40 protein-coding genes are annotated in these 50,444 nt (G+C 51.0%); 19 read left to right on the forward strand and 21 right to left on the reverse strand.

Features of this window, described 5'->3' with window-relative positions; translation table 11 throughout:
- Positions 1–170 precede the first annotated feature (170 nt).
- The 5 genes from RIC19_RS05870 to RIC19_RS05890 form a co-directional block, all read right to left on the reverse strand.
- Positions 171–392: a hypothetical protein gene (locus RIC19_RS05870; RefSeq protein WP_350177363.1), complete on the reverse strand. Its 222-nt coding sequence runs from the start codon at positions 390–392 to the stop codon at positions 171–173.
- Positions 393–438: 46 nt separating this feature from the next.
- The gene (locus RIC19_RS05875; protein WP_350177364.1) at positions 439–1,134 is read right to left on the reverse strand and encodes a hypothetical protein; all 696 of its coding nucleotides are present in this window, start codon (positions 1,132–1,134) and stop codon (positions 439–441) included.
- Positions 1,135–1,202: 68 nt separating this feature from the next.
- Entirely contained in the window at positions 1,203–1,427 is a 225-nt protein-coding gene (locus RIC19_RS05880; protein ID WP_350177365.1) for a hypothetical protein, read from the reverse strand.
- Positions 1,424–2,032: a hypothetical protein gene (locus tag RIC19_RS05885; RefSeq protein ID WP_350177366.1), complete on the reverse strand. Its 609-nt coding sequence runs from the start codon at positions 2,030–2,032 to the stop codon at positions 1,424–1,426. The genes RIC19_RS05880 and RIC19_RS05885 overlap by 4 nt, the downstream gene beginning before the upstream one ends.
- A 300-nt stretch (positions 2,033–2,332) precedes the next feature.
- A complete protein-coding gene (locus RIC19_RS05890) occupies positions 2,333–2,533 on the reverse strand; it encodes a hypothetical protein (RefSeq protein ID WP_350177367.1) in 201 nt (66 codons plus the stop codon).
- 174 nt (positions 2,534–2,707) lie between these two features.
- Here RIC19_RS05890 and RIC19_RS05895 point away from each other — a divergent pair, with 174 nt between their 5' ends.
- On the forward strand, positions 2,708–3,304 hold the full coding sequence (locus RIC19_RS05895) for a porin family protein (protein WP_350177368.1): 597 nt from the start codon (positions 2,708–2,710) through the stop codon (positions 3,302–3,304).
- Positions 3,305–3,738: 434 nt separating this feature from the next.
- On the opposite strand, the gene RIC19_RS05900 is transcribed toward RIC19_RS05895, so the two are convergent.
- The gene (locus RIC19_RS05900) at positions 3,739–6,084 is read right to left on the reverse strand and encodes a TonB-dependent receptor (protein ID WP_350177369.1); all 2,346 of its coding nucleotides are present in this window, start codon (positions 6,082–6,084) and stop codon (positions 3,739–3,741) included.
- A 282-nt stretch (positions 6,085–6,366) separates the two neighbouring features.
- Here RIC19_RS05900 and RIC19_RS05905 point away from each other — a divergent pair, with 282 nt between their 5' ends.
- Positions 6,367–7,065, forward strand: coding sequence for a hypothetical protein (locus RIC19_RS05905; protein WP_350177370.1), 699 nt, complete (start codon positions 6,367–6,369; stop codon positions 7,063–7,065).
- On the opposite strand, the gene RIC19_RS05910 is transcribed toward RIC19_RS05905, so the two are convergent.
- Positions 7,062–7,910: a sulfurtransferase gene (locus RIC19_RS05910; protein ID WP_350177371.1), complete on the reverse strand. Its 849-nt coding sequence runs from the start codon at positions 7,908–7,910 to the stop codon at positions 7,062–7,064. The genes RIC19_RS05905 and RIC19_RS05910 overlap by 4 nt on opposite strands.
- 487 nt (positions 7,911–8,397) lie before the next feature.
- Between RIC19_RS05910 and RIC19_RS05915 the strand changes: the two genes are divergently transcribed.
- From RIC19_RS05915 to msrB, 6 genes are all read left to right on the forward strand, one after another.
- Complete coding sequence (locus RIC19_RS05915) at positions 8,398–8,754, forward strand: photoactive yellow protein (protein WP_350177372.1); 357 nt, start codon at positions 8,398–8,400, stop codon at positions 8,752–8,754.
- A gap of 4 nt (positions 8,755–8,758) precedes the next feature.
- A complete protein-coding gene (locus RIC19_RS05920) occupies positions 8,759–9,985 on the forward strand; it encodes a sensor histidine kinase (RefSeq protein WP_350177373.1) in 1,227 nt (408 codons plus the stop codon).
- A gap of 9 nt (positions 9,986–9,994) precedes the next feature.
- Positions 9,995–11,569, forward strand: a complete 1,575-nt coding sequence (locus RIC19_RS05925; RefSeq protein ID WP_350177374.1) for an ATP-binding protein — start codon at positions 9,995–9,997, stop codon at positions 11,567–11,569.
- Positions 11,569–12,675, forward strand: a complete 1,107-nt coding sequence (locus RIC19_RS05930) for a class I adenylate-forming enzyme family protein (RefSeq protein ID WP_350177375.1) — start codon at positions 11,569–11,571, stop codon at positions 12,673–12,675. The genes RIC19_RS05925 and RIC19_RS05930 overlap by 1 nt, the downstream gene beginning before the upstream one ends.
- A 253-nt stretch (positions 12,676–12,928) precedes the next feature.
- On the forward strand, positions 12,929–13,549 hold the full coding sequence (locus RIC19_RS05935) for a hypothetical protein (protein WP_350177376.1): 621 nt from the start codon (positions 12,929–12,931) through the stop codon (positions 13,547–13,549).
- A gap of 178 nt (positions 13,550–13,727) precedes the next feature.
- Entirely contained in the window at positions 13,728–14,285 is a 558-nt protein-coding gene (msrB, locus tag RIC19_RS05940; RefSeq protein WP_502930823.1) for a peptide-methionine (R)-S-oxide reductase MsrB, read from the forward strand.
- Between the two features lie 213 nt (positions 14,286–14,498).
- On the opposite strand, the gene RIC19_RS05945 is transcribed toward msrB, so the two are convergent.
- Positions 14,499–14,999, reverse strand: a complete 501-nt coding sequence (locus RIC19_RS05945; RefSeq protein WP_350177377.1) for an MFS transporter — start codon at positions 14,997–14,999, stop codon at positions 14,499–14,501.
- A 215-nt stretch (positions 15,000–15,214) separates the two neighbouring features.
- Between RIC19_RS05945 and RIC19_RS05950 the strand changes: the two genes are divergently transcribed.
- Entirely contained in the window at positions 15,215–17,149 is a 1,935-nt protein-coding gene (locus tag RIC19_RS05950) for a hypothetical protein (RefSeq protein WP_350177378.1), read from the forward strand.
- Between the two features lie 69 nt (positions 17,150–17,218).
- On the opposite strand, the gene RIC19_RS05955 is transcribed toward RIC19_RS05950, so the two are convergent.
- The 3 genes from RIC19_RS05955 to RIC19_RS05965 form a co-directional block, all read right to left on the reverse strand.
- Entirely contained in the window at positions 17,219–19,552 is a 2,334-nt protein-coding gene (locus tag RIC19_RS05955) for a TonB-dependent receptor (RefSeq protein WP_350177379.1), read from the reverse strand.
- A 172-nt stretch (positions 19,553–19,724) separates the two neighbouring features.
- The gene (locus RIC19_RS05960) at positions 19,725–20,339 is read right to left on the reverse strand and encodes an L-threonylcarbamoyladenylate synthase (protein WP_350177380.1); all 615 of its coding nucleotides are present in this window, start codon (positions 20,337–20,339) and stop codon (positions 19,725–19,727) included.
- Positions 20,340–20,440: 101 nt separating this feature from the next.
- Entirely contained in the window at positions 20,441–21,919 is a 1,479-nt protein-coding gene (locus RIC19_RS05965; protein ID WP_350177381.1) for a P-loop NTPase family protein, read from the reverse strand.
- A 135-nt stretch (positions 21,920–22,054) separates the two neighbouring features.
- Between RIC19_RS05965 and RIC19_RS05970 the strand changes: the two genes are divergently transcribed.
- Positions 22,055–23,230, forward strand: a complete 1,176-nt coding sequence (locus RIC19_RS05970; RefSeq protein ID WP_350177382.1) for a hypothetical protein — start codon at positions 22,055–22,057, stop codon at positions 23,228–23,230.
- Positions 23,231–23,278: 48 nt separating this feature from the next.
- Entirely contained in the window at positions 23,279–24,037 is a 759-nt protein-coding gene (locus RIC19_RS05975; protein WP_350177383.1) for a GNAT family N-acetyltransferase, read from the forward strand.
- A gap of 12 nt (positions 24,038–24,049) precedes the next feature.
- On the opposite strand, the gene RIC19_RS05980 is transcribed toward RIC19_RS05975, so the two are convergent.
- On the reverse strand, positions 24,050–28,942 hold the full coding sequence (locus RIC19_RS05980; RefSeq protein WP_350177384.1) for a translocation/assembly module TamB domain-containing protein: 4,893 nt from the start codon (positions 28,940–28,942) through the stop codon (positions 24,050–24,052).
- A 191-nt stretch (positions 28,943–29,133) separates the two neighbouring features.
- The gene (locus RIC19_RS05985; RefSeq protein WP_350177385.1) at positions 29,134–30,528 is read right to left on the reverse strand and encodes a 3-keto-disaccharide hydrolase; all 1,395 of its coding nucleotides are present in this window, start codon (positions 30,526–30,528) and stop codon (positions 29,134–29,136) included.
- 139 nt (positions 30,529–30,667) lie between these two features.
- Between RIC19_RS05985 and RIC19_RS05990 the strand changes: the two genes are divergently transcribed.
- The gene (locus tag RIC19_RS05990; RefSeq protein ID WP_350177386.1) at positions 30,668–31,867 is read left to right on the forward strand and encodes a Gfo/Idh/MocA family oxidoreductase; all 1,200 of its coding nucleotides are present in this window, start codon (positions 30,668–30,670) and stop codon (positions 31,865–31,867) included.
- Between the two features lie 7 nt (positions 31,868–31,874).
- Here RIC19_RS05990 and RIC19_RS05995 read toward each other — a convergent pair whose 3' ends face one another.
- Positions 31,875–33,209: a right-handed parallel beta-helix repeat-containing protein gene (locus RIC19_RS05995; protein WP_350177387.1), complete on the reverse strand. Its 1,335-nt coding sequence runs from the start codon at positions 33,207–33,209 to the stop codon at positions 31,875–31,877.
- Positions 33,210–33,265: 56 nt separating this feature from the next.
- Between RIC19_RS05995 and RIC19_RS06000 the strand changes: the two genes are divergently transcribed.
- Genes RIC19_RS06000 through RIC19_RS06010 form a run of 3 tightly spaced genes read left to right on the forward strand, consistent with a single transcriptional unit; the run spans position 33,266 to position 38,772 of the window.
- Positions 33,266–34,783, forward strand: coding sequence for a glycoside hydrolase family 28 protein (locus tag RIC19_RS06000; protein WP_350177388.1), 1,518 nt, complete (start codon positions 33,266–33,268; stop codon positions 34,781–34,783).
- A 5-nt stretch (positions 34,784–34,788) separates the two neighbouring features.
- The gene (locus tag RIC19_RS06005; RefSeq protein ID WP_350177389.1) at positions 34,789–36,972 is read left to right on the forward strand and encodes a beta-galactosidase trimerization domain-containing protein; all 2,184 of its coding nucleotides are present in this window, start codon (positions 34,789–34,791) and stop codon (positions 36,970–36,972) included.
- Positions 36,973–36,978: 6 nt separating this feature from the next.
- Positions 36,979–38,772: an arylsulfatase gene (locus RIC19_RS06010; RefSeq protein WP_350177390.1), complete on the forward strand. Its 1,794-nt coding sequence runs from the start codon at positions 36,979–36,981 to the stop codon at positions 38,770–38,772.
- A 15-nt stretch (positions 38,773–38,787) separates the two neighbouring features.
- Here RIC19_RS06010 and RIC19_RS06015 read toward each other — a convergent pair whose 3' ends face one another.
- From RIC19_RS06015 to RIC19_RS06040, 6 genes are all read right to left on the reverse strand, one after another.
- Positions 38,788–38,982, reverse strand: a complete 195-nt coding sequence (locus tag RIC19_RS06015) for a hypothetical protein (RefSeq protein WP_350177391.1) — start codon at positions 38,980–38,982, stop codon at positions 38,788–38,790.
- A gap of 47 nt (positions 38,983–39,029) precedes the next feature.
- Positions 39,030–39,158, reverse strand: a complete 129-nt coding sequence (locus RIC19_RS06020; protein WP_350177392.1) for a hypothetical protein — start codon at positions 39,156–39,158, stop codon at positions 39,030–39,032.
- The gene (locus RIC19_RS06025) at positions 39,148–40,233 is read right to left on the reverse strand and encodes a hypothetical protein (protein ID WP_350177393.1); all 1,086 of its coding nucleotides are present in this window, start codon (positions 40,231–40,233) and stop codon (positions 39,148–39,150) included. The genes RIC19_RS06020 and RIC19_RS06025 overlap by 11 nt, the downstream gene beginning before the upstream one ends.
- Positions 40,233–40,454 carry a hypothetical protein gene (locus RIC19_RS06030; protein ID WP_350177394.1) on the reverse strand — a complete coding sequence of 74 codons (222 nt, stop codon included), beginning with the start codon at positions 40,452–40,454 and terminating at the stop codon, positions 40,233–40,235. Before RIC19_RS06030 ends, RIC19_RS06025 begins: the two co-directional genes overlap by 1 nt.
- A gap of 425 nt (positions 40,455–40,879) precedes the next feature.
- Positions 40,880–41,479, reverse strand: coding sequence for a hypothetical protein (locus tag RIC19_RS06035; RefSeq protein WP_350177395.1), 600 nt, complete (start codon positions 41,477–41,479; stop codon positions 40,880–40,882).
- Between the two features lie 27 nt (positions 41,480–41,506).
- Positions 41,507–42,244, reverse strand: a complete 738-nt coding sequence (locus RIC19_RS06040; RefSeq protein ID WP_350177396.1) for an MIP/aquaporin family protein — start codon at positions 42,242–42,244, stop codon at positions 41,507–41,509.
- 105 nt (positions 42,245–42,349) lie between these two features.
- Between RIC19_RS06040 and RIC19_RS06045 the strand changes: the two genes are divergently transcribed.
- The 3 genes from RIC19_RS06045 (at position 42,350) to RIC19_RS06055 (ending at position 47,947) form a co-directional block, all read left to right on the forward strand.
- On the forward strand, positions 42,350–44,164 hold the full coding sequence (locus RIC19_RS06045; protein ID WP_350177397.1) for a sulfatase family protein: 1,815 nt from the start codon (positions 42,350–42,352) through the stop codon (positions 44,162–44,164).
- A 68-nt stretch (positions 44,165–44,232) separates the two neighbouring features.
- The gene (locus RIC19_RS06050) at positions 44,233–46,530 is read left to right on the forward strand and encodes a glycoside hydrolase family 2 protein (protein ID WP_350177398.1); all 2,298 of its coding nucleotides are present in this window, start codon (positions 44,233–44,235) and stop codon (positions 46,528–46,530) included.
- A gap of 34 nt (positions 46,531–46,564) precedes the next feature.
- Positions 46,565–47,947: a sulfatase family protein gene (locus RIC19_RS06055; RefSeq protein WP_350177399.1), complete on the forward strand. Its 1,383-nt coding sequence runs from the start codon at positions 46,565–46,567 to the stop codon at positions 47,945–47,947.
- Between the two features lie 26 nt (positions 47,948–47,973).
- On the opposite strand, the gene RIC19_RS06060 is transcribed toward RIC19_RS06055, so the two are convergent.
- Positions 47,974–48,444, reverse strand: a complete 471-nt coding sequence (locus RIC19_RS06060) for a ribonuclease H-like YkuK family protein (RefSeq protein ID WP_350177400.1) — start codon at positions 48,442–48,444, stop codon at positions 47,974–47,976.
- A 316-nt stretch (positions 48,445–48,760) separates the two neighbouring features.
- On the opposite strand from RIC19_RS06060, the gene RIC19_RS06065 reads away from it, so the two are divergent.
- Positions 48,761–50,242 carry a cryptochrome/deoxyribodipyrimidine photo-lyase family protein gene (locus tag RIC19_RS06065; RefSeq protein ID WP_350177401.1) on the forward strand — a complete coding sequence of 494 codons (1,482 nt, stop codon included), beginning with the start codon at positions 48,761–48,763 and terminating at the stop codon, positions 50,240–50,242.
- Positions 50,243–50,444: the final 202 nt, after the last annotated feature.

A 50,444-nucleotide genomic window follows, 5' to 3' on the forward strand; every position in this document is an offset into this window, starting at 1 on the left:
CGTAATGGTAGGCCTACGCATTACTACCTTCGGTACAATCGTCACCGTTGGTGTTCTCGCAAAGCAAAGATAATACCATCACGAATGATTATTATTCACTAATAGAATTTTGTCCGATTCTTAGGGGGCTGAACCACCACCCCTCCAATGGGCGCAAACCAAATTGTCGCTTAAGCAGCCCAAGAGTGCCCCATTTGCTTGTTGATGATCTGCCGGATGCCATCCCGTTTACCGCTCTTGAAAGCCGCTCGTAAATTTAATACCGCAGCCACCCTTTTAGTCCAGCGCTGCCCTACTAGTTTACATCTTTGCTGGACGACCGTGCTTATGGCGGACTCGATTGCGCCGCTGCCTATGCAGTAGCCTGCTTTGCGGTATTCATCATACTTCATGCGGTAGCCGTTTTTCTGATAATACTGAATGACTGCTTCGGCTTTGTCAACAATGGCACAGCGCCTGCCCGAGGCTTTTGTCCTTATTGCCAGTATGACTTTTTCGGCCTGCCCTTCGAGCAGCTCTGTTTTGCGCCTGGCAATCCATTGTTCTTTGTTTTTTTGCCGAGCTGAAAACCATGCCAGCGAACTCGCATAGCTTTTCCGCTGCGTGATAGAAGTCAAGGATTATCTGCGCTTGCGGGTAACACTCCGACTGCCATTTCTCAATCCATTCGGCACCGTCGCTTACCACTACCAGCTTCGCATGAGGGTGCTTGCTAAGGTGATTGTCTATCAGGGGGTCCAGCCGTTTTACAAACTCTTTATAATGGCCGAGGTGCGCCAAATAATCCGAATGCTCCAGCTCGTTGCGCAGCATAACCTCTTCATCGTCAGACGAAACCTGCTTAATGTGCTGGCCGCAGAACAGCCTGCCCACCTTTGTTTCTTTGTAGCCGTCGTCGGTCAGCAGGTGCCCTCCATCGACTTGGATATACAGCACGCTTTTGCCACTGGCAGCCTCTGCCGGCACTGGCATGTCGAAGCCCGGGCTCTGCAAAAGCTCTTCCATTGCATCTAATGCCCCAAAGTGCTGGGCCAGCCGCTGAGCTTGGCTAGAGCCTAGCCGGGCAGCGGGCAGGGCCGTTTGGAGTAATGACATAGCCGGCTTGAAAGGAAGCGCATTTGCAAACTCTAACATATGGCTTTGAAGCAGTGGCGATATGGCAAAATCGTGCTTGGCACCGCATATAAACGGGTGCTCTTTTCTTACTTCGATTGTCCCGAAGGTGGATTGGTACCTCTTTTTTTTCGACGGTCTTGGGCCTGGCCTCCAAGTTGTGACTGGGCCACTTCACGGCCCAGCTCCTGCATGATCTCGACTAAACCTTTTTCATAGTCCATCATCGTCGGCTTGTCCGTCAGTGCGTTGATATGCTCATATTTTTTGGCCGCTAAAGCTAGGAATTTTTCCTTGTCCATATTGTTTTTCATAAATATACGATTTTATGGCTATGCGACAATTTGGTTTGCGCCCCGGTAAACTCCATTGAACCATCGCCTTTCCATAGAGAAGCCTTTGTAGTAGTAAATTTACTATACCTAGACCATATATCAGGACCTCCATAATACAGACCAATCTTAGATGCAAACCCTTGCCAATCGCCTTCCTCAAATTGAGTGAATTTTCCAGATGTGGGATCTGTGAATCCATAAGCATCATTACTAAACGTAGGATCTGTATCCTCTCCTTTGAAATCATCTATATATATCGGAAGAGAGTGATTATATGCAAACTCTGTAAGAACTTGAAAACAAAAGTTTGCGCAATCAATTCGGGTCCCCTCATTAAAATATCTATTCTGGATTCCACGGACACTTTCTTGCCATAAGTCAACATATGTTTTACCTTGATGAATTTCCCAAGCTTGCACCCTTCTACTATATATCTGTATTCCCATGATGGAGTACGATTTTCTGCCTGCGGTCTCTGTACCATAAATATTCTGAAGTTCTCTATCCCCAATTACATCATTCCACTTATGATTGGATTTCCACTCCAATCCATCTAAATCCACCCCGTCAATAACTCTATTCATAGCAAAAGCATATGGTGTCCAAGAAGGATAAGATTTCGTCAACGGGTCGACACTCAAAAACCGCCCAATCACCGGGTTATGACTCACCTTTAGGGCCCCTACCCCAAAGGTTCGTGGCACCCATAATCATCCCACCTTCGCCTTTTGGGCTTCGGCGGGTAAAAGTGCGTCAAAGAACTTCCGCCTGCGCCTTGCTATGGCGGACGGAGCAACTCGCCGTCGGAATCATTCTCCGGATTCCAGTTTAGGGCCCCTTCACCCCAAACTGGAATGGAGAAACCGTAGCGGTAGTCTCCAAAGTTATACTTTCGGCCCGGCCCCGCCAAATCGCCGGGATTTCGCGGCATTGATGGCTGTTGCTATGGCGCTCAACATTTCATAGCCAAATGGGTAATAATCAGTAGCGGCCATGAATACGGGGTCGAAGTACTCTGCTTCGTCATCGGCATCCGTGTCTTTGTAGTATTTGCGGTCATTGAGCACGGCCATGACGTTGCCCACCCGCCTTCGCAGAGGCTATGGCGAGCGGAGAGTGGTTGGATATCTCGTACCGTTTCCAGCCTATGCAAAGCTTCTCCTGGTCGCTAAAGTAGGGCGTATCGTTCAGTTGGCATCAAAAAGTCTGGCAAAGAAAACCGAAGGTGCCGTATATTTACTCACAAAAAACGCCAACACATGCAAAAACACACCCCCGCCTCTTTCCAGCGGCAAACACGACCGCTCCTCACCGCTGTGCTGTTCTTAAGCCTCGCTTTTCAGGGCTTCGCTCAGGACTCGGACAAAACTCAGTATGGCATCAAGGCCGGCATCAACTTTGCCGAACTCATTGGCGATGATGCGATCCCCGAAAGTGACCGGAAAGAAGGGTACTCCATCGGGGGCTATATGAATTTCAAGCTGTCCAAATCTTTGAAATTGCAGCCGGAAGTCATTTGGTCTTTGCAGGGAGAAGAGTCCAAAAGCAATGGCCGTTTTAAATTGTCGTACATCAATATTCCGGTGATGCTGAAATGGATAGAAGGGGACTTTTACAGTGAATTGGGCCCGCAATTGGGCATCATAACCATATCTTCAACGGAGTCTGTACCGGAATCGCTGGCCCTGGATAATTTCGAGACCTTTGAATTGGCAGTCAATGCGGGGATAGGATACGAGGTTTTTGAAGACTGGACGATCGGCCTTCGGTATTCACAGGCTGTAACAAACCTTATCGAAGGCCTGGATATCAAGGGAAGCGTTTTCTATGTCGGGATTGCTTACCGGATCTTTTAGGCAGAGGGGGGCAAAAAGGGTCAGGTCAGGCGCAAGCCCCAAGACGAAAGGCTGAACAACCCGGAAGTTGCTCAGCCTTTGGCGGATACTGTACATCACACCATTTGCAGGTGGTGTACCCTTACGGTGGCTCGGGTTGGGCGGTTAAAACCGTCGTTTCCGTCCACGCGCTGTTGCCGTTCTTTTGTTTCATGTTCATGGAATTTTACCTTTAAAAAATTTGTAAAATGGGATTAATACGTACTAAAGGTAATAATTTCCGGCAACGGTTTATAACAATAAGACAACTCCTATTCCCTTTTTTATGAAGTTGTCGCTAAGCTGGCATTCCTGCCTGTACAAAGAAAAGAAAAAACCTCCCGTTCAAAGTGGGCATCTAGATTACGGGGGGCTTTGATTGGGCACTGTGCAGCACTCCTTAGGAAGCGGTTCTGCTACCAGTCGAGCTGGAAGGTAAGAACGGGGACAATACCCCCAAGCTTGCCAAAGACCCAATCTCCGAGGAGCGGATCAAAGTCATAATTGAGCACATCCTGGTTTTGACGGGAGATAAAATTCTGTACGTCAAGGGAGATGTACCAGGCATTTTGCTCATTATCGTGGCGGTAGGCAAAACGCAGGTCAGGGCGGAAAAAGTTGTCTACGCGTATGCTGTAGGGATTGGCTTCGTCCAGTATAGGATTTAGCGGGTCGTTGGGGTCGCGCACCGGGCTCAGAATGGGAGAAATGCGCTGCCCGCCGTTGTACATGAGTCGCACACTGCCCTGTATCGTGCCCCGCTGCCCGGTAGGCCATTCTCTACCGCCCATAAAGCTGGTGGCGAAGGTGTTGTCGAAGCGGGTACTGTAGGTTGCTCCGTTGAGTGCCTCATAGGTGGAACTGAAAAGCGAACCCGACAATATATAAAAGGTGCGGTCGCTGAAAAACTGCTCAAAGGTCACATCAAGCCCGAAGTTGGTGCCCGTGCCTTCGCTCACGAGGTTGCGGGTGGCAAAACCGTCAATGTGATTGAGCAGGGAGAAGGTGCTGTTGATATCTGCCGCCACCGGCACATCAAACAGGCGCTGGTAGTAGGCTTCCACCCGCAGCCGTTTATTGGTCCCGACCAATTGATCGTACCCCAGTACAAAATGGTGCGATTTCACCAGGTCCAGGTCCTGATTGGGCTGTTCTCCGTTCACTTGCGTAAAGTAGGATGCCATAGGGACGATCCGGCTGTGCAGCCCGTAAGCAAGGCTGAGGGTAGCGCCCGGCCCGGCCTGATACTGCACGCCCAAGCGTGGCTCGGCACTCCAGGTATCATTCAGAGTGAAAAACATGGCGTGAAGCCCGGCATTCACGGTCCACCGGGGATGAAGCTGCCAGCGCACGTATCCATAAGGCTGTAGCAGCAGGGTACTTCCTTCCTCGTCTACATAAGTGGTGAAGGCATCATCCACCAAATACCGAAAGTCGTAATCGTAGCCCATCCGGGTGGCAATGGCGCCGAGCCGCATGGTCGCGCTGGAAGAAAGCTTCCGGTTGTAATAGGAGGTCAGGGTCAAGCGGTTATTATAGTACAGTTCGTCGTTGATCAGGCTGGGCACCTCATTCTGATCGAGGGTGTCATTCTGATAAAGGATGCGCTGCCCCTGTACCGCCAGGCTGGTCTTCAGATAGGATTTGTCATCAATCAGATAGCTGTGGGAAAAACCGACAATCCCCATATCCGTATCAAAGTCGCGGGTGAGATAGTCGGTATAAATCTGCCATTCCTCCGGTCCCCCCTCTGCCGGGTCGCGGCGCTCATCGCTCAGCCCGCCCATGCCCCAGAAGGAAAACATATGCTTGCCATTTTTGCTTCTGTGGTCGGTTTTGAAGGAAAAGTCCTGAAAGGTATTGCTGTCGCGCAGGCTCACCAGCCGAATGCCTAAAGCATTGAGAATGCCAAGCGTAGAGTACCGGTAGTTGAACAGGTAGGAGCTCCTCCCCTTTTTGATGGGCCCTTCCGTCGAAAATTCCAGCCCCAGCATACCGGCACGGATGGAATATTCCTGCTGTTCCTTGTTGCCCGACCGGAATTGAATGTCGAATACACCGGAAAAGGCATTACCGTACATGGCCGGAAAAGCCCCTGTGGAAAAGTCAGAATTGCTCAGCATGCTTACGCTAAATATGGAAATCCCACCACCGGAGGCACCGCGCCGCGCAAAGTGGTTCGGGTTGGGCACGTCGATGCCTTCCACCCGCCACAGCAGGCCGAAGCCCGGATTACCACGGATAATAAGGTCGTTGCGGGCATCGCGGCTGCCCTGCACACCGGAGAAGCCCAGGGCCATGCGCATGGGGTCGTTGGCACTTGCGGCGTACCGCTGTGTCTCTTCCACGGAGAAGGAGCGGGTGCTGACGATGGATAATTCGTTCAGGGGCTCGTTGCCGTGGCTGCGGGCCGTCACAACCACCTCTTCTGCCATGACCGCCGATTCCGACAGGGCAATCTCCAGTACCAGTTCGCGGGCAGAATTGAGAATCGCATCCTCGACGATGTAGGGCTCGTACCCCAGGTAGGTGACTTCAATGCGGTGCCGGCCGGTAGGTACCTTGGCCAACAGAAAATTGCCGTCAATATCCGTAACGGTGCCCATAGCGGGCTCAACATCTGTAACCTGTACCGCAGCGCCAATCAATGGCTGACGGGTATCTTTGTCGACAATCGTCCCGCGGATGGTTTGGGTAGTGGTTTGGGCAGAAAGAGAACCAAATAGCGATAGAAAAAACCCAAGGTAAAGGATTCGTTTCATGGTTCTTCGTTTTGATTTAAGGGTAAGGTGATGAGGTTTGTTGATTGATCCGATGATAATTCTCAGGTAGCACGCAACCGTAAAATGATACAGCTGGCATTGTCTGAGGTTAACTACTACTAAGATAATACTTTGAGTATATACTTTTGGGTTGAACATTTCAGGAAAACTATAGATGAGTAAATGCTAAACCCAAATAAAACCAAGACATTTCATTCAAGCAAAAACTTGTTTTTATCAAAAAGAGGACATAAATTTGCTTTAGCATCAAATGATGGACAGATGAAGAAGCAATCAACCAACCGGCAATATAATTTTCCCGATGCAGATTTGTACCTGCAGTGCCTGGAGCGCATCAAATATGCGAATCGGGACCGGGAGCAATTTGAGCAGTACGGGTATACCCTTGAGCGGTTGAAAAAATTCAAAGCCCTCTGTGATAAATTTGGCGAATTGCCAGATGACGATGAGCTACTGGGCGATCAGATGGTGACAACGGAGAAAAAGTATACTGCATCGGAGCAGCTCAAGTCTGCCATCCGAAGCCTGATGACCCGGGTCGCAATCAAATACAGCAACCGGAGCGGTCGCTACCGCAAATTTGGTACCGCCAAAATGGGAGACATGACCGATGCGCAGCTGATCTTCTGTGGGCGGCGTGTGGTGCGGGTAGCCCGTCAGCAGCTGGACTTCCTGGCAGAAACCGGCGTGAATGAAAACGTCATCCGCAGGGTGGCGGAGGCGACCCGTCAGTTTGAAAAGTCAGTAAACATACAGCAGGATAAAGTAGCCGACCGGGACATCTCGGTCGAGCGCCGGGTGGAGCAAGGCAACCGGCTTTATGATGAGCTAATTACCCTATGCAACATCGGCAAGGACATCTGGGCAGAAAAGGACCCGGTACGGTACGAGAACTACTGCATTTACGAAAGCAATAACGAACAAAAGAAAGCCCGCAAAGCCAGTCAAAAAAGCAGCTAGGAATTACGCTCTACCGGTCGGTTAGGGTCTGTGATCCAGTCACTCCAGGAGCCGGGATAAAGTTTGGCATCGCCCAGTCCGGCGTGGTAGTGAGCCAGTAAGTTGCGGCAGGCTGTAACACCCGATCCGCAGTAGAAAACCACTTCATCTACTTCATCATGGCCAACGAGGGTGTCAAAGCGTTCTTCCAGTTCGTCGGGTTCCAGCCAGGCGCCATCTGAGTCGACCAAAGCCGTATGCGGGAAGTTAGTGGCACCGGGTATATGCCCGGCGACCGGGTCGATCGGCTCATCTTCTCCTTTGTAGCGCTCCGGTGTTCTGGAGTCTACCAACAGAAAATCTTCATCACCAAGCCGCTTTTCAATGTGTGCCGCATCTACAGTCCAATCTTCACGAGGCTGTGGTTTAAACACACGCGGCCCAGCCCCCACAATAGCGGTTTCGACCGGATAGCCGCCTTGCTCCCAGGCTCTCCAGCCCCCATCGAGCACCGCCACCTCATCGTGCCCGAGGTAGCGCAACATCCACCATAGCCTTGCAGCAATTGCGCCGGAGCGGTCATCATACAATACTACCTGAATACCATCACTGATGCCCCAGCTGGAGAATCGCTGAGTCATCTTGACCATTGATGGCAAAGGGTGCCGACCTGTTTGACCAGGTACTATTTTACCCGACAAATCTTTGTCGAGATGGGCGTAGCTGGCCCCGGGGATATGGCTCTTCTGATAAGCTTCCACGCCGGAGTCCGGATGGCCTAGGTTGTAACGGCAATCGATGATCACCCAAGTCTGGCGCTCCAGTTTGTCGTACAACTCTTTTGGGCTTATAATAGTGCGGAACATGATTTTCAGATTTTTCTGTTGGCGAATATACTTGGAAAGATTTGGTTTGCCCATCTTCTGCTGAGCTTAATTCGGATGTAGATTAAAGTTCTCCAAGTCAGAATACACAAAAAATTGACACCCGTTTTTTCTGCTCCCCTCTATTTGCAGGCAAGGCTGCCAAACAGGCGGGCACAGGCATAGCCAAAGGGCCTGCGCGAAAAGCCCACAGGCTTCAAAGCAACATTGCTTCACGGGCGGTGTAAGGCCTTTTAGCCACTCCCTGGATTTAAGTGCGTTAAACCTGCTCCGGATGGGGCTTTTTAGATTAAAATATTCCTTTATCACCTGAAAAAACGCTATATTTATGGTCTTATCCTCGCCCCAGCATCTATGCTCCATCTTTTGTGAGCTCTAAGTAAAATCGGGATGCCGGATCTGCCCTTAAACACTGTTTAAAAGAAGATCTGTCTTGTTTCGATGTGAAGACAAATTAAAACTATTGGATATGCACAATTTCGAATCAAAAGACCTTCATCTTTGGCTGGACCAGCAATCAGATGAACATCTCGACCAACTTCCCTACGGCCTTATTAAAATGAACTACGAAGGCATCATACAAGCCTATAACGTCAGGGAATCCAGTTACACCGGTGTGCAACCAGCGCAAGCCATTGGTAAACACTTCTTTACCGAAATAGCCCCCTGCACCAACAACTTCATGGTTGCGGGCAAATTCAACAGCCCCGAAGTGGACGAGACAGTCGACTATATTTTCACTTACGTCATGAAGCCTACTCCCGTCCGCCTGAGGCTGCTCAGAAGCGACAGCCCTTTTATGTACCTTTTGGTTGAAAAACGCTGATGATATGAATATCAAGGCACAGAACCAGAAAATGTTGTCCATCATCTATCAAATCCCGGTGGGTTTGGTGCAAACGGATGCAACAGGCGGAGTGCAGGAGATGAACGCGATGGCCATTCAATTCCTGATGCCGCACTTTGTGGCGGCAGGCCTGACAGGCGAGAACCTTTTTGACCTGCTCCGGGCGCTTTTCCCGAAAGCTATTGAGGCTATAAAAGCCTACCCAAAGCCCTCAGGCAACATAATTCAGCAAGAACGTTTCAAAGTCAGTCAACAGGACGGGAATGACAACGCTAGTCAGCACTTCATCCTCACCATCAACCGGTTATCAGAGGAAAACTACCTCTTCATCATTGATGATATTACAGAGCTGTATACAAAGGAGCAGGAACTGTTCCAAATACAGCAGGAACATGCTGTAGAGCGTGGGAAATTTGAGGTAATATCGGGCGTGCTCCACGATATTGGGAATGCAGTTGTCGGCTTCGGGGCCTACCTGACCAAAGTCAAGCAACTTAACAGCAACAGCGATACCCTTATGCTCAAAAAACTGGCGCAGTTTATTGAGGCTAATCAATCTGATTTAGCGGTAGGTATTGGGGCACCCAAAGCAGGTGCTATGCTTAGCTTGGTCAATGCCCTCAGAGAAGAGCAGGAAGAGCATCTTAAAAAGATGGAAACCGCCATTACCGATCAAATGAATATCGTGACCCATGTGAAGGACATCCTCAATATTCAGCGACAGTACCTGAAGGTGGATAACAACGAACGTACCCTGGTGAGCCTCAGAAGTATTGTAGGTGACGCACTGGCCATGCAACTGGCTACCCTCGAAAAACGCAATATTGCGATACAAACCTACCTCCCGGACGGACTGCCCCCCATTAAAGGCGACCGGACTAAATTGATGCAGGTCTTTCTCAACCTGATTAAGAACAGCATAGAATCCATTGATCAAAAGGGGGGGGATAACCATCAGCTGATCCTCCGGTTAGAACAGGATCAGCAAGCTATTATTGCTACAGTTCAGGACACCGGCATCGGTATTCCTCCTGAGGAAAAAGGAAAGCTCTTCCAACGTGGGTTTACTACCAAAAACATTGGCTCAGGGTTAGGGCTAAATGGCAGTCAGTCCATCCTGGCTGCGCACAATGCTACAATTGACATAGATAGCCCGGGGGCCGGCCAAGGCGCCAAAGTCACCATCAAATACCCTTTACCCAAACCATAAACAACAACAATGCCTGCACAATTCCTAAATACCCGAGTCCTCGTCATTGACGACGAAGAAATGGTCCGCGATAATATCCGTCAGATTCTACAGCCTCAGGCCAAAACGGAGCATGCAGGGTTATCTGCTGCTGCAAGCGTGCTTTTTGATGAAGCGGAAGCGACTGTGGTCAAAAAGAAAACGAGCGATGAATTTCCTGATTTTATAGTCGACCTGGCTGTAAATGGCAAAGAAGGCTATGAGATGATTAAAGCCGCCCTGGAAGCAGGTCAACCCTACGCTGCTATCTTCCTGGATATGCGGATGCCTGGTTGGGACGGCCTGGAAACAGCGATCCACATCCGGCAAGTAGATCAAAAGGCAGAAATCATCATCGTCACGGCCTACTCTGACCATTCCATAAAAGACATCATTTCCAAAGCCGGGCACAACGTGGGTTATCATGTGAAGCCTTATGCATCGGAAGAAATCCTGCAACTCGCAACCAAAGCCGTTTATGAGTACAACCGCCTCAATAACCTGGAAGCCCTGATTTCCGTCATTGGCAATATCCACCTCTCTCAAAAGCAACTCGACCACCTGCTCCAGAATATTGTTGATCAGCTGGCTATGTACATCAATACCGACACCGCACTCCTGGGCAAATTCAATGCTCAAGGCCACTATGTGCCCCTCGCATCAGTGGGCAATGCCATAGACTCCATAAATATTGAAAGGGTCAAAGAACAACTGGGGGGCTTGCCCAGATCAGAAGGCAAAGTGGTACAAATTGGCAACATCATCACGGCCCATATGTCACCCTACGATGTTTTTGCAGCGCTTCCCGACGATTCCAAGCTGCGCACAGAAAAACTATACCTCTTGCAGCTTTTCCTGAGCAATGCTTCACAAGCCATACACAATGCAGAGCTCAAAGAAGCCTTGCTGAAAAAAGAAAAGCTCTCAGCCGCCGGCAACGCTGTGGGCATGTTGATGCACGACCTGCGTACACCGATCAAAAGCATCACCCTCATTGCGGATATCTTGGACGCACAGGGCGCTGACTCTGAAGCCACAGCCATGCTTAGAGAAGCGGGCAATCAGGCTTCCGAAATCTTTGACGACTTCCTGGATTACCTCAGAGAAACACCGCTGCAAAAGCAACCCGTTGACCTCACGCTCGTACTGCAACAGGCCATCAAGCTTTGTGAGGACCGCACCCCCGACCACGGCGTTATGATAACCGTAGACATGCCTGAGCAACTAGAAATATTAGGGGATGGCAGCAAATTGAAACGAAGCCTGAGCAACCTTATTGGCAATGCTATTGATGTGCTTAGCAACAGTCAGACTGCCGGGCCCAAAATCAAGATAGACATAGTGGAAGCTCCTGAGTATGTCCAAATCACTATTTCGGATAACGGGCCCGGTATACCCAATGAAATATTACCGAAAGTATTTGAGCCCTTCATCACCAAAAACAAGGCGAATGGTACCGGTCTCGGCCTGGCTATCGTCAAACAGTATATTGAGGGGCACAACGGCCGCATTACAGTACGTAATGACCAAGGGGCCATATTTGACATCCAACTACCCAAACTTTAATGATCTGGACCATTGAAAATACCAGAAGGCTGATTATAGACCTGGCCCACCGGCTACAGGGGCAGGCCTATTCCGGCAACCAAAAAGATTACCGCCCGGGGCAGAACCTGAAAGATGACCTGCAACTGGAATCCATACAGGTCATGGACCTTTCTGCGCAGGTCAATGCCTTTTTCCACCTGATGGAGACCAGTCCTGACAACTACCTGTTGGCTTCCTACTCCGTAGACGAATGGGCTCAGAAGTGCGTCAACGGCAGAGCTCAAAAAAGCGAAAGCATTACGTTTTTGACCTCCGGCACAACCGGAGTGGCTCAACCTATCACCCACCACCAATCTTTCATTGACCGGGAGGTGGCTTTCCTGAAGGCTTACTTTTCAGGTACGACCACTATCGTTCCATTGGTTCCTTCTGCCTCCATTTACGGGTACCTCTACACGATTGCATTGCCAAAGGCCCTGAATATCCCGGTTGTATTCCCATCCGCAGTACACTGGAACAACCTTCCTCCGCACACGCTGATCGTTGGTACGCCTTTCACCTGGTCGCACCTGCTGCGGGCAATGCCCGGGCACCCTATCCGTGCACGGGGAGTGTGTTCAACGGCACCGCTTGCCCCTCCTGTATTCCAGGACCTGCTCAACCGGGGTGTAGATATGACAGAGGTGTACGGTGCAACCGAAACCGCAGGTGTCGGGCTCCGGAAAAACGCTGCTGATCCTTTTGAGTTATTCCCGTACTGGTCCCTACAGGGGGCATCCACCCTACTAGACCGGGAAAGCGGGCAAGCCTATCCACTCATGGACCGGGTGCGCCCCACCGGGGATAATGCGTTTGTGGTAATGAACCGACGGGACCAAAAACTGAAAATCGCTGGCCGGCTGGTGGATTTGGCAAGCCTGGAAAGTCGGATTCAGGCCATAAAGGGAGTACAGCACTGCCAGCTGTCTGCCAAAAAGCAAGTGGACCGAACCATCATTACGGCAGCCGTTACTCTACAGGCCGATTCCCCTGATGCCCGTCAAAGCTTCCTCTCTGCTGTAAAAATCTACCTTGAACCCGCCGAGCGCCCGGCTGAAGTGCACTTCGTGGAGAACTCACCTTAAATAAAATTTAATCCGCCTGGTCAATAGAAATTTTGCGATACTGTAAAACGTTAGTTTTGTCAGAGCGTGTTACTATTGCAAATCAACGCTTTATGAACCCCGAAGAAATGCGGGGCAAGCTCTGATTTTCTCACTAAATCTTCATTTAGACCGCTAAACTCAAATTTAGTGACTTTTCCAGAACCATAAATCCTTGATTTTCATGACAAAACCGCTCCAAATAAGCTCTAAATGATCGTAAACCACTGACAATATGTTACGCACAGCACTTGTATCCAGCCTTTTATTTTTTGTGCTCGTACTCTATGGGCAAAACCGGCAGCGTTATACTGCAGACTTCACCTTCGAGCGCGGCATCTACCCCACCCTGGCAGACTGGAAAGCCCAAACGCCGGTTAAACCGGAGGAAATCATCGTTGATATCGACCCCCAGAACCGGAAGTTTTTCCAATACCTTTTCGCTCGCGACCAATTCCGCTTCCCCAGGAACAACGAAATCGTATACCTAACTCCCGATGCTATCTTTGGCTACAGCCCAGACGGACAAGACATGTACTACCGCACCAATTATCAGTTTGAGGTCATTGGCTCAATTTGCCTGCTGCAGGAAGTGGATCAGGTCGACCGCTACTCCTCCTTCATCAATCCCGGGGATGAATACAAGGCATCGCGAAAGGAAGGCACGGGGAAATTATATGTCCTTGACTTCGAAACCGGCGCGTTCTTCCGCTGCCGCCCTGGTAAAGTGGAAAAGATATTTAAGCAAGACCCCGAGTTTTATCAAAAATACAAAGCCGCCAAAGGCAAACGAAAGGACAAAGTCAAAGCTTTCATTAAGGAGTATAACTTCAAGCACCCCGTTTACTTTAAATAATCGGCCTGTCCTGCTTTTTTACACCCTACTGCCTGCAGGCTTTGACCGGCAGGAGTCGCTATTTCAAATCAACCGGAGCTAAAAACTACCTGAAATATCCGGTTGCAGACAAGTTTGTGCACAACACCACCTTGTCTTTTGTGTTTCTCCTGTAACGAACATCAATACATAATATACCATGAAATTATTGTCATACAGTTCTGTTTTTGCTTTCCTGCTTTTAACCGCATGCGGGCAGGCCCAGTCTTCTGACGCGGAGGCAAGTAAAATGGAGTCTTCCGGTAACTCCGGCCCGCTTATCGCCCTGAATGGCGACACCCTGAAAGCCGTCGTTAAAACACAGGCCGAGTGGGAAGCTGCATTGAGCCAGAAAGCCTTCTACGTACTGCGGCAGGATGGTACAGAGCGCGCTTTTACCGGAGCGTATTGGGACAACAAAGAAGAAGGCCTTTACGTCTGCGCAGGCTGCGGGCTTCCACTCTTCTCCTCGGAAACCAAATTCCGGTCTGGTACGGGATGGCCGAGCTTTTGGAAACCGGTCGCCGAATCGAATGTAAAGTTGGTGAAAGACAGAAAGCTGGGGATGGTAAGAACCGAAGTGGAATGCGCGCGCTGTGGCGGGCATCAGGGGCATGTTTTTGAAGACGGACCAAAACCCACCGGACTGCGTTACTGCATTAACTCAGTTTCTATGGACTTCAAGCCCGGAGAGAAATTTGAAGTTAATCTTAAGTAAGAGTGTGTTGGGACTTTTGTTTTCTAGTCGAAAACTAACCATTTTTTGGTTATACGAGGCACGAAAACCGGAGTTTAGCCCTAGCTAGATAGCCTGTCCTGCAGTTTGCGGGAAGGATTTTCGGGACGAAGTATAAGCAAAAAAGTGTAGCTTGCAGGCTGATTACTAAAGTCCCAACACGCTCTAATACCCAAAAGGGAAACGAAACGGCAATTAGTCTTTCCCGTTTTGTTTTCCTTTTCCTCTTTTCTTGGTGTTGCGCCGGATTCGGGGATGGTTCCACTCCTCTTTCTGCGCAAAATCCACAATTTGCCGCATGAAAGCCATCATACCCAGGAAAACCAGATAGCCCACCGTGAGCACCAGGTAAATCCAACGGTAGGAACCTGCTTCATCAATAGACATGGAAGAAGCAAAATAAGCCACCACACCTGACAGTGCAGCCAGCCCGAGGTAGCTGTAAATGCTTCGCCCCCAGTATTTGAGCATATTTTCCGAAGCCAGCGAAAACACACTATTGCCCATAGCAAACAACAGCATGAAGGACGCTGCGGTCATCCACGGGAAACGCTGAGGAATGTCCATCAACCCTGTCAAATTGATTAACTTCGCAGTGAGTATAAAAAGAATGACAGCGCCGAATGTTACAGCGGCTTGGATTACAGGGTCATATGCCCGGTCAAAAACGGAGGTTTTCTGTTCTGTGGTGTTCATCAAATATAACTTGCAGATAAAATGCAGCTGTGGCTCGTAACGTACGGAAAGGCTCCGGGCAAAAAACTGCCACCAATCGCCCGTCAGTTGGTCGTTAACAAAGTATCTCAGTTTCAGAACCGGTTATCACCGGTAGGCGTTCAGCAAAGGTGCTTTGATTTTGCATTCGTTGCCTGCTGCACCAGGTAAAAGTGTATGAACAAACCTAAAGGTAAATGGTAAAATTTCTCCTGCCCTTTTTGGCAGCACTCAGTTTATTTGGAACGAATCTAAACAAGGCAATTGCCCAACCCGTCTATGCTATTCACGAAGTGCAAGGTGAGGGGAACGTCAGCCCCCTGTCCGGACAGCTCGTCAGCCTGCAGGGCAATATCGTAACTGCACGCGGAGATAACTTTTTTGTCCTGCAGGCCCCGGAAAGCGCGTACGACAACAACGCGCTTACATCAGAGGGGTTGATCATCGCGGATGCTTACTTCGGTACGCCCGGGGATGTCGTCAACGTGACGGGCACCGTGTACGAAGAAGACGGGCTGACGATTCTGGCCGGTCCGGGGCTCACCATCACCAATACCGGTGAAGACCTGCTGCTGCCCCCGCCAGTCCCCCTTACCACAGACCTCCCCTCTCCTGTCTTTTCTGCTGTGCACAGCCTGGAGCGGGTGGAGGGCATGCGGGTCAGTTTTCAGGCGATTGCTAATGGCCCCAGCACTTCCTTTGAGGACATCCCTCTCCGAATCGGCACTGAGCGCGTGTTCCGGGAGCCGGGCATTGAAACGCCGGGCATCAATGGCTTACCGGAATGGGACGGCAATCCTGAGTTGTTTTGGATGGACCCCAACGGGCTCAATGCACCCAATAACCGCTTTGTACAAACGGGCAGTGCGGTAAGTGCAACCGGGGTTATGATCGAAGCCAACCCTCGGTTTTGGCTCGTTTTGCCGGAAAACTATGACATCACCCCCGGCCCCGACGCAGCAGCGGTGCGTGCCAAAACCGCGGTCGAATTCACGGTGGGCTCCCTGAACACGCTCTTCCTGCTGGAAGAGGAAGAAAATATTGAAACCAAATACCAAAAGGTTGCCCGCTACATTAATGAGCAAATGCGCCTGCCAGATATACTCGCCGTTCAGGAGGTGGGGTCGCTGACGGCCCTCAACAACCTCGCGTACTACGTCGAGCAGCAAAACCCACAAGCGCGTTACAATGCCTACCTCGTTCCTACCAGCCTGGATCTCAAGCTGGGCTACCTCGTCCGTGAGGATTTTACCAACGTGCAGGTCACGGCTCTGGGCGCTAATGAAATTTTCACCTTCAGTGGTGGCCTGCTACACGACCGCCCTCCCCTGCTGCTACAGGTGCAACTGCCCACCGATCCGGTCATCACCCTACAGGTTTTGAATCTGCACATCCGGTCTTTGATCGGAATAGAAGGCAGTTCAGCGGGTTTTGTACGCAATAAACGCCACCAACAGGCCATCTCTATCGCCCAGATGGTAGAAAACCTGCAGGCTAACGGCAACCTGGTCGTCGTCGGGGACTTCAATGCATTCCAATTTACTGATGGTTATGTGGATGTATTCAATCAGATTGCCGGGCAACCAACGCTGGGGGCACAGTTCACCCCGCTAAATATCGTCAGCACACCACTGGACGATCAGCTCAACAGCCTGCCGGCAGAACAGCGCTACTCCTACGTATTCAGAGGCAATGCCCAAGCGCTCGACCACTGCCTCACCGGCAACCTCAGCGGGCTAACAGCCAATGGCATGCAATACGCAAGGGGCAACGCGGACTTCCCGGTAGCTTTTGAGTTCAATACCAGCAATGGGCTGAGTGCTTCCGACCACGATGGGCTGGTTTTGTTTTTACAGTCTGATTTCCCGATTGCTACCCAGGAGGAGCCATACCCTGGCCAGATTCAGCTCCTCGCGGCTAATCCGTTGCAAGCCGGAGCTCCGATGCGTATTGTAAGCCGAAAGCCTTTACGACAGGTCGTACTTTACAATAGTACCGGGCAAATCCTGGCTTCCTCGAAAACTGAAGGCCTCGAATATAGCTTCCCCTGGCCAGACTTACCGGCTGGCTTATACCTGCTGAATGTGCGGACTGAAGTGGGGACGGAGACTTTTCAGATCGTTGCCTGGTAAACCAAGGGCGGGGCTGCATCCCCTCAGGAATTGCAGCCCCGCTTTCAAGGGTACCTTTTTACAGGGAGTTTAGAAGTTAAACTGCACTCCTAAACTTGGCAAAATCGGCAGCTGATTCACCCGGCTGTTGGTCACCCGGTCTACATAGAAGATATTCTCCCGGTTGTAAACGTTGGTGATACTCGCCGTAATATCCATTGAGGTGTACTTACCAAATTCAATCGTCCGCCTCACCGAAGCATCAAGACGGTGGTAGAAAGGCAAGCGCCCGCCGTTGATCTCATCGGTCAGGATGGTGCCAAGGTTATAGTTGCCGGTCAGGATATTGGTAAAGAGCAGGTTGCTGAAGTCGTTTTGCTCGTAGAAGCCTTGGGTCTGGGTGAATGGAAAACCGGAGCCCATGTTCCAGCGCAGGCTCGCCTCCCAGAGTTTGTCCTTCCCGAAGGTGTAAACGCCCAGCAGGTTGATGTTGTGGCGGCGGTCAAAAATCGTAGGATAGACCTGATTGCCATCATCCCGGGTCACCCTGCCCAGAGAATACGTGGCCCAGAGGTACATGTTCGGGGCTTCGTAGCGTGCAGAAAGATCAATACCGTAGGCTTCGCCGGTTTCAGTAATGAAATCCGGATCGAAATCAGACAGCTTATTGCGGTTGATGTTGATCAGTTGGGTGAAGCGCTTGAGGTAAGGCTCCACATTGACGGTCAGTTGATCGCCTAAGTCTATCTCCACCCCACCAATCGCGTGGATGGCTTTCTGAAGGGGCTGATCCACCGGTTCGTTGGAAGCCGGCTTGAACAAGGTCTCTTCCGGGCCCGCCAGGAAGCCAATGAAGAAGTTGACCACATCCAGGTCGTTGACCGTACTGATGACGTTTTGAGAATAAACGCCCGCGCCAAACTTGATGCGCAGGAAATCTGTGATGTTGTATTTCAGCCCGAATCGGGGCTCAACCGACATTTCAGACTGAGAAGCATAGTAGTGCAGGCGAACGCCGGGTTCGATAATCAGGTTGCCCAGGCGCTGCTTGTATTTGAAATAACCGGCCACCTCCGTAGTAAAGCTTTTCTGCTGAATGGTGGAGCCGATAAAGTTCCGGAAGGTAAAATCTGTGTTAAACCCGGTAAAATCAAAGCCGTAGTCAAACCGGTTTTTGTTGCCGAAGTACGTGAAATTGAGCAGGGCATTGAAGCTGCTCACCCCACTCTGCCGGGGGTTGCCATCGGCTTCCTGCAGAGAAATATCATAATCGGTAACCGCTACGGTACCATTGAGGATGATATTGGAGTTGGGTGGGATCAGGGTAAAGTTGGCACCGCCCCCAACGTTGGTCCAGTTCAGTTTAGCCAGCCCCACAAAATCAAAGCGGTCGGTAAAGTTAAAGCCAAACACGTTCAGCTTACTGCCATTATCCCCTACGAAGGAGAGCTTACCGTAAAGGTCGGTAAAAGTATACGGCAACCCGATCTCCGGAATATCAGCCAGGGAAGTATCCTGAGAAGCAAAGGAGAAAAAGGTCGTATCTACCGCATAATTATAGAGTATTTTGGACGACTGATCCAGGTAAGAATGCTTACCGGTAAGGATGAAGGAAGTACTTCCCCCACCATCATCATCCAGCTTTTTGATCGGGCCTTCGATCAGCGCTTTCGTCAGAAAGGGGCTGCCAGACACCAGGCCGCTCATCCGCTTTTTATTGCCCTCCCGGGTCTTGATGTCCACAACGGCTGAGACCCGCCCGCCGTGTTCGGCATTGAAGCCGCCCGTAAGGACATCCACACTACGCACCGTTTCCGTTTCGAAAACCGAGAACAAACCAATAGAGTGGAAAGGGTTGTAGATCGTCATGCCGTCCAGCAGGATTTTATTCTGCACCGGCGAGCCGCCCCGTATGTACAGCTGCCCGCCCTGATCACCGGAGACGATGATACCAGGCAGTACAGGCAAATACTGTGCAATATCCGCCTCTCCACCGGTGGAAGGCAGCGACTGTATCTGCTTGGCAGTCACACGCAGTTCCGAGACTTTGACATCAGACCTGGCCTGCTCCCGACGGCTGGAAACGTTGACCGTCGCAAGCTCTACACCACTCGGTGCCATCATCATACTTTCATAGACAATCCCACCTTTTTTGACTTTAACGTCAACGGCCAGACTATCGTAGCCCAGGTAAGTCACTACCAGTTTATATTCTCCTTCCGGTACGTTACCGATAGAAAAAAAGCCATCCAAATCCGTATTGGCACCAAGGTCAGTGCCTTGCAACAAGACATTTGCATAGATAATAGGCTCCCCGGATTCTTCATCGTAAATATTGCCCCTTACGACTCCTCCGTTTTGTTGGGCAGAAAGCCCAAAGGCAAGTAGCACAAAGGGCAGGATAAGTAATTGCTTAAAGTTCATGCAGCAGTTTTATTTTAAAAGCAAACGCAAAGATAACGACCTCATCCACTCAAACAAGCCTTTGTTTTGTCGTTTTGAACACAAACTGCCTATGCACAACAAAATCGGCACAACCACTATTAGCAGCTGTGCCGATTTACAAAGTAACGGTCAGGGGAATCCCAACACGCTTCTAGATCTCAAATATCCCGGTACCGGTTCTCAGCACGATAGGCTCCGCACCGGTACAATCGACTACCGTGGAGGGCTGATTGTTGCCAATGCCGCCATCAATCACCAGCTCTACCTGCTTCCCGAAGTCCTCATAAATGTCAATAGGGTCTGTGAAATACTCCAGTATCTCATCATCACTTTTGAGTGAAGCGGTGAGAATCGGCCGGTCAAGCTCATCCACCAAAGCCTGGCAGATATTATTGTCCGGAACCCGTACTCCAATAGTGCGCTTCCGGTTTTTAAACATCTTAGGCACTTTGTTATTGGAGTTGAGCACAAAGGTAAATGCGCCCGGCAAGTGCTTTTTCATCAACCGGAATACGGTATTGTCAATTTGTTGGGCATAATCGGATACCTGACTGATGTCTTTGCAGATAAAGGACAACCTCGCCTTGACGGGGTCGAGCCCCCGCAATTTGCATATCCGGTCAACGGCTTTGGAGTTATAGATATCGCAGCCCAGCCCGTAGACGGTGTCGGTCGGATAAATGATTACGCCTCCATCCCGAAGTACATCTACCGCCTGACTGATTTTGCGGCCCTCCGGATTATCAGGATTGATTTTTAAGAGCATATGGTTATTTTTTTGGTTGCTTGGTAATAAAAACGGGAGACTGGAGCGCGCCGATGCTCCAACCTCCCGTCAAGTTAACACAGGGTTAACAAAAGGTCAAATTAATTATCGTAATCGTCATCAAAAAGATCGTCGTCGAGCATATTGGCTAAAATATCCCGGAAGGAAAAAGCGGACTCCATCACGTCTTTATTGACAATACTGAGCTCCGCCAGGCCATGCAGCACCAGCTCCATGAAAGGATAGGCATCTGTTCCTGAAACCTTCAGGTGCTTTTCGACCAGCTTGCGCAGGCCAGCAACTTCGTCCAGGGCTTTGCGGAAATCTTTTTCGCTGCTATCATTGAGCAACTCTACTTCGTTGCCTCCGGAGAACCAGGCTTTTATGGTGCCGTACGGGTCACTTTCCTGGCCTTTTTTCAGCTTATCCGGATTTGGGAAATGCGCCAGGAAGGATTTCTTTATGGCTTTACCAATTAGGTTAATCGCCACACCATAGGGCCCCTCCTGTTCGCCTTCGTAGACGAGCTCTACCTTACCGGTAACCGCAGGGACAACACCCCAGAAGTCTGTAATCCGGGCTTTAGCAGTGGACTCTCCGTTGATCAGCATCCGGCGCTCTGCGGTGGAGGCCAGGTTTTCGTACCCCGAGATGGTCAGGCGGGCAGACACCCCGCTCTTATCATCGATGAATTCGCTGTCGCGGGCTTCAAAAGCCACCTGTTCCAGCAAAATCTCCAGCAGATCCGGCACCTCTACCGTTTTACGCTGCGTGTCGGTCAGGTCCGCCTCCTGCTTGGTGATTTGGCGGGCGATTTCAATGGTTTTTGGATAGTGGGTCAGAATCTGGCTTTCAATCCGGTCCTTCAGCGGTGTGATGATGCTGCCCCGGTTGGTATAATCCTCCGGGTTGGCCGTGAAGACAAACTGAATGTCGAGTGGCAGGCGCAGTTTGAAACCCCGGATCTGAATATCTCCTTCCTGAAGAATATTGAACAGGGACACCTGTATGCGCGGTTGCAGGTCGGGCAGCTCGTTGATCACAAAAATACTTCGGTGGGAACGGGGCACTAACCCAAAGTGGATTACCCGCTCATCGGAGTAAGACAGCTTAAGGCTGGCAGCCTTGATGGGGTCTACATCACCAATAAGATCGGCCACACTTACGTCTGGGGTAGCCAGCTTCTCTACGTAACGATCATTGCGGTGGACCCACTCCACTGGCGTATCGTCTCCGTGTTCAGCAATAATGGCATTTGCCTGGCGCGAAATCGGGTGCAGCGGGTCGTCGTGCAGGTCACTCCCGCCAACGATGGGCATCCATTCGTCCAGCAGGTTGACCAGCAAACGCGCAATGCGGGTCTTGGCTTGTCCGCGCAAACCCAGCAAAAGAATATTGTGCCGGGACAGGATAGCTCTTTCAATATCTGGAAGGACCGTATCGTCAAAGCCCAGGATACCATCGAAGATTTTTTCCTTAGCCTGAAACTTCTGAATTAGATTTTGCCGCAGCTCCTCTTTGATAGAACGCGGTTGATAGCCGCTTTGCTTGAGTTCGCCAAGCGTTTTTATGTGATTCATCTATATGGGATTTCTCTATGATTTATAATAAGATCATGTAACGTCTAAAGCTAAGTATGGTTTAGATTGCATTATATTGCTTGCCGAAGAAATTGGAATCTGTTTCTTTCTATTGTTTCACTATCTGATATTAAGATGAAGCCTTACCGAAGTTCGGGGATTTTGTGGATAACGCTTTCCTTATTCCTTGCATCTTTTCTTACTGTATTGCGCTGGGACCTACTAGACCACAACTGGAGTAGTTTCGCTTTGATTAGCGAGGGAAATGTATCCGCGACATTCGACAATCCGGAAATCCGGACCTATGCACATAGCGGATATGACGGGCAATTTTATTATGCTATTGCATTATCCCCGTTGGAAACGGTCGCTAAAACCATCAAGAACCCGCTGAAGCTGTCCAAGTTGGAAAGCCAGTCTCATCAGGGGGTTCGTATTGACAATCCGGTCCTGAGGGCCAAACGTATCGGTTATCCACTGACCGCCTGGGCCATCAGCGGGTTAGGCAAGGAGGGAGTTTTGCCTTTTATCTTGGTACTGCTTAACATTCTCTGTATCGGATTGGGCACTGCAGCCTGTTTTCTTATGGCCAAATCCTTTAACGCACCTCCTGTTTATTGCCTTGGCTCTCTTTTGTTCATCGGGGCCTGGATGTGCCTTTACAGAGATTTAGCAGATCAAATGGCAATGGTACTCGCTTTATTTGCATTGTTCTTTCTCTTCAGGGAGCACCTTTGGAGTTTCTCAGCTTTTGGAATTGCTGCCATGCTCACCAAAGAGACGGTCGTATTTCTTTTGCTCGGCGGAGTAGTGAGCTATGGGTGGGCGTTTTTCAGGCAATACCGGTATGGCAAATCGGCCATTCTTCTGGCCCCGTTCCTTGTATATTTTGCCTGGAGCTTTGTTCTCAGTTGGAATGACCACTCAACAGGTACTTTACTCAAACATTTCGACTGGCCCTTTTTCGGAATGGGTAAAGGCTTCCTGCAAAGCCCGGACCCTATTTTATGGTGGGTGGCCATCATCCCGGTCCTGCTCATTGCTCTGGAAAGTTCCTGGCATCTTTGGAAACACCCGTCAAAGATAGGAAAACCTACAAGTCTGATCTTCCTTTTCAATTTCGGATTCGCCATTATCATGTCTTGTGCTATATATGAAGACCCTTTTTCTTTTGCACGTAACGTCCTTCCATTACAGTACGCCGGCCTCCTCCTTCTTTTGGATCAAAAAAAGAGGGTATCATGGCTAACGCTCTTTGCGAGTATTTTAGGGGTTGCCTTTTACCTCAGGAGTAATATTCTTTACGCATGATAAAATTTGATTTCATCACTTCCACAGTATCCGCTATATTGCCCTTCTATGCCTTCAAAAATCAAAGCGACATCCAAACCTTATTCCCACATTCAACCTTTACGGCGCCAGTTCCTGGCTACCTTACAAGGGCAGGTACCTTATGAAATTTGCCATCATCAAGGATGGGCGGATTATTTTGAGTTGACTTTTGACGCACAGCTCGTAGGGTACGGTGCAGTCAAGGGAATGGAGCAAATTGAAGACCGGAACAGCATTTTTGAGTTTTATATTCTTCCCGGCTACCGACAACACGCCCGCCATTTCTTCAAAAGGCTTCTGGAGGCGTCCCGGGCCGGGTATGTCGAGTGCCAAACCAATGAGCACTTACTCACTGCAATCACTTATTCCTTTTGCAAAAACATTCAGGAGGAACTCTGGCTCTTAAATGATGACCATGTGACTTTCCACCATCTGCCCGGTACTGTTTTCCGGCCACGCAGACAAAATGAAGACATTCACTGGCATACGGATCCACCCGGGGCTTATCTTCTTTTGCTGGGAGACAAAGTAGTTGCTGAAGGCGGCTTAATCGCCAATTACAACGCCCCCTATGCGGATTTGCACATGAGTGTTGACCCTGCCTATCAAGGGCGGGGTATTGGCACCTATTTTGTCCAGGAGCTGAAGAAAACCACTTATTTATCCGGACACCTGCCCGTTGCCCGTTGCCAGATCGATAACCTGGCTTCCCTGGAAACACTGCAAAAGGCGGGAATGAAAATTTGCGGTAAAATGATTTGGGGTACCGTAAACAGGATTCAATAACAGCAGTCCTTTTCAGTCGGTTACCCTTTTCGCAGCACGCCGGAAACTCCTAATAAATGCACCAAAGGAGTCAAATTCCTTCCGGTAACTTAATCCTGTACCTACTTCCAAACGGCTGCCGCCCCCAATATCGGGCTCAAGGCGCTGATAGACGCGGAGTTTCAGGGTGCGGTCCCGGTTGAGCACATACTCGATCACCAGGTCATTGCCCACAAATGTACCACTCGCATCTGGCACCCGGGCACTGTTTCCAATATCCACATTGCCCCCTACCAAAACAGAGAGGCGGTCGTTGAAAAACTCCTGCCGCATACGCAGTTGAAACTCATCACCCCGCCGAAAATCCTGGCTTTCGCCTAAATTGGCCTGGTACTGATTGTAGGCGATGTCAAAATCAATACCGGAGAACGCGCTCTGATCACCAAAAAACTCCGAAAACAACTCCGTAAGCAGTAAAGACAATTGGTTGGAGACGAATTCACTTACGGTATTGTAGAAAATATCCGCTCCCTGAATGGCAATATCAGAAGGCAGGAACTGCCCAACTACGATTAGCCCAAACACCTGCCGGTTGAGTTCGTTAGGGTCTTGTTTGAGAATGCGGATCTTGCTGTCTGTGAGCGTCTTCAGGCCACCTACCAGCTGCGGGAAGTCGATATCGAAGTTGATAAGCGGCCGCAGCAGGTCGCCACGCAGTTCCATCGTCAACTCCACCTCTGTGGGCTGACTCGCGCCCTGCTTCAAATCATCCGGCGCGTCAATGAGGTACTCCTGAATGAAATTAGCTACCGGTGTAGACAAGCCTGCGTATTCCGCTTCCAGGCGAATCTGCGCTTCAAAGGGGTCGCCCGACCAGGAGATCACCCCGCCCCGGTTGATATCGAAATCCTTATTGACTACATTATAAAGCGTAAAGAGATATTCTCCCTGCTCAATGGTGTAGTCGCCAAACATCTCGAACTCCCCATTTCGGGGTACCAGAATACGGATATTGCCCCGCCCGGTGCCTTTGATGATATCACCAGCCTGCTCATCAAATATAATTTCACCCTGCGCCTCCTCGGTTATATTGAGGTCCATTTCCAGGCTGACGCCATTCAGTTCAGTTGAGTTCTTTTGGTCTAGCGGGACTTCCACCTCTTGTTTTTTGAAATTGATAAAACTCAGCTCGGAAGCATCATTGCCGGAGCTGACCGGAATGACCAGGCGGGTATCTTTTCCTACCGTAGCATTCACGTAAATATCAATTTTTCGGAGTGGCCCGTTAAACGTTACTTCTCCATCTCCAAGGGCGTGCCCGTAGAACAGATCGTTGTCCGCTTTGTCCGTATCCATAGCCAAAAACCGGTCCGTATCTATTTCAGCTCTGATGCCGAGGTCTTTCAGGTAATTGTGAGTGATCCCTCCGGTAATAGTCGCTGTGTTTTTGTATTTATCCCTAACGACTACCCCGGTAGCATCAAACAGAAAGTCCCGCAATTCAATCCTGGCATTATCAAAAAAGTACCGGGTCTGCAGAAAATCAATCGTCGTTGCTCCACCCCTCAACTTAATTTCCCCGTCAATATGCGGCTCTCCGGGAAAACCGAAAATACTGGCTTTCGCATCAAAGTAACCAATGGTATTTTGGATAGTCCCCTCCAGCCAGTACTCCCCGATATCTACCGGGAAACTCGTAATATCCAGGTCGATATTAAAGTACTTCGCTTTTTCCTTGTCGCCTCCCCGCCTTGCACTGCGGGTATCCTGAGGGTTGTAAAATCCTTCGGCAATCAGCTGCGATGTGTCCTTGGTAATGACCAGGTAGCCCTCAAAGCGGCTTTTCAGATCGGCTGCATTGGCGTCCAGGCGAAGGGCGCCCCAGTCTTCATCATTGACGAGGAAGGTATCAGCCATGACGGTTGCCGTGAGGTCAGTCATTTTGAAGATATTGTCAACCTCTGCCACCATATCAAAGGGGCCGCTGAAGTCCAGCTCCTCGTAATCCCAGATTTCATCGATAAACGAAAAATCAATATTGCTGAGAGATAATTGCAGCCCTTTTTCACCTTTAGACTGAAGCTCTATCACCCGCTCCTCATTTTTCAGGCGGAAGTGTTCGGTTTTCACATACCCTTTGCGGAAAGTGATGAAGTTATCCGGTTCTATTTCCCATGGTTTTTTGAGCAAAACGAGATTAGACCGCTTAAAGCGTAGCTGAAAATTCAAGCTGTCCTGTAAGTAGAGCTCGGCATTGAGGTTGAGGTTGTCGAGCATGGACAAACCTTCTACCTGATAAGCAAGACCTATATCCAGTGTGTCATGATCAAGATCAGCCAGCACGTGCACCGGAGCGAGGTGTGTTTTATCGTTGAGTACCGGTTCTTCCACCCTAAAATTGATAGAGCCGGCAGAGTCTACCAACCGGGCGTAAAAGGCTGCATTATTCAGGGCGACCTCTCCGTACTGGAACCTGGGCACATCAAGGTGGATAACAATAGAATCCCGATTGTTATCAAAATATCCATTGAGATTAACGTCTGCCAGCGGACCTAAATTGGGCTCAAAGAGGGCCAGAATCCCTTTGGTGTCTATCACCTCAAAGTCGTATACGAATTTATTTCCTTTGGGCTGCCGACGTGGCTTTTTCATCCTCAGCCGGTTAAAAAACCCACTGTGGTTGCGCTCCAGATAATCCATCAGTGCCGGGCCGATATCCAGCACGTCAAACTGACCGAGCAAATACCCATTCAACAGGTCTGACTCCACGCTGAACCGCTTTCTCCCCCCGGGGTCAAACAAAGAGGTGAAGACCACTGAGTCTACCTGAATCGTGTCCCGGTTGCGGTATAAGATTTTAACGCCCTGCACCCGGCCGCTGCCTTCCAACTCAGATAAGGTACTGTTTTGAAGATCAAGGCTGACATCGCCGGAGAGGGTGATGTCCTTCGCGCTCAGGTTCAGGGGCAATAGCGCCAGTTGATTGACCGAAGCGAAAAAGTTGAACCGGGGCACGCTATCTGTCATATCCACCTGCCCGTTGAACGAGAAATCAATGTGCTCATCCTGTATTAAGAAGTCGCCCGAAAACTGATTCTTTTTCAGCAGTCCCGTGAGGTTGGCATTGGTATAATCGTACCCTTTGTAGATGAAGCTTTCCACCTGTGCGCTAAGGTCAGCCGTTGCCGTCTCTGCCGTCAACCCTTTACCATTTCGAACACTTGAGGAAAAGCTCACCAGGCCCAGATCATCGTTTTGAGTGAACCCACCCAAATCGAAATCCACCAAAGAGAGGCTTCCGCTGTAGGAGGCTTCTGCACGGTTGCCAGTCAGATTACGGATTTTCATGTCCATCTCAGCGCCGCCCAGGGCAGAGTTGAGAGCCCCGTAAGCAATATAATCCGAGAACAGCACGTCGAATCGCCCTGTAAAGTAAAGCCAGCCCAGCCGGTCAAAGGCTTCCGGGGGGCGGAACTTGGGGAACAACTGCCGCAGAGCGGTCATATTGGTCCGCAGCTCGTCCAGTTGCAGGTTGATGGTGCGGAAATCAGGATAGGTCAGGTCCCGGGTCCGCAGATTCCCACGCGCCACCAGCCGTCGGTTTTCCAGAGCCAGGTACATGTCTTCCGCATCGAGGTCATTGACCGTCCCTTCTATCAGCCCATCAATGTAAAGCTTGCGGTCACGGTTGTCCCAAAAGAAGGCATTGGACTTCAGCTTGGGCGCGAAGGTCATAATATCTTTGAGCGTCACCGAGGCATTGCTGAGGTGGGCTTCCATTTCCACTTCATCCGGGAAGGACTTGAAGGCCTCGTAGGTATCATACCGGAAGATGAGCGTATCGCTAATATCACTGTAGGGCGTTTTGAGTTGCAAATCGTAAAGCTCAAGCCCCCGGTTCCAAACCCTACCGTTGCCAATGGTCAGGTCTTCCAATACGAACCCGCTCAGGTCGCGAAGGTTAAACTCTTCCACCTGCCCGGAAAAATCCAGGCTGTCCGAGCAGAAGGAGAACTCATTGATGCCTATATTGATATCGAAGACATCCAAATGCTGATAGTTCAGCTCCCCTACAGGACCGGCATTTTCGGGGTCATTGCGCCAATTGTGAAGCGAAAACTTACCGTCTTTGAGTACAAATTCACCAATCGTGGCAAAAAACGGGAACTCAGGCTCAGTTTCCGATGCAGACCCGGTTGCCGATACCGTATCCTGCGGCCACACCACGTATTCGTACTCATCAATACGCACGTAAGGGCCTTCCAGGATAACCGACTTTGCATGAAGCGTACGATCGGGCAAAGAAAACTCGTCAAAAACAGCAGAGCCATCCGCCAGGTAGATATCAAGATTTTGCCCCCGGGCTTTATCTTCCTTCAAAAACCGGACTTTGCTCAGGGTCAGCCCCTCTACATCCAAATAGAACGGCCGCCTGTTTTTTTGCGCGGTTGAGGTGTCGGGAGAAAATAAGCGCCCAAGCAGCACCTGCATATTGTTGTAATCGTCATCCGCTGCTTTCCGGATGTTCACCGTTGCACTATCAAGCGCAAGGTCCTGAATCACCAGCCCACGCCGCAGATAGACCAAAGGGTTAAGACTGAAGTCAGCGTACAGATACTTGCTAAAGATAGCGGTGTCGCCAGGGGTAAGGTCTTCGACGTAGAAGTCTTCCAACACCAGCTGGTCGAGGAAAGTAATATTCAGGCGCTCGACAGACACCGTGGTCTTCATGGCATCACTGAGAGCCGTAGTCACACGCTGCGCCAGATAATTTTGGACAGCTGGGATTTGGAGCACCCCGGATAAGGTCAAAACCAACAAGATAGACCCTATGACCAGACGTTTTGTCCATAGCCATAGCAGTTGCAGCCATGAGCGGGATACCGGCTGTTTTTCCTGCGGTTGTTTTGAATCTTGTGATTCCATCTACTACGTTCAACCAAAGATCCCGCGAATATATTGATAGAATGGCAGATTTAACGTAGAATTAGCATATTTGGCAGAACCAGCCTTCCCATAGCCCTGAGCAGGGCCTGACCATAGCCTCGTTTACAAACTAACCCCGCACGCTGATCAGGCCCTAACTTTCATTGGAAGCAAAGCCCCCTTTTACTGCTTTAAAACTCCCGAATCTTGATGCTGCGAAAAGACACCCGGTTGCCGTGGTCCTGCAAGAGAATATGCCCCTGTGGCAACTCTCCGAAACCGGCCCACTGTTCATATTTGCTGTACGCCACCAAAGCCCGGAATATTGGAGTATTGCGCTCGTATTCAATCACCTTAAACCCATTAAGCCAGTGCTCGATGTGATTGCCCTTTACCACCAGCCGGGCCTGATTCCACTGCCCGATGCCCCGGAACGGCTTGTTGCGGCCGGGGACAGAAAGGTTCCCGGCAGGGATCAGGTCGTACAGGGAAGCCAGCGTGCGGTTGCCTTTTACCCCTTTTTTGGCGTCCGGGTGTTCCTTATCGTCTAAAATCTGGTATTCCAGCCCAATAGAAGAGCCCGGCCCTTGATTGATTTCCGGATCTACAAAGTACTTGATCCCACTATTCGCCCCTTCTGTGATCTTAAATTCCAACATCAGTTCAAAGCTGCTGAATTTGTCACGGGTGATAATATCGCCGCCGTTGGTAGACTCCCCACCGTCAGATTCCAAAACAGTAAGCACGCCCTCTTCGATTTCCCAACCTTTTTGGGGAAAATCCTGAGCGCGGGCACTGCGCCAACCTTCCGTTGTTTTACCATCCCAAAGCAGGCGCCAGCCTTTACTGACTTCATACTCCGTTAGCGTATTAGCCGTATAATTGAGCTCCATAGCGTGGGGTGCCAGCGGCCAGCGGTCCTCTTCAAGGTTCTTCGTCTTGATACGAATATTCCGCCAGCGAATTTCCCGGCCCGCCTTTTCTTTATTGTTTCCAATACCATGCACTTGCAGCCCTATGAAACCTGAATCTGTCATGTCGTCAACAACATTAGCCGTATTAACGCCATTCACCCAAATCCGAAGTTCGTCCCCCACTGCCTCAATGCGGTATTTGTTCCATTGCCCCAATTTATAAGCGGTACGGGCTTCAGGGTTCAGGCTTAGCGGATATAGCCAGCCGCGCCGGCCTTCGTCGTAAATACCTCCACTGTAAGCGCGCTGACTGGGGTCTACTTCTGCCTGATAACCGTGTACCCGCCCGTTCTTGTATGACGGCAGACTATTGCTGCGAAACTGAATACCAGAGTTGATTGCCGCATCCCCCCAAATCTCAGCCTCTAAAATAAAATCACTAAAGGTCTCCTTCGTACACAAAAATGTATTTGGCGTTTTGGTTTGAGTAACGCCTACAATTACGCCCTCCTGCACCGTGTAATCAGCTTCTCCATTTCGCTTTTCCCAACCGCTCAGGTCCTTGCCATTGAACAAATCACGCCAACTATCATTCGATTGAGCGATCAAACCAGAACTAATAGAATTGCTCAAAAAAAAGAGCAGGCATAACAATCGCATTCCGTTTTTCATTATTATTTCGTTGTTTAGATGATCAAAATGGAAAAAAAAAGGGTAACATAGTACAAGACACCTCCTCCCTTTTATAGTAATATTTTGTTTGCCTTTATGGAGATCAGGACTAGTTTTTAAACCTATTGTAACCAAAGATATGGACTTGAAGCGAATGGACAGAAGAGACTTTATCAAGCAAAGCGGCCTCGCTACAGCAGGGCTTGCCCTTCCTTCCTTAAGCCTTGCACCCCGGGCTTTCTCAAAAAACGAAACCCTGCAGCTCGGTGTCATTGGCACCGGGGCACGGGGCGGCGGCATCATCCGCTTACTCAACAATATGCCTCAGTTCAAAACTGTCGCCTGTTGCGATATTCTTCCATTTCGACTCAATAACGCAATGGAGAATGCAGATCCAAAAGCCAAAGCTTATACCGATTACCGGAAATTGCTGGAGGACCCTGAGGTGGACGCCGTGCTGATCGCGACCCCTCTCTCCATGCACTACGAAATGGCCGCCGCTGCTGCTGAAGCGGGTAAGCACGTCTATTGCGAGAAGACGATGACTTACCAAATGGAGGAAGCAGACCAACTGGTCCGAAAGGTTGAAGACAATGGCAAGATTTTTCTGGTAGGCCATCAGTACCGGTACCACCCGCTTTATTTTCGGGTTGCCGAGCTGATCCGCAGCGGGAAAATCGGCAAAATTGCCAATGTCTATATTCAGTGGAACCGCAACGGGGACTGGAGGCGGTCGGTACCCAAGCGTAAGTATGAACGTATGATCAACTGGCGCATGTATACCGAATACTCCGGTGGGCTGACCGCTGAGCTGCATTCCCATCAAATTGACTTTGTCAACTGGGCACTGGATATCCACCCGGACCAAGCTATCGGCTTTGGGAGCATCGACTACTGGAAAGACGGCCGGGAAACCTTCGATAACGTCAACTCCCTGTTCCGTTACCCCAACGGCATGAAGGTCAACTGCATTGCGCTGACTTCCAACGCGCACGAAGGGTACCAAATGAAATTCAGGGGCAGCAAAGGCACTATTGAAATGGGGATAGACGAGGGCTGGATCTACTTCGAACCCCTGAACGAAAAGGAAAAGGGCATGGTCGACGGCGTTTCCGGTGCCACGCTCAATCGCGCACAAGAGGACAGGTACGCCATCAGCTTCGAGCACAAGCAGGAAGGCTGGGGCGGTACACACTACGCTTTCCAGGAATTCTACGAATGTATAAGAGATAACCGGGAGCCCGCTTCTAACGTCCGGACCGGTGCGACGACCGCCAAATGCGTGCGTATGGCTATCGATGCCATGCGGGAAAACAAAGCAGTAGCCTGGCCGGGATAACAAGGGGTCACCAACAGGATGTTTCCGCCCCTTTGTAAATAACCGGGTATAAGGTGTTGCCCCGGGGCGGATCTTGCTGCAAAGGCAATACGGATTTCCGGTCGTCCCATGCAGGGTTCATCTGGTAAAGCTGATGACGGTGCGTCATGCGCTTAAAGTCAATTGGGCCATAATGGTGAACGACCTGTGGCTGCCCCCATGCTTCAACCGTATCTGCTGGCAAAACAGCAGTGTAAATAATCGAGTCTCCGTACTCCGTAATGCGGTCGCGTTTGCCGGGAATACGCGTCTTGTATTGCGTGAAATTATTGAACAGGATATTGCCTGGCCCCGGCGGGCGATGATGCTTGGGCACCCCACGGCCGAAACAGTGCCAGGAATGCCACTCCGGTATGCGGATGGTATTGCCCTCTATCAGGTTATGCCCCGCATCACCGTTGTGAAAATTAACATCCACCTCAAAGTAATTGCCCACCACCACATTATACTTTGCGCCGCTCTGTAGCGCGAAATGCCGGATGGCTTTCACGGTATCCGCCGCGATGAGCACATACCGGCTGTTTTGCTCAATATTGAAGTAGCCATTTCCACGTCCGCCCTTGTTATAGGCCCCCTCAACCCGGGTCTGGGTGATGCTGATGTGTGCGGACTCCAGTACCAGGACCGGGTCGGTGCCGGCATTTAATATCTGGCAATTGCGGACCCATGCATTCCGGGCATTCGCGAAAGCAACCTGCGTAACATACAACTGCCGGTCGCCCTGCGGGTCGTTCCTGAAAGTAGCCTTCTGCCAGGGATAATCGAAGTAGGCATGGGATACCGGCAGGAATTCCACAGCATGGTAATCCAGGGTCAGGTTTTCCAACCCTGCCCACTTCACGTTGCGGAAACGCACACCTGTAACATTCTCAAAGGGGCTGGAAAAGAAAGGCCCCCGCAGTTGGTTACTGAGCACCACCCCACTGCGGCTCATGCCCCGAAGGACAACGCTGTCGCGCATCTCCAATGTTTCGTGAAGCGGATAGACGCCTTCCTGCAGCAGTAAGACTCCCCCACCCTGTTCGCCCACCCGGTCAATCGCGCCCTGTAAATCCATACCAACGGTAAGGGTGTCGATAACCGGGAAAGCATCCGTTTCGGGGATACCACACTGTACCCCCGCCTGCGCCCAGTGCCACATATCCGGGAAACGGGCGTCGTATTGTCCTGCATCAAAAACCCAGCCCCGGTCACCGTAGGCTTGCCCATAGAGCCCGGCACTGGCAGACCACATGATCAACAGAAGAAATATAGCGTACCGCATACTTTTTGGATAAAGGGTATTCCAATGGGTTATTGTCATCTTTTCAAAGTTTGTTACAAATCCCCTGCTTAATGTACCTCTTCCAAAATACAAAAATGAGGTATTCCTTTTACCAGGTTATTATGCCCCTGTTGTTGGCCAGCCAGCTCCTGCCCGCACAGTCCACTTATGACATTACGGCCTATGGGGCAGTCGGTGACGGAGTAACCCTCAGCACCACTGCCATTCAAAAGGCCATTGATGAGGCTGCCAGGGCAGGTGGTGGAAAAATCATGATCCCTCCCGGCACCTGGCAGAGCGGTACTGTTTTCCTTAAATCCAATACCACCCTGCATCTTAGTGCCGGAGCCACCCTGCTCGGTTCTCCAAATATTGAAGACTACACCGAAATGACCTGGGGCCACAACAAAGACCGGCAGCCTTTTCACCTTATCGTTGCTAAGGGTCAGCAAAATATTTCGATTGAAGGCAAAGGCACCATCGACGGAAATGGAAAAGCGTTTTGGAATCCGTTCGAAACAGATGCAGCAGGGAATATGGTGGTGCCCCGTTGGATAATGGCCAAAGACCTAAAAGTAAGCCCGCTGATAGAACTGACCGGCTCACAGAATGTGTACGTACGAGACGTAACGATCAAAACCGGAGGGGGCTGGAATTTGCATATCCACGATTGCGACCTGGTCAAAATCCACGGCATCAACATCATCAATAACCTATATAGCCCTAACTCAGATGGCATCGACATTACAGGCAGTTCAGATGTCATAATTTCAGATTGCTATATCAAAACCTGTGATGACGCTATTTGCCTGAAAACCACGCCAGACAGCCGGTCCTGCCATCGGATAACCATCACCAACTGTGTGCTGGAAACGCTTTGTGTGGGACTAAAACTTGGCTGCAATGAATCGTTTAAGGACATCACGGATGTGACCATGAGCAATTGCGTGGTCAATAATTCTTCCCGTGCCGTAGGGCTGTATGTCCGTGAGGGTGCTGTCTACGAGCGCATCAATATCAACAACATCGTGGCCAATACCAACGCTCCGCTCATCTTCAACCGCCCCATTCAGTTTATGGTGGAAAAGCGGAATCCGGAGAGCCCGGCTGGCGGAATCCGGGATGTAACCATCAGTAACTTCACCGCTACGACCGAAGGCCGCATTCTGCTCACCGCTGCTGATGGTGGATTCCTGGAGAACATCACCATGCGCGATATTACTTTGCGCTACCCCATGATTGAAGACCCCAGGCCAATGGTTGAAGGCTCCGGCAGCAGCCAGTTCCCGAAGATCGACCGGCACCCGGAGGCTATGGGGGCATTAGCTGCTATCGTAGCAGATAACGTGAAAGGCCTCCAACTGGATAACTTCCAGGTTTTCTGGCCAACCACCGAGGCCACCCCTGAAAAATGGGCCCACCCCGAGCGGATAGAAAATGGTAGCCTGCGCATACACCGGCAGGATTACAGCAACGCGCGGCAGACCGAGTTTTCGGTGCTCTGGGGCAAAAACCTGAAAGGGGGCCAAATCAAAGCCCCATCAGCCGAACCCTCAGGCCCGGAACGAAAAAAATATGTCCTCCATAATTCTGACATCCAAATCATTGATTAAGCCATATGAATAAGCCAATACTTTTCCTGCTGACGGCAGCCTGCTTCCTGACCGGGGCCACTCTGCACGCACAAGACACCCACGACTATCAGACCGAGCGGTACGATCAGCTCCACTACTCGGAAAAACAAGCCTACTTCAAGGAGCTCGCTCCCATGTCAGTGGGGGCTGTTTACCTGCCCCGCCCCGGTGAGGGAGAAGCAGAACTCCGCTGGCACTTTCGCACTATGAAGGAACTCGGCTTTACCAGCACCAAACAGCTCTTTCCGCCCAACGGTATGACCTTCGAAGAATCGGCGCTGATCGCACTGGAAGAAGGTATTATCCCCTGGTGGTACGGAGAAGCTGGCTGGGCTCCCATTACAGCTGAAGTATTGCAAGCTGCCGGGTTACCTGCCGACATGAGCATCAGGGAGGCCCGGGAACACCCAAAAATGAAAGCCTATCAGACTGAGGTGCTTCGGCAACGTATCCTGAGGCGACAAAAACTGGTGCAGGCCACGGGAGACTACCAGCCCGACAAAATCCCTCACCCCAATACCGGTGGCGTGGGCCCTAATCTGCCCAATGAAATCAAGCCCGTCTTTCTGGACTGGGTACGGGAACAATACGGTCATATCGATAGCCTGAACCATGCCTACAATATGTACCACGTTTTGCTCGCCCCCGGTGGCAAACCCTTTGAATCCTGGGCGGACTTCAATGAGCGCTGGGAGAAAATCCCCAATAAAGAATACCGGCACCTGCGCGATATCTTCCGCTTTAAAGCCGACATGCGGCTGAAGTGGACGCAGGAAAATAAAATTGACCGCCACAATGCCTTTGACCCGGTGCCACCTTACCGGGCGGGAGGCGAAATGGGTATGTTTCTGCCCTTCTCCTGGCGGGGAGTTGACATGGAGGGTATCGCCGAGCTGATGACCCAAAACGGTTCCTTCTACCCTTCCATACACCTGGCCTGGCATTTTGACGAAGTGGCGCATGAAATCACTCGCCCCGTGTACATGCAGGCGGCGCTTACCCACGATTATTTCAAGGGCGGCTGGTCAGCCACCTGGGAGTCTACCGGTGGCCCGCAGCAGTTCAGTGGCGGCAAAGGTGGCAATGGCTTTACCGTGGACGAAGGTATCATCACACAGCTCATGCTCACCTACCTTGCAGCTGGCTACAAGGGGTTTGGGCTATGGTCATGGAGCATGCGCACCGCTGGATGGGAAGCCGGGGAATACGCTCTGCTTGACCGCCACAATAAAGTAACCGAAAAGGCCATCCGCGCTGGTGCCATAGGCAAAGCCGCTCAAAAGTACCGTGATGAAATCTGGCAGGGCCACAAGGAGCCTTTTGTTGGAGTGTACACCGACTGGGAAAACGAAGCTTACTGGGCAGCGATGTCCATACAGGGCAGAGATATCTTTAAGCAACTCCCGATTGATGCCCGCACCGGAGTAAGCCGGGCACTCATCAACCATAATGTGCCTTACGAATATGTAACGCCTTCAGACCTCCGCGATGGGCTTGCCGGGCGCTACCGCGCCATCTATCTGCCGTTTGTGATCGCGATTGATCCGGAGATCATTGGTATCCTCACTGAATATGTAGAGAATGGAGGCCGGGTAGTCATAGACATGCCCTCTGCCTGGTATGATGAGAATGGTGCCCTGCTCTACTCAGACAAAGGCACCCCCTTTGAAAAGCTGTTTGGCGTAACCATAAATGATTATCAATACGCTGGTATCAACATGGACTACCGGCTGGAAGGACAGCCTCTGCAGGGCTTCACCCTCGATATGACGCCGACTTCTGCTGAAGTAGTCGAGCATTATCACACCGGCGACCCGGCAATCACTGAAAACAAACTGGGCAAAGGCACCGCGGTCATTCTCGGATTTCAGGCCTCTATGGACTGCTTCAAGCCAGGCCAAACGGCAGCAGAAGAGCGGCTAATCAGACATACCCTTGCTGATTACCAGCCATTCTACCGGTGTGAAGGCGCAATTGTCTACCGCATGGCTTCACCTGGAGCAGACCATTATTTCCTCCTCAACGATGGAGAAGCGAAACAGGTCGAACTGGACTTCGACTACAAGTACCGGAACGCTACCGATGCCATTACCGGCGAATCCCTTAAATTAGGAGCACCGATTGAACTGGAACGCTACAGCGGCCGCTGGCTTCGCTTTGAAAAGTAACCCTGTATGAAGTATCTGATCTCCTTCGTTGTACCTGCCTTGCTTTTTGCAGGCTTTACCTTACGCCCGGAAGCAGAAGCAAACGCCCCGGACCGCCCCAACATCGTCCTGATCCTTACCGATGATCAGGGGCACGGCGACCTGGGCTATCATGGCAATCCGCTTATTCATACGCCGGTGCTTGATAGTCTTGCCCGGCACAGTGTACGCCTGACCGAGTTTTATGTTTCTCCGGTCTGTGCCCCTACCCGGGCCAGCCTCATGACTGGTCGCTACGGGCTGCGGACCGGCGTATACGACACCTATGCCGGAGGTGCAACGATGGCTGCAGAGGAACAAACGATCGCTGAACTGCTGAAAACGGCAGGCTACCGCACCGGCGCCTTCGGCAAATGGCACCTTGGAGACAACTATCCCTACCGGCCCAACGATCAGGGGTTTGATGAGGCACTGGTGCACGCTGCCGGAGGGCTGGAGCAACCCGGCGACCGCTACGGGAATTTTAGCCGGAAAGGGCAAAGCTACTTTGACCCACTGCTGGAGCATAACGGGAAAGTGGTGCAGGGGGAAGGCTATTGCTCTGATGTTTTTACGGATGCCGCGATTGACTTTGTCCAAACCGGAGGCGATCAGCCTTTCTTCCTGTATTTGGCTTTCAATACGCCCCATACGCCGCTGGAAGTGCAGGAAGAAGCCTACGAACGTTACCGTGATATACCCTATCCTTTCGATACCTTCGCCATTCAGGGGTCCAATGAGTTTGAACGGATGACGGAAAAAGACATCGAAGCCGCCCGCAAGGTCTATGCCATGGTGTCCAATATCGACGAAAATGTAGGCCGGCTCCAGCAAGCGCTGAAAGATGCCGGGGTTGCCGACAACACCCTCCTCATTTTTCTGACGGACAACGGCCCGCAGCAGATCCGCTACAAATCAGGCTTTTACGGGCGCAAGGGGTCGGTGTACGAAGGTGGCATTCGGGTACCCTCTTTTTGGCATCTCCCAAAAGGATTTGGTGCAGCCCGGGACATAGCCGGCGTTGCCGCCCATATTGACGTCCTCCCCACCCTCGCTGAACTCACGGGCACCACGCCCGAAGCGACTTTGGATGGCCGGAGTTTTATGCCTGCCCTTACCGGCGAAGTGGCAGCTGTAGCCGGCGGTCGCACCCTGTTTTTCCAGTGGCAGCGGGGTTATCCGAGGGGATTTCATAATATGGCCGTACGGACAGATTCCTTTAAGTTGGTGGGTAAGTACCGGTTTGAAAAGGCGCCGGATGATTTTGAGCTGTTTGATCTGCGCACAGACCCTTTCGAAACCAAAGATCTAAGTGAGCAGTATCCCGAGGTCGTTAAGCACCTGTCCGAACGCTTCCTGGACTGGCAGGCAGAGATGAAAGCAGCTCCCGCCCTGCTCAAAGAACACCCTGTAGCCTTACACTCTCCTGAGGGCTACCCCGTGCGCCTCAACCGAAACGACTGGAAAGGCCCCGCTATCAAACAGTGGGGCAGCCCGGAGGCTCATGGCTACTGGACCGTAGAAGTACCGAAGTCCGGGAAGTACGACTTTGAGCTGTTCTTCCATGAAAAACTGCCCGGGCACGGCAGCCTCAATCTAAAAGTGGGAACTGAACAACGGGATGTAACGGTTCGGGACAGTATCACCCAGCATTTTCATTTTGATGATGTCCCGCTTCAGCCCGGGCAATACCGGCTTGACGCCTGGTTTCATTGCTTTTGGCCAAAGGAAAGTGTGGGTACATACGGCCCTTATGATGTGACGGTTAAAGCACAAGATTAACAAAAACCACGCTTTTTAATTCTTATGCTTCTTTTTAGGCACCTTCTGAACCATCACCCCTAAATTAATGGTAAGGCACTCTATCCGGTAGCTCCAGGGACGAATATCTCCTCCACTATGTGGTGGATCGTCTACAGCATAACCATCAAAATAGTCGCTCTGCGCATACTGGAAGCCCAGACTAAACCACTGATTAAAGCAATACTTCATGCCATAGCGAAAATAAGAAAAGGAGGAAGGCAGTTCGTAAGTAAAATTTAGTTCAGGACCATCAGTACCAATACCTGCACTACATAAGTACCCTTTGCCTCCAAATGCATACCATTTACCCAGGCGCAGTTGAGATTGGGGTGTGACGGATTTTTGATGTAATTATTAAGCTGCATACCGCATTCTCTTTTTCCAATATTGCTCATATCTGCCCGCAGACAGCTTGAGCGCACGGACGATAAGCATATCATCGGCATGCACATTAAGCCACCTCATGCCACTACCTCCCAAACGGGCTTTGATCAGCGTCTTGCACCCTGCCTCTACGGTGCCGGAACCAATAGGCAGCCCTTTTTCCTGCATTTGAAAATAATTCATCCGGTGCTGCTGGTTTTCCAGATATACAACTTGCTGGCGGGCGATTTCGCGCCGCTTCTGCGTCTTGACACCCGCAGCCGCCTGACGCGCGCGCTCCACAACGAGGGCTGCGCCGCCCGGCTCGTTCAGCAGCGTACTCTTTTGCTGGCTTACCCACTGCGCACGTTTTTTGGAGGGCAGGGGCATTACTGCAGCCAGTTTGTAAAGCCGTTCAGTGACGTGGTAGTAGTCCGTTACCTGGTAGTCGGATAACCGCTCCAGCTGTGTCCAGTTGTCGGGCGCCCCGTCTGCAACCCCCACGTGAACCGGCCGTAGCCCAGCCTCTTCGAACTGTGCCTTAAGCCGCTCAGCCTCTTCTTCCAACAGATGGGTGAAAGCCCCTTTTTTCTCTTGCGCGCCAACCCCCAAGTAAATAGAGTGCAGCAACTTGCCCTCATGTCCGTAAAGGCTGATTACGCCGCACATCGCTTCCCGGTAGCCCGGTTTGCGCTTAGGCTTGCCAGGCAGACCGTCAAGCAGGTGCACCATCGCACCGTCCCGGCTTATGCTCACTGAGCTGACTTCGCAAAGGTTTACCTCTTCCGGCATGGCGTAAGACCAGCGGCTTTCTACTTCTTTGGCGTGGCGGCTGATGCGCAGGCTCACATCACGCACAAGGTCTTTGCTCACTTCGACTTCATGGTGCTCCTTAAACCGGGCCGACACTTTCCTGGCGGAGCCCTCACAATAGTCGCTGACCAGCAGCTTAGCCAGCCGTGGCGTCGACTTGCCTACTATGCCTGCCGTTCTGTCAGCTGGCACGTAGCACACGCCGCCACAAACAGGCTGGTAGACGTGGCGCTTGACACAGACTTTGCCGTAAGGTGTGGACATTAACTTTTTTTTCGCCCCTTGCTCGAAAGGCGCTGCCCTTTGTGGGTGATGGCGGTGCCATCCGTATCGAAACGCTCGGCGGCAGCGCGCGTGGCGAGTTTACCTGCTTCGTTTAGGGCTAGCTGTATCGCTTCTTCCTGGCTCAGCATGCTGCCGTTAAGCTCCATATCTACCTCAATCGTGACCTTACCCCCATCTTGCTTTACTATTCGTGCGCTCATACCTTATTTTTGCTTTAAGATACGTATCTTTTTGCACATCAAAAATCCGTCACACCCTGAGATTGTATCCCCCAACCATCACCTACCTCCATGGGAACGACCAATATTCTGAGACGAAAACCCGGGAACTCGCTCCACGCCAAGATAAACGTTTGGCGTTATTCTGTAGCCTACCGCAAAATTTGACATCCAGTTCGTCATTTCAACTCTAAGCCACCCAAAACTGAATTCTCCATAGATATGCTCTGTAAAGGGCCTTGGCGCTCTTTTTTCATCGGTTTGTGCTTGAAGGATATTTAGGGATCCTAGCAAAAAGACAGCGCCCAGCAAGAGTTGTTTTGTTTTCATGGTTCTCACTTTTAGAGGTTTCAAAAAACAGTGTTGCTGATTAGACTTAGGTTGGCCTTAACCATTGTTGCTTACAATTAATCGGGAGGATTTTGCAACATGAAACCAAATGTGAGCGCTAGGGACCGCACCGGGCCTTCCCACCTTAGAAACCTTGGCTTGCCGGGCGCTGGAAAATCGCTAATGTAGCCCTTAAAGGAACTGCTTTGTGCATATTGACAGCCCACACAGAGCAGCCCCCAAAAGCAATGTTTAATACCTATTCGGAAATAAGTTAGCAGGTCGGGAGTTTCGGTATACGTATACTCGAAGGGGAGATATGTTGAAAAGTCCACCTTATCCAGCTCGCCACCACTTACCAGGAAGTACCATTTTCGCAAACGGTACTGATACTGCAGCCCCCAACCGCCTAAAGCGGATCCACTTTGTATTGAACCTCTGGCTCCAAAGCCAGTAAATTCTGCCCCTAGGTAATGATGAGGCGTAATTTTCAAACCGATACCAGCATTAGACATATACACATAGTTGATTAAATCTACCGAGAAAAAGCCAAAATTCCCTTCTAAGTAAAAATAATCGTAAAACGGGCGGGATGCCGCTGCTGAATCCTTCTGGGCATTCGATAAAGTAGTGCTTCCAAAGGCCAGGAAAGCAATCAATAGCAATCTTGTTTTCATTATCTGGGGTTTTGTCATTCAATATATCTATGCCTGTAATATCCCGTACAGGAATGCTGCAAAAGCACCGCCAGCCAGTGGCCCCACAATAGGAATCCACGCATAATCCCAGTTGCTGCTTCCTTTGCCTTGAATGGGCAGGATCGCATGGGCGATACGTGGCCCCAGGTCACGCGCCGGATTGATGGCGTAGCCCGTGGTGCCACCCAGGCTGAGACCGATAGCCAAAACCACAAGACTTACTGGTAACGCCCCCAATGAGCCCAGTCCGACCGGACGGCTTGGGTCGCCTACGGGAATATTGGGGCCGGTGAGGAAAAACACGGCAATCAGGAGCACAAATGTGCCAATCGCCTCAGAGAAAAAGTTAGCACCGTTGTGCCGGATTTGAGGGATGGTGCTGAAAGTGGCGAGTTTGAGCACCGGGTCCTTTGTTGCCCCGTAATGCTGAATGTAAGTCAGCCAAACGCAACTGGCCCCTGCTATGGCACCCAGGACTTGCGCCAGTACATAACCGCCAACTTTACCCCAGGCAAATTTGCCCGCTATGGCTAAAGCGACCGTTACCGCCGGATTGATGTGCGCACCACTATAGTCCTGAGCTACAAAAACGCCAACAAAGACACCCATTGCCCAGCCCACCGTAATTACAATCCACCCCCCCTGATGGCCTTTGGTATCTTGTAGCACAACGTTGGCAACCACGCCATTGCCCAGTAAAATAAGCAAAAAGGTGCCGATAAATTCTGCGATAAATGGTGTCATAGGGTTTGCTTTTGCAGGAAAGATAAAAAATATTGCTTGTTTGCTGGACAGGTCATTACAGTACGTTGCTAAAATCGTCCTTCTTTTAATGAAAATTAAGACCTTATGCTCTGGCTATTCCCTATTTTTCAATTGCTGACCTCTACCGCCCAACTGGCAGAACCGCCCCAAAAGCCCAACATCCTTTGGATCGTAAGCGAGGACAACAGCCCCCTGCTCGGTTGTTACGGGGATGAATTTGCCACCACGCCTAACCTGGACCGCCTGGCTGACAATGCGATGGCTTTTGACCATGCCTTCGCCAGTGCCCCTGTTTGCGCCCCTTCCCGGTTCACACTCATTACCGGCACCTACGCCAGTGCGATGGGCACCGCTGGCATGCGCAGTTACTACCATATCAATCCGGACGTGCGCTTCTTTCCGAATTACCTCCGGGAAGCAGGGTATTACTGCACCAACCGCTCAAAGACTGATTACAATACCCTGAACCAGCCAGATACCTGGAATGCGTCCAGCGAATCGGCACATTACAGTAACCGGGAGAAAAGCCAGCCCTTTTTCCACGTGCACAACATTGGGATTTCCCACGAGAGTCAAGTTCACAACTACAAAGAACCACTGGTACATGATCCGGCAAAGGTTCCCCTGCCACCCTATCACCCGGATACCGATACGATCCGGAGAGACTGGGCACAGTATTACGACCGGGTGATGCAGATGGACGAGCAGGTGGGCGAAATCTTAGCGCAGCTCAAAGCGGACGGATTATACGAAGAAACGATCATTTTCTACTACAGCGACCACGGTGGTGCCCTGCCAAGAGGCAAGCGGTTCTTGTACGAATCGGGCACGCACATCCCGCTTATCGTGAGGATGCCTGAAAAGTACCAATCCCTGTTCCCAGAGTACCAAGCGGGGCAACGGACCGACCGCATGGTCAGCTTTGTAGACTTTGCGCCTACCGTACTGTCATTAGCAGGTATTGAACCACCGAAACACATGCAGGGGAAAGCTTTTCTCGGGCGTTTTACTGAAGCCCCCAAGCCGGCCATCTATAACTTCAAGGAACGCATGGACGCTACCATCGACTTGGGCAGAGCGGTACGGACACCAGAATATCGCTACATCCGCAACTTCATGCCTTACCGCCCGAATGGGCAATATGTCAACTATCAGTGGCGGGCCGCCTCACAGCGCTCCTGGGAAGGAGCCTGCCGGAATAACCGCTGCGACCCCATCCAAAACCGGTTCTGGCAACCTAAAGCGACCGAAGAACTCTACCTGGTTAACACTGATCCGCACAATATTGACAACCTATCCGGGCAGTCCAGTTTTACCGCCGTAAGAGACAGCCTGAGCCAATTGTTGGATGAGTGGATGATTAGCACCCGCGACCTGGGGCTCATTCCGGAGATGCTGCGGCCTGAAACAGCCAACATAGATTGGCGGGAGCGGATTACGCAACCCGACTACCCCTACGCCCGCTTATTGGAAGTTGCCAAAGCTGCCAGCAGTTGGGAAGCGGAACCGGTGGATTCCCTGCGGACCTGGCTTGGCCTTTCCCAGCCTTTCCGCTACTGGGCACTACAGGCGATACGATGCAGTCCTAAACCGGAGCATAAAGCCCTGCTGCCGGAACTGGAGCAGCTTGCTGCGGACCGGGAATCACCCGTTCATATTGCCCTAATAGGTGCCTTTTACCAGATCGGGGAAAGACAGCGGGCATTCGAACTCTTCGATTACTGGTCTTCGCACGAAGATCTTATGGTTCGTTCCTATGCCATTGATCAAGCGTTAATTTTCTCCCCGGAAGAACTGGAAGCATTCCGGCCAAAACTGGAGGCCATTGCTAAACAGGAAAAGCGGCCCTATGACAAACGGGCGGCGCAGTTTGTGCTACTCAAACTCAATATGCCCTGATTTTCTTAAACCCAAGGTTAAAAATATTGAACTTAGATGGCCTGCAGAACCATGACATTTTAACGAGCATGAAACACCTCATCATTATGGCACTTTGCTGCTGCGCGTTAAGTACCTATGCGCAAGTGAAATCACAGAAACAGGCCCTTCAGCTGCAATGGCAGGTTGGGCACATGGAAAAGGCAACTGTACGCCCTTCAACCTACTACCCGGCCACCGTTCCCGGTGCAGTGCAGCACGACTATCAGAAGGGGGAAAAACTGCCCCACTTTTCAATTGGAACCAACGTTGATGCCTACAAAGAACTCGAGGATTTATTCTGGTGCTACCAAACCTCCTTTTCCCAACCTCAGGTGGAAGCTGATGAGGAACTGGTTTTCTTCTCAAAAGGAATCGATTATGAATTTGATATCCTTTTGAATGGAGAGAAGCTCCACCACCAGGAAGGCATGTTTACGCCTGTGCGCCTGGTCCTGGATCAAGCATTAAAAGACCAGAACACGCTCGAAGTCATTATCTACCCTATTCCTAAGGCAGAAGGGCAATCAGAAGGCAGGCGGCAGGCCATCATGGCCGTAAAACCGCCGGTTACGTATTCCTGGGACTGGCATCCCCGCCTGGTCACTGTTGGCATCTGGGATGAAACGGGTATCAGCATCGAGCCTAAAGCCCGTATCCTGAGCACCGATTTTACCTATCAGCTCAACGCAGAGCTGTCCAGAGCTGACATCAGCTATTCATTTGAAACCACAGCCGCAGCGGCAGGCCACACCTTCGAATGGACCCTGAAAGATGTTAATGGAGCGGTGAAGCTTAGGGAGACCGGTAAAATTGATATTCCCAAGCAGCAGCTAAATTTGTCTCTGGACAAGCCCGAACTTTGGTGGACCTACGACCATGGCTCTCCCTATCTCTACACGGCACAACTCCAAATCAGGGATGAAACGGGACGACCTCTTTCACAGGAAACAGCCAGGGTCGGTTTCCGAAATGTAGAGCTGGTCATGAATGAAGGGGCCTGGTCGGAACCCATGGACTTTCCCAAATCAAGGAGTGTCCCCCCATTCACTATGCGCCTCAACAATCAGATCATCTTTGCCAAAGGCAGCAATTGGGTGCACCCGGAAGTTTTCTACGGACTGATCACCCCGGAACGGTATCGGGAGCAACTGGAACTTGTTCAGGAGCTCAACATGAATATGCTCCGGGTATGGGGCGGCGGCATTACCAACAAAGCTGCATTCTTTGAACAATGCGATGAAATGGGCATCCTGGTCTGGCAGGAATTCCCTTTAGCCTGCAACCCCTACCCAGACGATCCACACTACCTGAAAATCCTGGAGCAGGAAGCCACTTCCATCATCAAGGCCGTACGCCAGCACCCCTGTCTGGCTATGTGGAGCGGCGGCAATGAGCTGTTCAACAACTGGTCGGGCATGACTGAGCAATCTCACCCCCTTAGGTTACTGAACAGCCTGTGCTACCGCATTGATCCGCATACGCCTTACATCAATACTTCTCCGGTATTTGGAGTGGGCCACGGCCATTATTTATTTTACGATGAAGATGACGGCCTCGACGTCTTCCAGCGGATGAGCCAGGCCCGGAATACTGCTTACACAGAATTTGGCATGCCCTCCCTTGCCCCCCTCAACACCCTGAAATCGATCATACCGCCTGAAGAACAATTCCCCGTATCGCCTACGCCGTCCTGGGTGGTGCATGGCGCATTCAAAGCCTGGAAAGCCAGTTCCTGGGCGGAATTGAAGACACTGGAGCGCTACTTTGGCCCCGCCGAAGATCTGGAGGAGCTGGTCTGGCAAAGTCAAACACTGCAGGCGATCGGCTACAAAGCCATTTTTGAAGAAGGCCGCCGCCAAAAACCGTACTGTTCAATGGTCTTGAACTGGTGCCTGAACGAACCCTGGCCTACCGCAGCAAACAACAGCATCATTGCCTACCCTAATCTTAAAAAGCCTTCCTTTGAAGCAGTTTCAGTATCTTTGCGCCCGGTGCTCGCTTCGGCAAAGTTTGAACAGTTCGACTTTCTGGCGGGCGGAAAACTTGCTTTCGACCTCTGGCTATTAAATGACCAGCATGAGCCTTTAAAAAGCGGTCAGGTGAGGGTGTTTCTGACTACCAACGGTAAACGAAAGCAAATTGGCTCCTGGGAATTTGACCAGGTACCCTCTAATCAGAATTTAGAAGGGCCCCGAATCCGGTATCAAATCCCGGCTGACCTACCTCCGCAATTAGCCAAAATCGGTGTGGAGGTGGAAGGCGAGAGCGATTATGATTCTGACTATTTTGTACTCATTAAAACCCGGTCGCAGCCAACAGTAGATGCCAACCGGCTAAACTATTAGTTACCTGAATGACCCTTTCAAAACATACGGAATAATGAAAAGATACGCTCCTGTTAAATGGCTTCCCTTTTGGTGTATGCTCTGCTTCATCGCCCCGGTTATTGGCTGGGGCCAGCCGGTTTCCTACGATCTGCAGGAACCACCTCCAAATGTCATCTTCATCTACGCCGATGACCTCGGCTACGGCGACCTAAGCTGCTACGGCGCGGACTCCATCCATACGCCTTATCTGGATCAGATGGCGGCAGAAGGCATAAAATTCACCAATTTCTATGTTACATCTCCGGTCTGCTCTCCTTCCCGTACGGGCCTGCTGACGGGCCGCTATCAGGTGCGCTCCGGTGTCACCCGGGTGTTTTTCCCCAACAGCCTTCAGGGCATTGACAGTACCGAATACACGATGGCGGAGTTATTCAAAGAGGCTGGCTATGCAACAGGGATAATTGGCAAATGGCATTTGGGGCACCTGCCGCCTTTCCTGCCCATGGAGCATGGCTTTGATTACTGGTTCGGCATTCCGTACAGCAACGATATGGAGTGGAAGCCCCGCAAAGACCCGCCTTTGCCCCTAATGCGCAATGGTAAAATCATCAGTCAGCCGGCACATCAGCCTACGCTTACCCAACGGTACACCTCTGAGGCAATCAACTTCATCGCGCGACACCGGGAGCAGCCTTTTTTCCTCTATATCCCGCACACCTTCCCGCATAAACCGCTGCATGTCTCTGCCGAGTATGCAGGGACTTCGCCTTACGGCAAATACGGGGACGTGGTGCAGGAACTGGACCGCAGTGTGGGTGAGATTTTGAAAGCGCTTAGGGACTTTGGTATTGCTGAAAACACCCTGGTCGTCTTCAGCAGCGATAATGGGCCGGCTGCTAAGGGCGGGGGGAAGACCGGTGGGCTCAGGGGGCACAAAGCAACTACCTATGAAGGCGGAGTCAAAGTTCCGACTCTTGCCTGGTGGCCCGGTAAAATCAAACCGGCACAGGATATCGCCGAGCCCATGCTTATGACCGACTGGCTGCCTACCTTTGCCCGGCTCACAGGCAGACAATTGCCCGATGACCGCCCCTACGATGGCCGGGATATCAGCGAATGGCTCTTTGAGGATGGAGAACCGCAGAGCCGTGACTTCTTCTTTTATTTTAATGAGAGCCTGCGCAGTATACGGTCCGGCGACTGGAAATACATGCGCCCGGTTCTGGACAATCCTTACCGGCAGCACCTGGAACCGCATGGCCCGATGTTGTTCAACCTGGTAAAGGATCCAAACGAGACCACGAACCTGATGGAAGATTTCCGGGAAAAAGCCCGGGAACTGGAGCAGCGAATGGTGGCATTTGAGCGCCAAATCCAACCAGTACCCGAACCTAAATTAAAGGCTGTACCTTTTGATGACCCCCGAAAAAAGTAAACCCGGGCGGAAAAGCCCGGGTCCGGTTATACGACTTTATCGGCGCAGGAAGAACTCGCAAAGGCATTGGGTTTCGCTTTGAACACAAAGCCCATGCTGAGGATGTAGCCCATCGCCTCCTTGAGTGCCACGTTCGACTGGAACTCCGGGTCGGTATTGATGTCCGCGTGGACTTCCAGCTCGACATTATGCTTGTCTAAAAGATCACAAAGATTGTAAGCCACTTCTACTGACTTGGCTACTTCCGTAATCATACGCTCGCGCAGGCCCATACCAGTCCGCTCCCGCGTGTTGTGGATGAACATGAAGCCGCCTTTTTTCTCGCGCAGGAAAACGATCACAGTAGCAAACTCAATATGAGTGCCCCGTACCTGTGAGTCTGAACCAATGCACACCTTCAGGCGATGGCCGGCTGCTTTTTCTCTCAGGATTGTTTTCTCTACGGCTTCCTTAACAGGCAACTGAATTTTTTCGCCGTTGAGTTTTCGCCATTTCATTGACAAGATAGATTTTTGATAAAAATACGAATTCCCCGAACCATACGGTATACGGTGCTTTAAAATAAAACAGAATTAATATTGGATTAACAACGACACTAACATCAAAATAAACGGCTTAAGTTCCCCTGGGCGGACTTTTTTGCTAAGTAAGCAGCATCAAAGAAGAAAGATTTAGCATAAACATCTAATTATCAACAACTTAAAAACATGTCTGGACTTTGTAAAAAAATAATCGCAAAGTAAAATTAAGGACCGCCCGGCTATCTGCTGGATATTGCGATAACAAAAAATGCCCCCTCCTGTTAACTAATTTATGAGCCGTTCGAAACCTGAAATAGACATTGTCTGGTTGAAGCGCGACCTTCGCCTGCACGACCACCCGCCTTTACAGGCCGCGGCACTGGCAGGCAGGCCTTTGATCCTGCTCTACTGTTTTGAGCCGGGCTTACTGCAGCACCCCGACTATAGCGAGCGGCACTGGCGCTTTGTCTGGCAATCTTTGCAATGTATGGAAGCCCGCCTGCCTGGCTCATTGCTCATTGCACAGCGGGAAGTACTTCCCCTATTCGAAGACCTGCTGCGGCATTTTGAAATACATACCGTTTACAGCCACGAAGAGATTGGAGTCAAAACTACCTTCGACCGGGATATAGCATGTGCCCGTTGGTTTCGCAAAAACGGAATAAGCTGGCAGGAATTTCCATTTTCGGGTGTACAGCGAGGCCGCCCTAACCGGAATGGGTGGCGGGAACGCTGGTATGATTATATTGAGACGCCTGTGCAGTCCTTTTTTCCTAATAAGCTTCAGCTGGCAACGGTCCCCCCCTCGCTGCGGGCAGCATTAGAGGGGCCGCCCCTACCCATGCAGTACCAGCAGGCGGATGCCCTTTTTCAGCCCGGTGGCGAGCGGAATGCGTGGCGATATTTGCGCAGCTTTTTCCAGGGCGAAAGGATTCAGGGGTATTCACGGTTGATCTCCAAGCCCCTGGCCAGCCGCCGGTCCTGCAGCCGGATTTCGCCCTATCTGGCCTGGGGTAACCTCAGCCTGCGGCAGGCTTATCAGTACAGTTGGCAGCACCGGCATTTGGTAACTGATAAGCGGGACCTCAACAACTTTCTTTCCCGTCTGCGCTGGCGCGACCACTTTATCCAAAAATTCGAAAGCGAGTGCCGCATAGAATTCGAAAATTTCAACCCCGCATTCAATCACCTGCGCACAACAACTGATGCAACAAAAGTGACTGCCTGGAAGACCGGGCAGACAGGTTTTCCGCTGGCCGATGCAGCGATGCGGTGTATTAATGCCACCGGCTATATCAACTTCAGGATGCGAGCCATGCTAGTCTCCTTTCTCACCCACACCCTATGGCAACCCTGGCAGGCCGGCGCCCATCATCTGGCACAACAGTTTCTGGACTTCGAGCCAGGCATTCACTACCCGCAGTTCCAAATGCAGGCCAGCACTACCGGCATTCACACCATTCGGGTGTACAACCCCGTGTTCAACTCCCGAAAGCACGACCCGCACGGCGACTTCATCAGGAAGTGGGTCCCGGAGATTGCCGAACTGCCCGACGAGCATATCCATGCCCCGTGGGAGATTCCGCCCCTTGAGCAGCAATTCCTGGGTTTTGAGCTTGGAAAAGACTATCCCTATCCGATCGTGGATTTGAAGAAAGCCATGCGCCACGCCAGCGATCAGCTTTGGGGCATCAAAAAAAGCGCCACTGCCAAACGGGAAGGTGCCCGGATAAAGGCCCGGCATGTGAATCCGGGAGAACGGCGGCAGGAGTAAGAGCGTGTTGGGATTTTTGTCTTCTAGTCGAAAACTAACAATTTTTTGATTAGACGAGGCGCGAAAACCGGAGTTTAGCCTTACAGGCTGACCGAAAACACATTTTGGGTTAGTATGACGATAAGATACCATGCGTAAAAACGCAGCGGCATTTTGTGCTTTGCGCCCCAGGTTTTCTGTAAATACCAAGCATGGCAGGTTA

The organism is Phaeodactylibacter sp. (assembly GCF_040219495.1).
GTDB lineage: Bacteria > Bacteroidota > Bacteroidia > Chitinophagales > Saprospiraceae > Phaeodactylibacter.

Bases quoted from the DNA above. Each gene is read 5' to 3' on its own strand.
- RIC19_RS06005 (WP_350177389.1), top strand. From the start codon at position 34,789: ATGAATAAGCCAATACTTTTCCTGCTGACGGCAGCCTGCTTCCTGACC.
- RIC19_RS05990 (WP_350177386.1), top strand. From the start codon at position 30,668: ATGGACTTGAAGCGAATGGACAGAAGAGACTTTATCAAGCAAAGCGGC.
- RIC19_RS05920 (WP_350177373.1), top strand. From the start codon at position 8,759: ATGAATATCAAGGCACAGAACCAGAAAATGTTGTCCATCATCTATCAA.
- RIC19_RS06040 (WP_350177396.1), bottom strand. From the start codon at position 42,244: ATGACACCATTTATCGCAGAATTTATCGGCACCTTTTTGCTTATTTTA.
- RIC19_RS06055 (WP_350177399.1), top strand. From the start codon at position 46,565: ATGAAAAGATACGCTCCTGTTAAATGGCTTCCCTTTTGGTGTATGCTC.
- RIC19_RS05935 (WP_350177376.1), top strand. From the start codon at position 12,929: ATGTTACGCACAGCACTTGTATCCAGCCTTTTATTTTTTGTGCTCGTA.
- RIC19_RS05950 (WP_350177378.1), top strand. From the start codon at position 15,215: ATGGTAAAATTTCTCCTGCCCTTTTTGGCAGCACTCAGTTTATTTGGA.
- RIC19_RS06000 (WP_350177388.1), top strand. From the start codon at position 33,266: ATGAGGTATTCCTTTTACCAGGTTATTATGCCCCTGTTGTTGGCCAGC.
- RIC19_RS05960 (WP_350177380.1), bottom strand. From the start codon at position 20,339: ATGCTCTTAAAAATCAATCCTGATAATCCGGAGGGCCGCAAAATCAGT.
- RIC19_RS05955 (WP_350177379.1), bottom strand. From the start codon at position 19,552: ATGAACTTTAAGCAATTACTTATCCTGCCCTTTGTGCTACTTGCCTTT.
- RIC19_RS05905 (WP_350177370.1), top strand. From the start codon at position 6,367: ATGAAGAAGCAATCAACCAACCGGCAATATAATTTTCCCGATGCAGAT.
- msrB (WP_502930823.1), top strand. From the start codon at position 13,728: ATGAAATTATTGTCATACAGTTCTGTTTTTGCTTTCCTGCTTTTAACC.
- RIC19_RS05995 (WP_350177387.1), bottom strand. From the start codon at position 33,209: ATGACAATAACCCATTGGAATACCCTTTATCCAAAAAGTATGCGGTAC.
- RIC19_RS05945 (WP_350177377.1), bottom strand. From the start codon at position 14,999: ATGAACACCACAGAACAGAAAACCTCCGTTTTTGACCGGGCATATGAC.
- RIC19_RS05970 (WP_350177382.1), top strand. From the start codon at position 22,055: ATGAAGCCTTACCGAAGTTCGGGGATTTTGTGGATAACGCTTTCCTTA.
- RIC19_RS06050 (WP_350177398.1), top strand. From the start codon at position 44,233: ATGAAACACCTCATCATTATGGCACTTTGCTGCTGCGCGTTAAGTACC.
- RIC19_RS06015 (WP_350177391.1), bottom strand. From the start codon at position 38,982: ATGAAGTATTGCTTTAATCAGTGGTTTAGTCTGGGCTTCCAGTATGCG.
- RIC19_RS05980 (WP_350177384.1), bottom strand. From the start codon at position 28,942: ATGGAATCACAAGATTCAAAACAACCGCAGGAAAAACAGCCGGTATCC.
- RIC19_RS06060 (WP_350177400.1), bottom strand. From the start codon at position 48,444: ATGAAATGGCGAAAACTCAACGGCGAAAAAATTCAGTTGCCTGTTAAG.
- RIC19_RS05930 (WP_350177375.1), top strand. From the start codon at position 11,569: ATGATCTGGACCATTGAAAATACCAGAAGGCTGATTATAGACCTGGCC.
- RIC19_RS05885 (WP_350177366.1), bottom strand. From the start codon at position 2,032: ATGAATAGAGTTATTGACGGGGTGGATTTAGATGGATTGGAGTGGAAA.
- RIC19_RS05915 (WP_350177372.1), top strand. From the start codon at position 8,398: ATGCACAATTTCGAATCAAAAGACCTTCATCTTTGGCTGGACCAGCAA.
- RIC19_RS06065 (WP_350177401.1), top strand. From the start codon at position 48,761: ATGAGCCGTTCGAAACCTGAAATAGACATTGTCTGGTTGAAGCGCGAC.
- RIC19_RS05975 (WP_350177383.1), top strand. From the start codon at position 23,279: ATGCCTTCAAAAATCAAAGCGACATCCAAACCTTATTCCCACATTCAA.
- RIC19_RS06020 (WP_350177392.1), bottom strand. From the start codon at position 39,158: ATGCAGCTTAATAATTACATCAAAAATCCGTCACACCCCAATCTCAAC.
- RIC19_RS05880 (WP_350177365.1), bottom strand. From the start codon at position 1,427: ATGAAAAACAATATGGACAAGGAAAAATTCCTAGCTTTAGCGGCCAAA.
- RIC19_RS05985 (WP_350177385.1), bottom strand. From the start codon at position 30,528: ATGAAAAACGGAATGCGATTGTTATGCCTGCTCTTTTTTTTGAGCAAT.
- RIC19_RS05965 (WP_350177381.1), bottom strand. From the start codon at position 21,919: ATGAATCACATAAAAACGCTTGGCGAACTCAAGCAAAGCGGCTATCAA.
- RIC19_RS06010 (WP_350177390.1), top strand. From the start codon at position 36,979: ATGAAGTATCTGATCTCCTTCGTTGTACCTGCCTTGCTTTTTGCAGGC.
- RIC19_RS06045 (WP_350177397.1), top strand. From the start codon at position 42,350: ATGCTCTGGCTATTCCCTATTTTTCAATTGCTGACCTCTACCGCCCAA.
- RIC19_RS05925 (WP_350177374.1), top strand. From the start codon at position 9,995: ATGCCTGCACAATTCCTAAATACCCGAGTCCTCGTCATTGACGACGAA.
- RIC19_RS06035 (WP_350177395.1), bottom strand. From the start codon at position 41,479: ATGAAAACAAGATTGCTATTGATTGCTTTCCTGGCCTTTGGAAGCACT.
- RIC19_RS05870 (WP_350177363.1), bottom strand. From the start codon at position 392: ATGAAGTATGATGAATACCGCAAAGCAGGCTACTGCATAGGCAGCGGC.
- RIC19_RS05910 (WP_350177371.1), bottom strand. From the start codon at position 7,910: ATGTTCCGCACTATTATAAGCCCAAAAGAGTTGTACGACAAACTGGAG.
- RIC19_RS05875 (WP_350177364.1), bottom strand. From the start codon at position 1,134: ATGTTAGAGTTTGCAAATGCGCTTCCTTTCAAGCCGGCTATGTCATTA.
- RIC19_RS05900 (WP_350177369.1), bottom strand. From the start codon at position 6,084: ATGAAACGAATCCTTTACCTTGGGTTTTTTCTATCGCTATTTGGTTCT.
- RIC19_RS05895 (WP_350177368.1), top strand. From the start codon at position 2,708: ATGCAAAAACACACCCCCGCCTCTTTCCAGCGGCAAACACGACCGCTC.
- RIC19_RS06025 (WP_350177393.1), bottom strand. From the start codon at position 40,233: ATGTCCACACCTTACGGCAAAGTCTGTGTCAAGCGCCACGTCTACCAG.
- RIC19_RS06030 (WP_350177394.1), bottom strand. From the start codon at position 40,454: ATGAGCGCACGAATAGTAAAGCAAGATGGGGGTAAGGTCACGATTGAG.